Raw genomic sequence first — 57,671 nt, 5'->3', positions numbered from 1 at the left:
GGCCCCAAACTCCTGACCCATTCGGATCGGCACGGCATCTTGGAGATGGGTTCTCCCCATTTTGATCACATCATCAAATTCAATTTCTTTCCGTCCGAAAGCGCTTTGTAAGGAAGTTAATGCTTCTATTAATTGCTCCGACAAGCGGTAGGCTGCTATTTTGATCGCTGTTGGAATCACATCATTCGTCGATTGTGACATGTTCACATGATTATTCGGGTTACAATGGAAGTAACTTCCTTTTTCCTCGCCTAAAAGCTCTAGGGACCGATTGGCCAGCACTTCGTTCATATTCATATTGATGGAGGTACCAGCACCGCCTTGAATGGAATCGACGATAAATTCCCCCAAGAGCTGTCCGTTGCTTACTTCTTCTGCAGCTTTAACTAGGGCTTCACCAATTTTCTTAGGCAGCATATGTGTATCCATATTCGCTTGTGCCGCTGCCCGCTTCACTTCCGCCAACGCAGTAATAAGCTCACCATGAATGGTAACACCTGTAATCGGGAAATTTTCAATTGCTCTCATCGTTTGAATGCCATAATAGGCTTGAGAGGGGACCTGCTTTTCTCCTAAAAAGTCTTTCTCGATGCGATAAGTCATTCGACTACCATCCTTTTTCACTTCATATTTCATTCCCAAAGCTTTGATTGAACGTAGAACGAGCTAGAACAATAGAACATTTGAACAACACAGAGATCAGAACTAACCAAACATCAGAACAAACCTGAAAGGCAATAAGTCCACTAACATGGTTATTTTTAGCTTAAAAGTGAAGGATATGCACTGGGTAGCTAAGATTGCAAATCCTCGCCTATTTCTCAATTATATACTCAGGAAGTCATCATACGCTAATAATGAATACAATGAAGTACAACCTTGATATATGTTATAAGGAGGAAAACTTATATGCCAACGCAAAGCTCGAAGATTATTGAACAAACAGAGAAATATGGTGCACGTAATTACAATCCGCTACCGCTGGTGATTTCCAAAGCCGAAGGCGTTTGGGTTGAAAATCCCGAAGGCCAACGATACATGGACATGCTGAGTGCGTATTCCGCTCTGAATCAGGGACATCGTCATCCACATATAATAAACGCATTAATTGAACAAGCAGGCAAGGTTACTTTGACTTCTAGAGCTTTTCATAGCGAAATCCTTGGGCGGTTCTATGAGAAATTGGCGCTATATACGGGTAAACCACTGATATTACCTATGAATACAGGCGCAGAAGCGGTTGAAACAGCTGTCAAAGCCGTCCGACGGTGGGGCTATGATGTGAAAGGCATTCCGGAGAATCATGCGGAGATTATTGTCTGTGAGGGTAATTTCCACGGTCGTACCGTGACCATCACCTCCTTCTCCTCGTCTCCGGAATACAAACGAGGCTTCGGGCCTTTCACGCCAGGCTTCCGGATGATCCCATACGGCGATGTCGATGCGCTGCGGGAGGCGATTGGGCCGAACACCGCCGGATTTATCGTGGAGCCCATTCAGGGCGAAGCCGGCATTGTAATCCCGCAGGAAGGGTTCCTGCGGGAAAGCTATGAGCTCTGCAAGGCGAATCAGGTATTGTTCGTCGCGGACGAAATCCAAACGGGATTCGGCCGCACGGGCCGCCGCTTTGCCAGCGACTGGGAAGGCGTCACGCCGAACCTGTATGTGCTGGGCAAAGCACTTGGCGGCGGTGTTTTTCCGATCTCGGCTGTGGCCGGAGATCGTGAGGTCCTTGAGGTGTTCGAGCCGGGCTCGCACGGCTCGACGTTCGGCGGCAACCCGCTCGGTTGCGCCGTCGGGATTGCTGCACTTGAAGTGTTGGAGCAGGAACAGCTCGCGGAGCGTTCCGATGCGCTTGGGGCTTATTTCCTGAAGCGGCTTCAGGAAATCAAGAATCCGCTCATTCAGGAGATTCGCGGCCGCGGCTTATTCATTGGGATCGATTTAACCGTCCCGGCTCGCCCATTCTGCGAAGCATTGAAGGATAAAGGCCTGCTGTGCAAGGAAACACACGAGCATATCATTCGTTTGGCACCTCCCCTGGTCATCACGAAGGATGAGCTGGATTGGGCTTGGCAGCAACTACACGAAGTGTTGCGCGTGGAGTGAGTTGCGTTGGTGGGCCGTGTAAGTCGATTTTTTCGACTTACACAGGCGCAGCTTGGTTTTGCGACATCTCTAAGTCGATTTTTTCGACTTACACAAGCGCAGCTTGGCTTTCGAAGGCCTGTAAGTCGATTTTTTCGACTTACACGTGTAGTTAGAGGATAGGTAAAGAATAGCTTGTTGGAGGGGTTGCGCGGGATTGATAGGAAAAGAGTGGCAAGTTGGCGTGGTTGGCAGGGGAATACTAGGAAGGAGTAGTTTGTTGGAGTAGGTGGCAGGGAATTGCAGGTAGAGAGTAGCTTGTTTGAGTAGGTGGCAAGGGAATACTAGGAGAGAGTAGTTTGTTGGAGTAGGTGGCAGGGAATTGCTATATAGAGAGTAGCTTGTTGGAGTGTGAAATTGGATCAGTAGGTAGAAAGTAGCTTGTTGGAGGGGGATGGTAAGTAGGTGGATAGTGAGTGATGAATTTGGTATTCACAGAAATCTGTTTAGTCCGATATCTCCGAACTTAATCGAGAATTCCTTGCTACAAAAGACCAATAGTCCGATTTCACCGACTTATTCCCCCTTTTTCCCCGCCTGAGCGGTGGTTAGGGCGATTTAGTCAGGCTATTTCGGACTATTACCATTGAAAGGATGCAAATAGTGATATTAATTCGGCATTTTCGGACTAATGCGCTATACAGTGGGAAGCCATTCGTTCCGAAGGGTATCTTTTCAATGTGCAGGAGTCTATTCCTTCACAAACACGAGCTCCCCAAATTGCTGAGGAACATGGAAATTGACGAGCCCTGTAGGCGACCAGGCTGAGTAATGCCGAACGCCATCGCGGTCATCATCGATACGGAAAACATTCCAATGCCAGACCGCTCCCGCATGTGGCACACCTGCCTCATCTAAATCCGCGAATGGAATCCGCACATCATAGACAAGCCAACCGTCATCAGTACCTTTCATGACGTTTGCTTGAAATCCCTCCGCTATCCACGAAGTATCGACATCCTTGTTACCATCCAGCCTATTATGTATCAATGCATCAAACAAGACGCCACGCGGGCTTACTTCAAACTCGTAGTAGGTCGTGCCGCCGCMGAATGGATCTAGGAACACCTCTACGACGTCTTCCTCATAGAGAGGCTCGTCACGCCGTGTCATCGTCGACACCACATGATCATCCTCACATTCGTATCGAATGTGCAGACTATCCGCAGTCCAGCATGCGCGAAAGCGAGTTTCCAGTCTCGGTGCATCCGCCGACACCACGTCACGCAAGTAACCAACTTGTACATCTTCCCATTTCATACGACTAACTTCATCTGTGTAGCGACAAATATATCTCATCTGTATACCTTGCTCCCCTACTCTATCAAATCAATTCTTATAGACTATATTAATATCATGTTCCTTGGAAAGGAAGCTCGAAATTTGATCCCTTGCTTCTGACTTCACATCTTTCAACCAGGAAGCCTCCAAACGTTCAATCGCTTCTATACGTAAATCTTCATATTTACTCTTCGCTTTCTCCGTCTCACGCGACCGGTTAGAGGCATACAGAAACAGCGTTATACATACAAGCAACAAGCTGCATAAAAGTTTATTCGAAATGAGTAAATCCAATATCATGATAGCATTACCGCTCGAACGAACGATGACTTGCTGATATAACATATAAATGGCGATTAATAAGATGACCCCTGTCGCGATCGATAGAATGGGTTGCCTCTTTTTCATATTGTCCCATGTTTTCTTTCTGTCTTGCAACTCTTTCAACATGACTTCTGTATCTTCACTCACATTTATCTTAGGCCCAAGCACAGCATCTCCCCCTCGTTACCATGCTATGCTTGTCTAGGGCTATTCTTTCCAAAAAAAAAGACCAAGAGCATCACTCTTCACGCCTCGCTGAAGATGCTCTTGATCTTGACCTATTATTTAGCGGAAAATTTGCAATAATTCCAATTAAAACCGTTTCTTTCCTACAAGAAACTTTTTATTTCCTTTTTTAGCTGCTACCGGTACATGCTTGTAGCTGCGTACCATCTGTGTTTTACAAAGCGGGCAAGTTGGTAAAGCTTCCGTTACGAATTCTTTGCGAACCCAAGCTTTACATTCTGTTGCTTTACATTTCCAAATCTCAATCTGTTCAACTTCTGGTTTCTGTTCTTCCGTTACAATACTCGTTGTTGTAGACATTTCAATTATGTGCTCCCTGCTTCGTAGATTAGACTACTTATTATTATACAGATCGGAACGAATATCAAGTGTTTCCCGTGTTCAAATGTATTTACCAGTGGTAGAATAGACAAAGCGATTGCAATTTAGACACAAAATACAAAAGGCAGGAATATCGCATGATTAATTTGCTACGTGAATGGAAGCTTCAACTCGAAGGCTATAGCCGAAATATTAAGCTATTTTTCTGGTTTAATTTTGTTTGGAACTTGGGCATTAGCATGTTTGGGCTTGTGTACAACCTCTATGTAAGAAGCTTGGGCTACGAGCAAACGATGGTAGGCAGCATCGTAGGAATGACAGCATTGGCCGCAGCCATTATCCTCATCCCGGCGGGCATCATGAACGATCGCTTCGGTCCGAAGCGCGTCATTTCTTTCGGTCTTATTTTTACAATTGCCGCACTGACCGCACGATCACTCATTCAGCTTCATGAAGGTATGCTGATTTCTGCTTTCTTAGGTGGCATGGCGTTAGCCGTCGTCTCCGCGACGATTCTGCCTTTCATGGCCAATAACTCAACGCCTCAGCAGCGGGTTCATCTCTTTTCCCTCAATATGGCTTTGGTTATGCTGGCCAATGTCATTGGCATTGCAATCGGTGGCGTGCTTTGTGATTTCTTCCAATTCTTAATTGGTTTTGATGAAATACATAGCTTACGGTATACCTTGCTCATTGGAGTTGCCATCGCAGCACTAGGTGTCATTCCCATGTCACTTTTTGAAAAAAGTGATCTCGAGAAAGAAGAAAATACACAGCACCGTGAATCGTTGAGCTGGAAAGCCACTTGGCGTGAGCACAAAACGTCTATTCAAGTCATCGCCATCTTCTGTTTACTTGGATTACTCTCCTCACTTGGTGGGGGGATGATTGTTCCCTATCTCAATGTGTATTTTGAAGATCGCTTTGAGGCATCGAAATCCGCAATTGGTATCATCGTTGCCTTAGGACAAGCAGCTACTGGCGTAGCCTTCTTAATTGGGCCCATGATAGCCAAACGTTATGGTGAAGTGAAATCAGTCGTCTATCTGCAGTTGAGTTCGATTCCTTTTCTGCTCATCACCGCTTTTTCAGCTAACCTTTATTTATCGTCCGGTGGCTATCTATTCCGCCAAGCACTAATGAATGCGGCCAATCCTTTTTATAATTCGATCAAAATGAGCTATGTCCATCGTTCGCTTCGCGGGCTTGCCTCAAGTTCCGGCGAGGCGGTATTCAACCTCGGTTGGTTTATCGCTTCTCCAATTAGTACAGGCCTCGTCTTCCGTTATGGCAGTTATTTCGGATATGCGTACGCCTTTTGCATCACAGCCGTCGTGTATTCGGTGATTTCATTTTTATTTTATTTTTTCTTTGGCAAGCAGCGTTTTAAAACCCTAGAATAAACCACCTAAAAAAGCTCCTTTCCCTCGTTGACGTAGACGGAGGAAAGGAAATACAATAGAATGAGAGCGCATTCATTGTTCACAAAACTTCAATCGAATGACTCAATGTCAGGAGGCCCTGCCTATGCKAAATAAAATCATTTTTAATGGACAGAGCATCGTCTTAACGTGGTTAATCTCCTATATCGTCATTCTGCTGCTCCCCGTAGTGGTTGGCTTATTATTGTATGTGGAATCCAACCGAACACTGAAGGAAGAAATTCAACAAGCGAATGACTCCTTGCTGAAGCAAGTCCGGGAAGTAATGGACAACCAATTCAAAGCCATGGAACAGCTCAATTTTGAGATCACATGGAATGTGAACATTCAAGAGATGCTCTATTCCAACAAATATGAAACCTTCCCCAAAGATAAACCCTATGATATGTATCAGATTGCAAAGAGCTTATCTATTTACAAAACCTCTTATCCCTTAATTGATAATTTTTATATTTATTTCAATAAAGATCAATCTGTCATATTACCAACCACTGTTCGATCAAGCACTTTTGCCTACCAAACCCTGCATATGAGCGATAATTTCCCCTTCACTTCCTGGCAATCGATTATGACGCGCAGCAATTTCAAAGGATTTATCCCTATGTATCGTATTGGTGACGATAATATCTTACGGAAAACAGTCGCCTATGTGAGTACATATCCAATGGAACACGATCAGCCTACTGCCACCAATGTGATCATGGTTGATCAAATGCGTATTCTCGGCGCCATTCAGAACATGGAGATCTTCAATAATGGTCATGTGCTCATACTCAATGAACAGAATCAAGTTCTCGCTGCTAACTCCTCCAGTACGATGCCTGTCGATTTTCCTTATGGGGACTTGGATAATGGGAAGAACTTTTATTTTAAAAGCAATGATGGTGAGGAATATGAAGTCTTTACTATTCAATCGCCGCGCTCCAAGCTAAAATACATCTCCATCGTGCCTAGTCAAACGTATTGGCAAAAGGCCTCGCATGTTCGTAATTTGACCTATTTAAGCATGCTGATCAGTCTACTGGGCGGCGGAATTTTAACCTTCTTTTTCTTACGTAGAAATTACAATCCTGTTCGTCGTTTGGTTCATGCGTTTTCTAAGAAACAAATTCCGGATTCCGGTAAAAAGTACAATGAATTTCTCTTCATTCAAGAAGCCTTGGACAGTACGTTAATCGAGATGRCTGATTTCAAAAGCAAAGTCGAGCAGTCTCGACATATCGTTCGGTCTCATTTCGTAGAAAAGTTATTGCGGGGCAAGCTTGATGGGAAAATACCTATTGCCGAGGCGCTAACTACATTCGATATGAAGCTGGACCGTAAAGAATTTGCTGTCATGCTATTCGTTGTCGATAAAAGTGAGGCTTTTTTTGAACGAATTACGCACACATCAGATGAAGAGAAGTGGAAACTGCTTCGATTCATTGTAAGCAATGTGGTGGAGGAATTAGTAGCGCAACGCCACCGCGGCTATGCTGCCGAAATTGATGATACGCTGGCCTGTTTAGTCAATTTGTCGGTGGACTATGGCGAGAGCTCCAAAGAAGAATTAATTCGAATCGCAGATGAGGCGCAAACGTTCCTTGCTTCCACTTACGATATTCATCTGACGATTGCGATCAGTAGCATTTATCCGCACATCGCATCTGTGCCGCAAGCATTCTTGGAGGCGCTCGACGCAATGACTTACAAACTTGTCATGGGTKGTCACGAAATCCTTGCTTACAATGACCTCCATACACCTACACATTGTGATAATCCTACTGGCTATTATTATCCCATGCAGGTCGAACAGCAGCTGCTTAATGCTTTGAAATTCGGGGAACTTACAGAAGCAAGACAATTACTTAGTGAGATTATCCAGAAAAACTTCGAAGGCGCTGGCATTTCCGTTTCCCTGACCAAATGTCTTATGCTAGGTATTGTCACCACGATCATGAAAAGCATTAACGATACCGGAGGCATCCAGGAAAGCTTCTTCATCCGCAATCCTAAGCAGCTTGATCGTCTGCTGAACACCAAAACCGTGCAAGATATGGAACTGCAGATAGGGGACATGTTCGCTCAAATCTGCGCTTTTACAGCAGCCAAACGCGTGCATGCGAACTCGCTGACCAAACAGAAAGCGCTGCAGCAGCTTGTCGAGCAAGTTAATTCGTACATTGAGCATAATTATACCGATGTCAATTTGAATGTGACGATGATCGGCAATCATTTTGATCGGAAAGCCACTTATTTATCAAAGCTTTTCAAGGACTACGTTGGCGAAGGATTGCTTGATCGGATTAATAAAGTGAGGGTTGAGAAGTCTAAACAGCTACTCAAAGGGAATGAACAATCCGTTGGGGATGCAGCTTACGGAGTAGGCTTCAATGATATTAACGCTTTTATCCGTGTATTCAAAAAAGTAGAAGGTATTACACCAGGAAAATATAAGGAAATGCTTGAAAAATAAGGCATTGAGGGGTGGCTGCAAGCTGCCCCTTTTGCTTTTAATTGGCTTGTTTCATCCTCAAAAATGAGAGAAATCACCCCAAATTGTCTATTTTCACGAAGGAATTGGATATTTTGTAGAGCATTTCAGTAATTATCGATATGCATTTGGAGATTTTAAAGATATTTATTTTGTAAGCGCTGTCATATAGTTAGGATAGCACAGACACCTTGTTGCTAGACTTCCAAAAGCCAGCATTTGAGGCGAGTTCTTTAGTCAGTCTCACGAGCCAGCCTTATTTTCAGGCGAAAAACTCAGCACCCCTTTCGAAGCCAGTTTTTCTGGCGAAAAAAATTTAGGAGGTCATTTCATGAAAAGAAACAGTAAAAAGATGTTCACCATGTTGATTACCACATCTTTAATGGGAAGCTTAGTTGTTGCCTGTTCATCTAATTCATCAACAAGCACAAGCAGTCCAAGTCCAGCAGCTTCCCCCGGTGCATCAACGGCTACGACAACAACGCCAAGTGGAGCAGCTGTTACTTATCCTCTCAAATCGGACAAAACCTTAACCTATTGGGGTGAACTGCCAGGTAACGTAACTGGGGTAAAAGCTACGCATGCCGACATTCCTTTCTTTCAGAATTGGCAAAAAGTCACGGGTGTACCTTTAAAATTCACTGCACCGCCAACGAACCAAACGACACAATCACTTAACGTCTTGTTAGCAACTGGTGATCTGCCGGATATGATCGAATATAACTGGCAAGGAGATTTCCCAGGTGGGCCTGAAAAAGCCATTAAAGACGGATATATCTTAAAATTGAATGATACGATCGATAAATTTGCCCCGAATTTGAAGAAATATCTGAAAGAGCATCCAGATGTAGATAAACAAGTGAAAACAGATAATGGCAGCTACTACGTATTCCCATTCATCCGCGGCGACGATTATCTGCGTGTCTTCCAAGGACCAATTGTTCGAAAAGATTGGTTAGATGAGCTTGGACTTCCTGTTCCAGAAACCATCGACGATTGGTACACAACGCTCAAGGCATTCAAAGAGAAAAAAGGCGCAACAGCACCTTTCTCCGTCGTCAGTGTTCCTAGACCTTTCCAAGAATCAGGCAACGGTGCCTTTGCTGAAGCTTTCAATGTCGTTCGTGATTTCTATATTGATGATAATGGAGCTATTAAATTCGGTCCAGCTGAAAAAGGTTTCAAAGACTATCTGGCAACCTTTCACAAATGGTATGCAGAAGGTTTAATTGACAAAAACTTTGCAACAGCTGACGGCAAAGCTTTGGATGCGAACATCGCTTCTGGTGCGACTGGTGTAACTGTTCAAAATGCAGGCGGCGGTATCGGCAAATGGCAGCCACTCATTACTGCTAAAGACCCTAAAGGCGTACTCATTGGCGCTCCATATCCTGTACTCAAGAAAGGCGACGTTCCATTCTACGGTCAAAAAGACCCTGCGAATGCGCCAGGTGGATCTGTTGCGATTACAGCTTCCTCCAAAAATATCGAATTGGCAGCTAAGATGCTCGACTATGGCTACTCCGAAGCAGGTCATATGTATTTCAATTTCGGAACTGAAGGTACTTCCTACAAAATGGAAAACAACTATCCGAAGTACACGGATTTAGTAATGAACAATCCGGATAAACTGGCTCCTGCACAAGCATTGTCCCTGTATATCCGCGGTAACTACAACGGTCCATTTGTTCAAGACAAACGTTACATTGAGCAATATTTGGCTATGCAAACACAACGTGATGCGGTATCCACCTGGTCCAAAACTAATGTAGATAAGCACAAATTGCCACCTATCACAGCTACACCAGAAGAAAGCACAGAGCTTGCTAAAATCATGACAGATCTTAACACACTTGTGGATGAGATGACGTTGAAAATCATTTTGGGAACAGAGCCTGTCGACAGCTTCGAGAAGTATGTAGAGAAATTCAATAATGTTAAATTAAGCCGCGCGATTGAAATTAAGAAAGCTTCCCTGKATCGTTACAACAAAAGATAATGTGTTCCATGGGGGGCGGGGAGTAACACCTCCTCCCTCCATGCCTTTAATTTCTGCGGCGAAAGGAGAGATATTATGCGTAAACCAGCGGAGGCTAGCTTTCCCGTTCGCTTTAAACGCGATTTTCTTTTAAATAAATATTTATACTTGATGATGGTTCCCGTTCTGGCTTACTACTTTACTTTCCATTATGCGCCGATGTATGGAGCCATCATTGCTTTCAAAGAGTACAGCCCGATCAAAGGGATTCTAGGAAGTCCCTGGATTGGATTTCAAAACTTCCATGATTTCTTTACCAGCTACTACTTCTGGCGTATCCTCAAAAATACGATCTTAATTTCTACCTATTCCATTTGTTTTGAATTCCCTGCCCCCATTATTCTGGCAATTTTGATCAACGAATTGACGAACAAGAAGTTTCAGCGCTTTGTGCAAACGGTTACTTATATGCCGTACTTTATCTCACTGATCGTCATCGCGGGAATGATTAAAGATTTTACCAACAATGGAGGCTTAGTGAATACGTTTCTGACTCATTTTGGTGTGAATGATACAGCGATGCTGCAAAAGCCGGAGCTGTTTCGAACCATATATATCTTATCGGAAATTTGGCAAAAAATCGGCTGGGAGTCAATCATTTATCTAGCTGCGCTAATGAGCATCGATCAGGAGCAGTACGAAGCGGCCAAAATGGATGGCGCCTCCCGACTCAAGTCGATTTGGCATATCACCTTACCAGGCATTCTCCCAACCATTTCGATTATGTTCATTCTTCGTATGGGGAATTTATTAAACGTCGGCTTCGAGAAAATCATCCTGCTCTATAATCCAAGCACCTACGATACAGCCGATGTCATCTCCTCCTTCGTGTATCGGAAAGGTTTGCTCGAATTTGGTTGGAGCTTCTCTGCCTCGGTTGGTCTATTCAATTCCGTCATCAATTTAGCGCTGCTCATTACAGCCAATAAACTAAGTAAACGATTCAGCGAAAACAGCTTATGGTAAGAAGGAGGAACTAGGATGAAAATCAGTTTTTCAGACAGAGCATTCATCACCATTAACCATATTCTTTTACTTGTATTAGTCTTGTTAACCTTATATCCGCTCATCTATGTTGCCTTCTCTTCCATCAGCGACGGCGCTCAACTCCTTACGCATAAAGGCTTCTTGTATCGACCGCTTGGTTTTAGCTTAGAAGCTTACAACAGTGTGTTTAAAAATCCTGCTATTCTAAGAGGATACCGGAATACGTTGTTTATCCTTGTGTTTGGTGTTTGCACTAACTTGATTGTCACAGCTTTAGGCGCCTATGTACTCTCTCGAAAAAATGTGATGTGGAACAACGTATTTATGTTCATTGTTGTTCTCACGATGTTTTTCAGCGGCGGACTTATTCCAATGTATCTCGTTGTGAAAGGCGTTGGCTTAATCGACTCCTTATGGGCGACAATTCTACCTTTCGCGGTTAACACGTTTAACTTGATCATCATGCGTACAGCCTTTATGGCGGTTCCAGAAAGCCTTGAAGAGTCGGCCAAAATGGACGGAGCCAATCATTTCACCATCTTATTTAAAATCATTATCCCGCTCTCCATGCCCGTAATCGCCGTTATGATCTTGTATTATGCGGTTGAGAAGTGGAACGGCTGGTTCTACGCTTCCATCTTCCTCAAAGATCGTGATCTGTATCCACTGCAGCTCACGCTCAGGGAAATTTTGATCGCGAATAACACCGAGATGATGTCCGCTGGTGCGAATCAGGCTGATCAGTTTCAGATCGGAGAAACGATCAAGTATGCCACCATCATGGTTGCCTCTGTACCAATCCTGATCCTCTATCCTTTCGTTCAAAAATATTTCGTGAAAGGCGTCATGATTGGCGCTGTCAAAGGGTAACTACCACAAACGTCGTCCGCTCCGTACTGGAGGGACGGCGTTTTTTTTGAGCGTAGGCACAGGCTCAATATTTTACTTGGTTAGGCAGACGCAGAGTCTGCCTTGGAATCTGGACATACATTATATGGCAAACAAAACCGAGGCAGCAATAGCCTCGGCTTTGTTTAATTAATTACGATCATTAATCGCTTTGATGATCTCCACAGGGATTTTCGGCTTGCGATCATAGGTTAGCAACCCATTGATTTCCTGTTCAACATCCGTCAATTGCGTATAACAGTAGCCTTGCACAACGCCTGAGTTCAACAGTGGACGAATGACGGCACGCAGCTTTTGCTCATAATCTTCGTCATTATCTGCACCGGAGTAGCCCCAGCCTTCCCATTCACTCTTCTTGTAAGCAATTCCGCCAAATTCGGTTACCAGGATCGGCTGACCTTGATAAGGGAACCCTTCTACAAACAAACGTCGATTCGCCGGCATCGCATGAACGGCCTTTTCCTTGGAGCTGTAACGCTCGCTCAGAACCTCTTCCCTCCACTCATAGTCATGAATGGCGAATAAATCGGTCGTCACCAGCTCCCATCCATCATTCGAGATAACAGGGCGCATCGGATCCAACGATTTGCTCAAATGATACATCGTTAAAGCATGCTGCTGCTGCAGTTTATCGATTTGAATGTTCGGGACACCCCAGCTTTCATTGAGCGGTACCCAAGCAATAATGGATGGGTGATTGTAATCCCGCTCCATCGAAGCGATCCATTCTTTCGTAAATTGACCTACGTATTTATCCGAATACTCATAGGCATTTGCAGCTTCACTCCAAACTACAAGCCCAAGCACATCGCACCAGTAGAGGAATCTTGGATCCTCCAGCTTCTGATGCTTCCGAGCCCCATTGAACCCCATCGCTTTGGTAAGCTCAACATCTTGTTTGATCGCATCGTCGCTCGGCGGTGTTAAGTTTCCATCTGGGAAGTAGCCTTGATCCAGCACCATTTTCAGGAAATAAGGACGATTATTCAAGCACAATTTGCCATCCTCGATCGAAACCTTGCGCATACCAAAGTAACTTCCTACAACATCCTCAACCTCATTATCGACAAGCAGCGTAAAAGTAACATCGTATAAGTTCGGTTTCTCTGGTGTCCACCATCCGCCAAGCCCATGATCATTAAAATCATTCAAACGTATCTTCCGTGCACCTGTCCCGCTTCTAATCCCATACACATCTTCTGAAACTAGCTCGCCTTTAAAAGATATAGCCACCTTCAACTGGTACTTGGATGTCGAATGTGCATCGATCCCTTCGATTGCGTAGCTGATTTCGATCTGCTTGGCATCAATATCTGGCGTCATCTTCACCTTATCTAAGTAGGCGTTCTCAGAAACTGCCTCCATCCAAACCGTTTGCCATATCCCTGTAGTTCTCGTATAGAAAATACTTGCGGAATCCGCTTTCCAATACTGCTTTCCTCTAGGGAGTGTTACGTCTTTGCTAAAATCCACAGCCTTCACAACAAGCATATTCGTGCCCGCTTGAAGCGCTTCCGTAATATCCGCATGGAATGGCGTATGACCGCCTTCGTGAGTCGCTACTAGAATACCGTTCACCCAAACCGATGCTAGGTAATCCACCGCACCAAAATGAAGCAGAATTCGTTTACCGGCAAACGACTGCGGAATTTCGAGCTCGCGGCGGTACCAAACGATATCGTGGAATTCATTACTGCCAATCCCGCTCAATTGACTTTGAAAAGCAAACGGCACTTGAATCGTCTGCGAGAACACTTTTTCACCTTTATGCCATTTTTGTTTCGTTCCTACGGAAGCATCATCGAACTCGAACTGCCATTCTCCATTCAAGTTAATCCAGCTATCTCGTACAAATTGCGGTCTAGGATATTCAGCTCTCGGTTGATTGCTCATTGTAAAGGAAAACCTCCAATTAGATAATATATAAGTTAACTAAATAACGTAATAATTCCTAAACTTATTATGCAATCGCCCGAAAACAAAGTCAATACATGTTATTCAATTAACTTTTAAGTTAATCTAATGTTTTATCTAATGGCACTAACCTCACTTTTTACTCACTCTTCACATTACTCATTACTTCATTACTCTTACTCATTACTCACTTCTTACTCATTAATACTTCCCCTTTCTCACTCCCCCCCAAATTTCATCACTTTCCACCTCCCCATCCACCTCCTACTCCAACAAGCTACTCCTTTCATACTTTCCCCACCCACAAGCACGTTTAACTAATTTATTCCTTTAAAAGCTTGAAATCCGCAGAATTTAACTGGATATTTTCCAGCTATTTCGCATTAGCGTTGCCACCAAATCAAAAAGACCCCCACATAGATATTCTCTACGTGAGGGTCCTCATTTCATAAATTAGTCGATGTAGCCGGCCATGCCATTTTTCATCAAGTACTCCATCTCGGCTTCCAGAATCGTATMCACTGCAAGTTCACTTAGCTTCATGTCTGGACGGCCTAGAATATGATCAATCAGATCATCGCTGTCGATATCTACAGCACCTTTCGAGCCTTGTTCCGCTTTGGCAATATAGGCTTTCTCATGTTTCAAAACTAACTCAATTTGCTTCGGATCTGCCTTCGTCTTGCTGATGATGAATTGTAAAAGCTCCTGCTCATTCACGCCTGCAGTCATTCGTCTCACTCCTATTCGATGTATGCATTCTATTGTACACCATAGATGGACAAAAAGAGACCCACAGCAACGGGCTGCGGGTCTAAAGATTTATATTTTAAAAGGGGGTCGTCTTTTATTATAACCGACTTACATGTATGGCAGATGTCTACTATATTTCTTTTATATTACAAATTTACATTGATCACGTAAGGAACGATGAAAACTTCGTTATTTTGCTGAAACTCGCCCCAAATTTTGTAGATCCCTTTGGAAGGAAATACAACTTTGAACGCCGCGGTTGGCCCCGAAGTCGCTGTTGGGTCAGCCGGATGCACATGGACAAAATCGTTCCCATCCTCACTAATGGCAACAACATGCCCAATACTCCCAAGATATGGCTGCAGATTCGTTACAGGTGTTTTGGCAGCTCCCTGCTTGAACGTGAACACCATGTCCAGCGTCATGCCCGCCATCAGATGATCGAAGGCTAGAGTGACTTCCTTGTCGCCGACCTGTTTCGTTAGGCTTTTATCCGGCTGCAACTTAACAGCCTTCGGAGCTTTCCCGTTAATGGCTAACCAATGGGACTGCACACTTTCTCCTAAGCCCGTTGGCGTGAAATCAGCAATAAGCTGATAATAGCCGCCTGCTGGGAACGACGTTTGGACATCAAATCGCCCAGCGCCTGCATAGGTTGGATGCAAGTGTTCGAAGTAGGATAAATCCTTGCTAACCACAATAAGGTGCATAAGTTTCTCGTGCATCACTTCGAACTTCTCGATGGGGCGATTCCATTTATTTTGAACCAGAATCGTGATGTAGGATAACTCTTTCGGTAAATAATTCGGTGAATCCACCGAAAAATGAGCAATCGCATCGCTCGTATGTTGATGTGTAACGGACGACGATGACATCGTCATACCCGACATGCTCGACATATCGGACATATCAATCGTCGTGGTGGCTGACGAACCGCAAGCGGATAGGAGTACAACTAAGCAAGTTAATGGCCATGTCTTTAATCTCATTTGCTTGAGTCGGATGAAACTGGTGCGGCAAGAATACTTAATCCCAACGAGGACAGTGCACACAGGAAGATCGAGCCACCCCAGAGCTCTGGGGACCAGTTCAACGTTTCAAATAATTTCAAATGTGCGAAATATAGCCCCCAGATCAAGACAGGCAGTACAAAGAAGACAGCTTTATACCGCCAATCTGCAGCGTCCCGCTCTTTAATTTCTCGAAATAACACATCACCGATCACACCGCTTATGAGCAATATGATTATCGAGCTAGAGTCTCTAAATCCGTCCAGCACAGCTAGGAATATCGATTCAAATAGAAAAAAGAAAGTAACTGTACCGAACGGCAGTTTCCATCTGCGCAGAACAAACATCAATGGAATCACAAGAATCATCGTCGTAATGAGGAAATCCACCACAGCTCTTCCAATAGCATCCTCGCCTCTAGCCATCCATAGATTCTGTCGGAACGACCATGCGTACATAAGGAAGAAGGCGAACACCGTAAAGGTTAGCCCTATCGAAGTTAACGCCGGTAACAATTGGCGAAATGTAGGTGCAGTCCCCTTTTCAGCAGCGCTGATCGCACGATAGGGACTTGTCAGAATCATTAAAGCACCCGAAAGCAGCAGAAGATGCGTGGGGCTAAGCAGGGCTTCGATATTTTTTTCAATCCCAAACACCGTATGCCAGTACATATCACCAAGCCCACCTACAAAGAAGAGAATGACACCAGCAACACCAAGTTTGTAACCGACGGGAATTGCCGTGAACCAAGAGGTTGATTGCGTCCTGATTTTGTTCGAACGAATCATCATAAAGATCCACACCGCACAAGCCAAATAGCCAGAGTACAGAATCGCGTGCCACGGTGTAAAAAAAGTTTCTACAGCACCATGGTTATGGGCAAAACCATCAATAAACAAACCAATGATAAGCCACATGCCCATGATCATCGTGATCGAATGCTTGGACGTAGTCGTGGTTACACGTGCCCTACTCACCTCTATTTGGACAGACACAACAATCAGCTCCTTATGAAAGGGGTAAATTTAATTCCTCAGGGGTACTCCGTCCATCATATAATGCCTGTTGACGCAATACCACATATAACTCTGCTTTCGTAGAATTATAATACGGTAATACGAATAATACGCCTACGCCAAGTGCTAAGGCACCGAGAAGGAACCACCCAATAAACGATAGATCCAGAACAAACATCCGCCATTTATGGCCTCGTGTCATCTGGTTGCTAAGTTGAACGGCTCTTTTACGACCAATTGTTGGATTGTCACCGAGGATATACGGAACCATGCTATAGGCATAGGACTTCACAATGCCTGGAATGATGAGCAATAAATACCATAAGAAATTAAGCAAAGCACTCCAAAACATGCTAACAACCGTGCCTATATATCTCCCTTTGCCAAAAGCGTAAAGCAGATAGTGCATGTCGACATCGCCTTGAGAGGCTTGTTTAAAATATTGCTGCGCATTCACCTTGAACGGATTCAACACGAAGATACTGAATGCAAGTGCTGCCAAGCCAGCTACAATCGCAACGATCACGATGAAAGCTAGAATAAGTGCACCTACACCATTCKAGATATCTCCCATGCCTAGATCTAAGTTACCTAAGTTAAAGGACGATGACGAGCCACTGTTTGAATTCCAATTGCAACTCGGAACCCCGCCACCAACGACGGCTAGCAGCAAGCTGACCAGAAATGCTTTCCAATACGTTGTTCGCAGTACTTGTTTMGCTCGACTCTTCAACTCTTTACGCGACCAATGCACGCAATCCCTCCTCAGGTAAAACCATATATACCATCTTATTTTATCTCACATAGTCATAGAACAATACCTTTTTTTTCCAATAACATTCCGTCTTTTGCATACAAAAAAACACGATCCCCCGAGCAGGAACCGCGTCACAAACTTCACCCATAAAAACATCTCATCCAAATATCCTGATCGTAATTCCCAAATCCCTTACCATAAAGTGTTAAACCACCGCGCCCACGTTTCGTATCCTCCGCGCTAATTCGAAATACCCAGTACTTCGGATCAATTCGCAGGTCCGTGATGCTGATATCCGAAAGGCGCTGACCATCCATATACGTGCCACTTTCCGTAATGCGAAGAATCTTCAGCAGCCCGTACTGATTCACGTCGGAGTGCCACCACTCTGGCGTTAGCTTCCCCCTCGTTTCCCCATAATCACCTGGACTAGTCCATCTGCCCAGCACCGTATTACTGAGCGTAAAACAAATATCGGAGGGCCAGTTTTCATTCACTTGAGGAGCTTCCGATCCAATTTCCAACGAAATTTCGATCTCTTTTAAACTGTCATCTTTTAACAAATAATTGGGTACTTTATACTCGACAAATCCCTTCGCAAACCAGAGAATACCTGCATCTACCCTCTCCGGATCCATAAAATAGGTCGGATTATCATAGTGGCCAATCATCTTCTCGGTAGTCGCCAGTCCACATGTCGGCCATGCTTCATAATCGGTGTAATGACCAATAGGGACAGACACTTCCTTACATTTGTGCAAGGAGGTTCTTTCTGGCGATAGCTTGATTTGCAAATAGGACGTGTTCACATAGCAATATTTGTAGGTACCGCCGTTAACTCGCCTCATCTTGCTCCCAACGAGTCCGGCTTGTTCGAGTTTGTTCACATGGCTGCTGACAATTGCATTACTGAGATAAAGCTCGGCAGCAAGTTCCTTAATATGCATTTCCTTGATGAATAATTTATCTATGATTTTCAGGCGAACTTCACTCGCCAATGCTTCATACACCTGAAGCGACGCAGCATCCGTCTTTAGATACATCGGTTCACACCCTTAGAATATGCAATTTTGTTAATCCTATAAAATAGTTATTGAAGATTATCTCTATTATCGTACATAATAAAGATGAAATCAATAAGTTATGAATTCGTCAATAGGCTAATTCTTAATATAAGGAGCGAGCGATCATGTCTTTACGTTCACAAATGCTTATCGACAAAAATTTTGTTCTAGCTCAAATTGACCCTCGTCTATATGGATCCTTTATCGAACACTTGGGACGGGCTGTTTATGGTGGTATCTACGAACCAGATCACCCAACTGCGGATGCGAATGGCTTCCGACAAGATGCGATTGAAGCTATCCGCACGCTGCAAGTTCCGATTATTCGCTATCCAGGCGGCAACTTTGTTTCTGGTTACAATTGGGAGGATGGCGTCGGACCTAAGAAAGACCGTAAGCGATTGCTAGAGCTTGCTTGGTGGACTACAGAGACGAATGAAGTCGGTACGAATGAATTCGCTGATTGGGCGAAGTTAGTTGGTTCAGAGGTTATGATGGCGGTTAATCTCGGCACACGCGGCATCGACGATGCCAGAAATCTGATCGAGTATTGCAATCATCCTTCAGGCTCTTACTATAGTGATCTACGTATTTCACATGGCTATAAGGAACCTCATCGCTTCAAAACCTGGTGCCTGGGCAACGAAATGGATGGACCTTGGCAGATCGGCACGAAGACTGCTGTGGAGTATGGTCGCCTCGCGAATGAAACCGCCAAAGTGATGCGCTGGGTAGATCCTACCATCGAGTTAGTGGCATGTGGCAGCTCATCAAGCGGTATGAGTACGTTTGCCGATTGGGAAGCTACCGTTCTGGATTTGAGTTATGACAATGTTGACTATCTATCGCTGCATGCTTATTACAATAATAATAGCAACGATACAGCCAATTTCCTTGCCACATCACTGAATTTAGATCAGTTTATTAGCAGTGTCGCAGCCATTTGTGATTATGTGAAAGCCAAGAAGCGCAGTAAGAAAAAACTCATGCTCTCCTTAGATGAATGGAATGTCTGGCATACGATTGGATCAAGTCGCGCGGAAGAGCGTTGGCAGATTGCTCCACCCGAATTTGAAGATGTGTATACCCATGAAGATGCACTGGCCGTTGGCTGTTTCCTTATTACGTTACTTAAGCATGCTGATCGTGTCAAAATGGCTTGCATGGCGCAATTGATTAACGTTATCGCACCAATTACGACAGAGACTGGCGGTCCGCTATGGCTGCAAACGACTTACTATCCATTCCTTCATGCTTCCATCTATGGACGAGGAACTGTCCTTCATACCGTCAATTCTTCACCCAAATATGATTCCAAAGATTATACAGATGTCCCTTATCTGGAATCGATTTGCGTGTACGACGAGGAGCAAGGTTATATTACGGTCTTTGCTGTCAATCGCCATCTCTCAGAAGCTATGGAACTGGATCTCGACATCCGCAGCTTCGGCGATGTTAGCTTGAGCGAGCACATCGTGCTGGAACACGAAGACCTGAAAGCGGTGAACACGAAGGCTAACCCACATCATGTTACGCCTCATCGTGGCGGTGTATCCGTTCTTGACAATGGACACGTCAAAAGCAACCTTGGCAAAGCATCTTGGAATGTTATTCGTCTTCAAACCAAACAAGGATAAGCTATTCCTAGACACTATAAACGAGGGTTTCCTATTTGCCATGTAGATGGCGGGGAAAACCTCGTTTTCATCTTATATGCCCCATTGACCGCCTCTCAGGTTAGGGCATACTATTAAGAGGAATCCCCTTTGAGAGGAACCTGTATCATGCGAAATAAAGTTGTCTGGGTACTTACAGCCCTTCTCGGCTTGGCGAGCTGTATCGCGTTATATCAATTCGTTCTGGAAAGCGAAAGCAATGTGCCCGTGCAAAATTCACTTGATGCAGTTGCCATGCTGGAAAATCCGCCTGCCGCTGTCCCTTCTTCACGAGCTAAGCAGCCTGATATCTTAACCTATTGGGCTAACCAAGAGAAGAAATCCGAGCAAGCAGGACTTACAGAGACCGCAGCAGCGTATCGTAACCGGATCGATGTATATACAGCTGGACTTCCGTCGTTGCCACTGATGAAGCCTAATAGGCTTAACATACAAACCCCTTCAACGAATATGGAGCTCTATCTCCGCGTTCCAATGTCAGCTCAATCCGTTCAGTCTGCTCAACCCCTTAAACCAACCCAATCAGCGATCCCCGCAGCTTCCACGCTAGCCAAACATGAGCCTGCATCAGGGGTTTATATCGGTATGCTCGGGGCAGATCGCAGAGTCGGCTACGATGTTACAAAGATTGAAGACGTCTACGGTCGCAAGCACGCGCTGTATTTGTCTTATGTTGGTTGGCGCAAAGTGCAGACCGATACCAACACTTATTTCCCGGCTCGTACTGCCGAAAGGGTAAAGGAACTTGACGGTGCCCTTCAGATCGGTTGGGAACCGCGGTTTGGCTTAGACGACGTGCAGGATGATGAATATGTTCGCCGTTTCGCACGTGAAGCCAAAGCCTCCGGCATCCCCATTTTCCTGCGTTATGCTTCAGAGATGAACGGAGCTTGGGTGCCATGGCATGGAGAGCCCCAGAAATATATAGAGAAATTCCGTCTGATTCACGACATTATGTCTGAAGAAGCACCTAATGTCGCCATGGTGTGGTCGCCTAACTTCTGGCCGCCCGATACGATCGATAGCTACTATCCAGGTGACGCCTACGTGGATTGGGTTGGCTTCTCGTTATATAGCACGCCGATCTCAGCAGAAAAAGAGCAGCTAAAGGGTACCGTGATCGATACCTTCGCTCCTCTTTATAAACGATATAGCCATAAACCTATTATGATTTCTGAGGGTGCTGTTGCTCATACGTATTTGCCGACTAACCAAGCTTATTGGAGCTGGGCAGAAAGCCAGTTGGGTTACATGTATGGTCTTCTTCCGCGATTATTTCCTCAAGTTAAAGCCATCACTTACTTTAATTTCAGCAAAGCTCAAGCGATTCGAACGAACGGGACCTATGTCTACGACATCGGGGAAAATCCATTTATGGACGGCTACTATCAACGGCTGATTGCATCCGATTGGTTTCTAAGTAAGGTAGAGCCAGGAGTAGATCCCATTCAATACCGCTATACACCAGTCTTAGACCGTTCTCTTCCTAGTGGTCAACAGACCGTTCTCGTCTATCCCAAGCTTACGAATGAACAAGGTAAACCACCCTTTGCCATCGCGATTTATCAAGGCAATCAATTCCTCGGCGTCAGTTATGAATCTCCATGGGAAATTGACATTGGAGTTCAATCAGAATCGGCATCAGAACCTTGGTATGTGATAGCTTACAATGACCAAATGGAAGTAACTGCTGTCCATTCCGGCGTTGCGCCTATCGCTCAGGCAAATCCGGTTACGCCTTAGTTGCCGAAATGATAGGATGGAATAATCCGAATATCCTTATCCAAATTAGCAAGCATCATGAAATTACGATTAAATGTAAAAATGCGTTTCACCTGGTAGTACGACATGGTCACAGCCGTAAGGGCTTCGCTAAGCGAGAAGCGGAGCTCCGGCCTGTCCATTAACAATCTGCGCGATTCCCCCTCGAATTCAGGTCCGCTTGAGATAACTGCCAACTTGCCTTTACTTACGGCTTTTTCAATCGCCTTCAGAAAATATTCCGCCTGCTCATAGCTGTATTCATTACGAAGCCATTCGTGAAGATCGAATACGATGGAATTCGTCGTCATGTAATTACGTTCAAGATCATGCAAATCTAGAAACATGGAACGTGCTTTGGTATATCGTGGGTCCTTAGGGTTCATTAAAGCGGCTAGAGCTGTCTCGTCCAGAAAAATGGCATCCTGAACATTCAATTGATTATCCATAGATCAGACCTCCTTAATCCTCTTGTTTGCAAATGCCATCCAAATACAGCAGCGGATTTGCTTCCTTTTGATCCACAGAGATGGGAGTTAATTCGTAAGAGGCGCTTGCCAGGTATTGTGCAATAAGTCCATTAACGATAGCTTCTACAGTTGTATGCTGCAGAATAGCGATATCTTTTAGCTGATCAACATAACGCGGGTCGAGATCGATCATGTCTTCATCTTGTTCCACACTTCTTGAAGAAATGAACTCGGATGCGGTAGACTTCGCTTTTTCGAATTGATTATGAATGAAGCGTTTGTAATTGTTCGCCATCGTGATTCACTCCTTATCCAATAACTTGTATACAATTCGTCGAATTTCGTCGATTTTAGGGGGTGAGTCTATTCCTTGCCTCCTTACAGTGTCCCTCGTTGTTCTTTCCATAATAGTCCAAAAAGGCAACCAACCCACGAGGTCAGCTGCCTTCTCACACGCTTCTATTAGCTAAGACGAATGCCGAAATACGTTAACAACGCTTCTTTATACCCTTCATCTGTCTCAGGAGTGTAGGTTCTTACGTCTGTAGCGCTGAATATTCGGAACTCCTTGTCAGCAAGTGTATGCCGTCCCTCGGGCGTACGTATCGCAACAATCGGGGATTTGTTGAAAACTGAATCTGGGGACTTTTCACACCAGAAACTCGCAAATAAATAGTCTTTCGGCAGCTGAGGCTCCTCTGTGAAAGAGTAGATGCGTTGCCATACCTTATGTTTCTGTTCACAAAGCACCCAACCATCATAGGGGTCTCTCTCGAGGCGGTAGTTCTCATCCCCTTGTTGCTGGACAAGGCCTTCGATGAAAGAAAGAGGTCTGCGAGGGACAATCCCGCCAACTCCAACATCACAGAGGTAGTGGGCGCCTTCGGCTTCTACCTTTAAGACATGATGACGCCTTTTGGGCGGCAAGTTCGGCTCATCACGCCAAAATCTGGAAACCAAATCCGTCACCGTATAGCCAAGTTCACGAAGCAGCCAACCGAACAAGGCGTTGGTTTCAAAACAATACCCGCCACGCTGGCGTATAACAATCTTMTGATACAGATCCTGCGGATCAAGCGATAACGCTCTCCCTTCGAGAATGTCCAAATTCTCATAGGGAACCGTGTGCAGATGGCGTTCCTGCAGATCAGCTAATGTCTTTGCGCTGCCGTCGAGCGAACCATGAAAACCGATGCGTTCCAGATACTTCTCAATTTGACTATTCGTATTCATCATGGGAAGACACCATCCTTAAGTGAGATACTCGTTAACATATATAAGGGATGACATTGATTACATTTACCCTGGCATGTGGATTCGGCTGGAGAGCTCCTGAGCATCCAACTCACGCATCGAGAGCCTAGCTCCGATGGATCGAAAACTGCCGATCACATCCTCATAGCCGCGCTCGATGTGCTCAACACCTGTTATACATGTGCTGCCCTCCGCGGTGAAACCCGCCATCAGCAAGCAAATGCCTGCACGCACATCTGTGGCATGCACCCAACCGCCTCGCAAGGGGAGTCCGCCGCGAATAAACGCAGATTCTTGACGAATCTCTATTTCCGCACCAAGCCGTCTCAACTGCGGAACATGAGCGAACCTTTTTGGATACACACGGTCGGTAACGATACTCTTGCCCTCAGCCTGCAAAAGGAGTGCTGTCATAGGTTGCTGTAAATCGGTGGCGAAACTTGGATACATGCCGGCACGAATTCGCGTTGCTTTCAGTCTACTAGTCCCATAAGCAGTAATACTGTTTTCTCCGCATTCCACATGCAGTCCGACTTCCTCTAGCTTAGCTAGACAGGAGCCCAGATGCTCTGGAATGACATCCTTAACGGTAACTTGTCCCCCATTGAGCCCAGCCGCCATCAAGAATGCTCCGGCGATGAGTCTGTCTGGAATTACCGTGTGGATACCTCCATTCAAGTAAGGAACACCTTCAATCCGAATGCGATCCGTCCCTGCCCCATAAATTCGTGCGCCGAGTTGATTCAGGAATCTTGCCGTATCGCACACCTCCGGATCCACAGCCGCGTTGTGCAACTGAGTACGTCCTTTGGCCAATACAGCCATCATCATCGCATTCATCGTCGCACCCGAGGTAAGCGTATCGAAATAAATGTCTGCCCCCTTCAGCTCCGCCGCTTCAACCTCGTAATAATCCTTGTAGAGCCGCACCTGAGCTCCAAGCGCTTGGAACACCTTGATATGCTGATCCATCGGTCTTGAAACGAAATCATCTCCACCAGGTAATCCGATTGTGACTTTACCGAATTTGGACAGTAAAGCACCTACAAAATAATAAGACGCTCTGTAGCTCGATGCTTTGCCCGGATCAATGACTGAGCTGTGAATCCAGCGTGGATCAATGATGACTTGTCCGGCATTCTGTGTGAGTCTAAGGCCGATTTCTCGGCCAATTTCCGTAATAAGACGAACATCATCGATGTGTGGAATACCCTCTAACGTTACGATATTATCCGCCAGACATGCAGCTGCAAGTATGGCAAGAGAGCTATTCTTTGCTCCTGGTATGTGTACCGTTCCGTTCAGTGGGCCTGAGTACTCCGCTTGTATATACTTCATGAAGGGATCCCAACTTTCGTTATGACGATTTCAATTCGGATTCGAGCATATAACCACCGCCGCGCACGGCACTAATGAGAAAGGTGTCTTTCCCGTATTTTTTGCGCACCCGATAGACAAGTGCATTTAGTTCGTCGAGCGTCACATCCGAGTAGCCTTCTGCTCCCGGTGATCGTTCAGGCCACACCTTGGACTTAATTTCCTCCATGGGAACGAGGCGGTTTGTATGCTCATGCAGCACACGGATCAATAGATATTCTTTCTCGGACATAAGGATTCGCTTGCCATCCACCACACATTCCCGTTTCTCCCAACTTATTTCCAACGGGAGTTTGGGGATTTCTAACTGCATGGTGATGCTGAGCGGTTCAATTTCAAGGGTTTGATCGGCAAACATATATGAGAAATGGATGACGGTCATCCCTTTGGCAAGCCTAATAATATCAAAATTGTTCAAAGGATACGGCGTGTGCGGTGTTAGCCGTACACCGTTAATTTCAGTGCCGTGGCGACTTCCTAAATCATAAAGCACCGCCTTGTCTTGCTCTTTGCGGATAATGATATGCTTCCGGGATATAAACGCGTTCGTAAAAGCCAAATCCGGCGTTAACTCATTGGATACACGGCCGACATTTGTTTCTTCCTGGTTTAAATTCACGCAAGTGCCCGCTCGATAGGGCTCACCGCGCACAACGTATAAGCATGCAAAATTATCCAGTTGTGTCCCCTCCGTTTGCAAATGCAGCTTACCTCACTTCTTGGGAAATACCCCCATTACTCATCGTACCTCAAACTGTACCTGAATAAAACCCCTTCACACTGACGGATCGCTCATTTTTCAGTAACATTTTGAAGATTACCCCTATCTACAAAAGATACAAATTCGGATCCAGTGACTGAATGAATGGCGTCCATTCCCCTGTTGAATAGAGCAGGAGCCGGTGCATCGCGCGCGTACACGCGGTATAAAATAGCTTACGTTCGCTCTCTCGGCCGTACACTTGTGAGGATGCCTCATAAATCAGCACCGCGTCGAACTCGACACCTTTGGCCAGATAGGCTGGAATGACCATCGTCCCTTTCTCAAAAGTTGATGTTTCCTTCGTAATGAGTCGCAGCGTCTCAGCGCCTTGAGACATCAACACGTTATAAGCCTCACGGCTCTCCGCTGCGGTCTTCGTAATAACGGCAATTGACTCGAAGCCCTCTGCCCTGAGTTCAGCGAGATGCTCTATCATTCGTTCAGCTCTCTCAGCACTGCCGCTAGCCTGAATGAGAAAGGGCTTCTGGTCACTCCTCTCAAAAGGTACGATTTCTTCGTTAGGTAACAACGCCTTCGTAAACTCCACAATCTCGCGGGTGGAGCGATAACTTCGCACAAGGCGAATCAGATTCGTTTCATTTTGACCATATAGCTTAATAAGTGGCGAATCCACCTCAGATAGATTGGTTGCTTGCGGGAAGATCGCTTGGCTGAAATCTCCGAGAACGGTCATGTTGGCGCGTGGGAATAGCTGCTTCAGGAAATAGAATTGGAATGGTGAATAATCCTGTCCTTCATCGACAAAGAGATGCCGCACATTCGTGTTCCTCCGAGTTCCTTCTACGAATTCTTTCAAGCACAAGAACGGCGCCGCATCCTCATAAAATAGTTCGAGCCTACTCAGCTTTTCCTTCGTTTGCTTGCAAATTTCAGTCCACTGTTCAGGCACCGCAGTCTCGTTCGTCATGGTCCGATAAGCGGCCTGATCACTGAATAATTGATCGTACAATCCGATGATATCTATAAACTTAAATCGCTTTACGTCATTTCTCAATTGCTTATAATGGCCACTCACGATCATCTTCCGAAGCAGCCCTTCTATTTCCTGCATGGCAAAATCAACATTATGCTCTTCGTCTTGCTCCTTGCCAAGAAACTGTCCATAATCATCCAGAAGCTGCTCATTCATATGGAGGACCACTTCTTCTTGCCGGTACTTCTTCAGCAACTCTCTATAGGCTTCGGCATATTGCTCATTGTCGAGGTAATCGAGTTCATCTTGGACCCAATGCGCTTTTTGTTCTTTACGCTCGAGCGTTGCCAGCCTTTGCAGGATCCATTCCTGTAAAAGAGCGACTCGATTAGCCAAACGGATCGTATGGTCATAGCTATAAAATTGCGATTGGATCTGCTCCGCGGTAATTAACTCACGATCCTGGAATTGGATGCTGCGGAAGAGCATGCCTTCTTTTCCCAGCCATACCGCATATTGCTGCAGGGCATGGAGAAATACCTCTGATGCTTTATAGTGAATCCCACTGGTTCGTGCTTCACAATCGGGAGTCGAGGATGACGTCAGGATATATTCGATCTGCTCAAACGGACTCTCCAGCTGCAACGTGGCTCCAAGCCAATAGACCAAATATTCTTGAATCGTCGTCTGCTGCATATTCTCCTCACCGAGCTCGGGAAGAACGGTTGATACATAACTGTTGAACATTGGATTCGGGGAAAAAAGAACAATTTGATCCGCTTTAAGCTTATCACGGTGCTTATATAATAAGTAGGCAGCTCGCTGCAGAGCTGCTGATGTCTTTCCACTGCCTGCCGCTCCCTGCACAATGAGCATGCGCGTCTTATCGTTGCGAATGATGGCATTTTGCTCCTTCTGAATAGTCGCCACAATGCTCTTCATTTGTGAATTTGCACCTTGGGCAAGCACTTGCTGGAGCAATTCATCACCGATGGTTATACTCGTGTCGAACACACGCTTTAACTGGCCGTCGCCGATGAAATATTGCCGTTTCAGCGTCATTTCTCCCTCGACGCGTCCCCCAGGGGTTTCATAGGCCGAAGCCCCAGGKGAATAGTCATAATACATACTTGCAATGGGAGTACGCCAATCATAGACTAGGAAACTTAAGCCGTCTTCGTCAACAAAAGACGAAACGCCAATATAAATTTGCTCACTGAAGCGAGTATCATCTTCTTGAAAATCAATCCGCCCAAAATAAGGCGACGGCAGCAACCGCTTCATGCCCTTCAATCGTTGCATCCGCTGCTGGTGACTGCGCTCCCGCTCCGATAACAACGCTTCTTGCTGTCTAATACTATAAAAGGCCTCTTCGAAATCTTCATGTGTACTCGTATTGATCGACACTTCTTCCCAAAACCGCTTGCGGAAGTCCGTAACCTGATCGCGCAACCCGACTACCTCTGGTTCGATTTCTACAATAGCAGATCGTAATTTGTCCGTAACCATATCTAATCGCTCTTGTTCTTGCTGCCATTCGTTCACCTTGATCATCTTCACGAACACGCTCCTTATGGGTCTTGTGTGAAAAAAACAAAATAATGTTTGACAACCAGCCAATCTTCGTGCTAAAATTTAATTAAAGATAAGATGTATTAACTATGTCAACTAATAAATAAATAGACGATGGTCTTTGTATTCTAACATATAGCTTCCTTATGTGTAAATAAGTATTTAGCAAGAAGAACCGGTAGAAATACCGGTTCTTCTTTTTTTTGCACCTAAACTTGGAGACACCGATGTTTCAACCTCCTTTTCCTGAACATCTTCACCTTGAGAAGACTTTTCCCCCTTTTCCGTGYAGCGCTTCAAGATTAGATGGATTATATGTAGCTAATATCGCTGAAAAAACTGATCTATTAGGAATAACTGGATTTCATACAGCTAATTCGAGCCTTTTCTTGCCGCATGTTCAAATTACGCTAAATTAGCTGTACCTAATCCAGTTATTCAAGAAAAAGCAGGAAAAACAGCTGAAATAGCTGTACATTTTCCAGTTAATTGGTTCGAGTAGCCTATAACTTAATCGAAATGAACTTCAGCTCCGTCAACTCTTCGACCGCATATCGAATACCTTCCCGTCCGAAGCCACTTTCCTTCACACCGCCATAAGGCATGTTATCCACACGGAATGTAGGGAAATCATTAATCATAACGCCTCCTACCTCCAATTGCTCAGCAGCACGCATCGCGGCACGGATGTCATTCGTATAAATGCCTGCTTGTAGTCCATAACGAGAATGATTGACATCCTGAATGGCTTGATCCAGCGAGCTGAATGAGGAAACCGTAACGATCGGTCCAAACACCTCTTCACAGGAAACAGGCTCATCCGCAGCTACATGCGTCAAAATGGTCGGTGGATATATCCGAGAATTCAGCTCTCTGCCACCTGTAATCACAACGGCTCCTTTGGCAACCGCACTGTCTACCCAATCCTGCATCCGCCGAACTTCTTTCTCACTAATCAGCGCGGAAACATCCGTTGTCTCATCTAGCGGGTCACCGATAACCAATTTCTCCACTTGCTCTTTGAATCTTTTCATAAAATCATCATAAAGAAGCTCGTGGACGAAAATCCGCTGAATGGAAATGCATACTTGACCACTATATGAAAAGGCACCGAGCACACAGCGACTGATTAACTCATCTGTAATCTCGTAAGCTTTGTCTATAAGTAAAGCTGAATTCGAACCTAATTCTAAGGTAACTCGCTTTAAACCGGCTTTGTTTTTCATCGCAATGCCGACAGCAGGACTCCCTGTGAAGGTAACAGCCTTCACCCGCGGATCCCTCACGAGCTTCTCTCCCACAACCGAACCAGGTCCGGGAATGACATTCAATGCCCCATTCGGAAGTCCTGCTTCTTGAAAAATTTCAGCCAGCATCAAGGAAGAAAGTGGCGTTTGCCCCGCGGGTTTAAGTACAATTGTGTTCCCCGCTGCGATCGCTGGGCCGACTTTATGTGCGACCAAATTAAAGGGAAAGTTAAATGGCGTTATAGCCGCGATCACACCCAGCGGTTTGCGCAGCGTAAAGGCAATGCGTCCCTCTCCGCCAGGTGCTGCATCCAGCGGTACCGTTTCTCCATGAATGCGACTTGCTTCCATCGCTGCGAATTTGTAGGTTTGAATCGACCGGGCGAGTTCGCCACGGGCGGTCTTGAGCGGCTTTGCCGCTTCCAGAGCCACTAGACGGGAGAGCTCCTCTTTCCGTTTTTCCAACAATTCAGCTACTTTATATAAAATAGTCGTACGCTCGTGAGCTGGCATCTGAGCCATGACCTGTGCAGCTGCTTGCGCAGCTTGGATTGCTTCATCCGTTTCAGCTTCATTCCCATGCCCCACATCTGCAATCCATTCCCCTGAATAAGGTGAGTAAAGTGCTTCGTAACGAGCAGCTTCTTTCCATTGTCCGTTAATAAACAAATGCCTCTTCATCTGAACTCCCTACTTTCTCTCTTCAGCATATTGCTCAATTATAACATGTTGGATAATATCAAGGCCTTCAGCAAGCTCTTCATCTGTGATGACGAGCGGGGTGAGAAAACGAATCACATTACTGTGCACCCCAGCGCTTAATAGGATCACGCCTGCTTCATAGCAGCCTTTCTGAATCGCAGCAGCATTCGCTTTATCTGGTTCTTTCGTATCGGGATGAACGAATTCGATTGCACACATCGCACCTAGTCCACGCACCTCCGCAATATGTGGGACTGTCTTCTGCAAGTCCGTAAAGAATTCACGGATCGTCTCACCGATAACACGTGATCGCTCAACGAGATTCTCGCATTCCATCTTCTCGATAACCGCCAATGCTGCTACACATCCAAGCGGACTTCCACCATACGTACCACCGATTTCGCCAGGTGCAGGTGCATCCATAATTTCCGAACGACCCGTAACGGCCGATATCGGCAAGCCTGCTGCAATGGATTTCGACATCGTCATCAAATCGGGTTCAATCCCAAAATGGGTGGAAGCGAACATTTCTCCCGTACGTCCGAAACCTGTTTGAATTTCATCGGCTATAAACAAAATATGTTTACTTTTGCAAATCTCATATATACCTTGAACCCATGCCTTTGGAGGAACGATGAAGCCGCCTTCACCTTGGATCGGCTCCATAATAACCGCCGCTAACTCCTCCGGTGCGACTTCCGTATAGAGGAAATCTTCAAATTGCTGAACACAATAGAGCGCGTAATCTGTCTCCGACATGCCTTGCGGACGATGCAACGGATACGGGAATTGTGCTTTGTAGGTGGCCGGGGCAAACGGCCCCATCTGGAACTTATAGGGTCTGACCTTGCTTGTAAGCGACATGCCTAAGAGTGTCCGACCATGAAATCCTCGCGAAAAGGAGACAATGCCAGATTTCCCTGTAAATTTCCTTGCAATTTTCACAGCATTCTCAACCGCTTCTGCACCGCTATTTAGAAAGATCGTTTTCTTCGGAAAGTTGCCTGGCGTGATTTGTGCCAATTTCTCAGCTAGCTCTAGATAGGGTTCATACATAGCCACATGAAAGCAAGGATGAATATATTTTTCAAGCTGCGCTTGCACAGCTTTGACAACTTCAGGCGGGCAATGGCCAACATTCTGCGTACCGATCGCGCCGGCAAAATCAATGAATACATTACCATCCACATCATAAATCAAAGCCCCTTCTGCCTTTTCAACAAAAATCGGTGTATTGTTGCCAACACCTCTGGGTACGAATGCTTGTCTTTTATCCATGAGTTCTTGGGTGCGGCCGCCCTGTAACTTGGAGGGTACTGAAGCAAATTTACGTGTGATTTGCATATTCATCTTCCCCTTTACATTCATTTTTCATATTTGCAGGATCATTACCACTACTTTCTCCTTCATTTTATGACGGCAATCAATTACAAATTCAGCATATAACGCAAAAAAAAGCCCTTCACAGGGCTTATGAGCCCTGTAAGTCAGGCTCTTGTTTGAAAATGATTTTAAATATCGGATAGAACACGAAGAATGAAATTGTACTATTGATCCCCATGGTAATCACGTCTGCTGTTGTTTCACCTAATGAACCCATGTCCCACGAGTTAATGAATAAGTTATATATCGGTGCTTTGTAAAATCCTTGCGCAGCGGCGGCACCAATCGTTATCACCATGTACGCTAATACGTACCAAAAAGCAGCCTTCCAAATATTACTGTTTGATTTAAATGTAATATTTCGCTGGGCGAAAAAATTAATAATCTGTGCAATTCCAAGCGTTATTTGGACGGCAAGGAAATAACCAATCCCTCCTCCACCGCCTGAGGCAAGCGAACCAGCCGCATAGTTGAATACATAATAAGCACTTCCATCAAAGTTATGCCCCAACTGGAAAATTTGGAAACTTATCGTAAGCAAAGATGTCTGTGCGAATATGAGTTTAATGAGAGGCATTAGAATCAGTTGTAATGCCGTCATGCCAACACTGAGAATCAAGAATAGCAGGAATTGAGCAATAGCAGGATGTCGTTCCTTATAGCTATTCCATAAACCTACCAACCCGATATATCTTTTGATATTTATTTCGCTCATTCTGGTTTACAACTCCATGATAATTTCTCACCTATTTATCCATCTCAACAACGTCAAAATTTGTTTCCGACTTATTTTACCGCCGGTAAAGCGGTCGATTTGACGAAATGGCATATTCATAACAAAGTAGACATTATTCGCTAGCAAAGGTTTGTTGACTGCGTCAAAAAATTTGTTAAAGAAGATTACTACGCCATAGATCGTTTTTCCCAACCAGTTCTTATGTTTCGCTTGTGCAATGGTATCGTTTAATCCCAAATCCCGTTTCGGATCCCACAAACGCTGTGGCGGTTCGTAACCCAACAGACGCTTATATTCTTCCGGCGTTACATCATGCACATGTCCGCTATAATAGTGCGGGAATTGTTCTTTTGTATGCTCGCAAGGGGCGGTATCCCCCGTTAGTGTTACCTGTTCTTGCAAATGGATCGTCTGAATCGAGCTGCCAATTTGAATAGCATATGCGCCAGGTTCGACCACCCACTTGTGAATCGTCGGATTATAATACGCGAAATCGCGTTCTTCCAGCTTGATCGTGACGCGCTTGCTTTCGCCAGGMATTAAGAACACTTTGTCAAACCCTTTTAACTCACGTTTCGCTCTAAAAATGGTGGAATCTAGCTTCTGGATATATAATTGCGCAACCTCTTCCCCCGCGACAGCGCCTGTATTCGTAATGGTAAACGACGCTCCATCCTGATCAGCCGCTATCTCCGAATAGGCAAACGTTGTATAAGACAACCCATGTCCGAATGGGAATAACACAGGTTTCTCCACCGTATCGTAATAACGGTAGCCGATAAAAATACCTTCGGTATGCTCCGACGTTGCCTCCTTGCCTGGGTAATAAGGGGCGGAAGACACATCGCCGTAAGCGATCGGGAATGTTTCGCTGAGCTTACCACTTGGATTATACGTGCCAAGCAAAACACTCGATAACGCTTCAGCGCTTCCTTGACCGGATAAATAGGTGTGAACGATAGCTTTCACATCCTGTACGAACGGCATCTCGATCGCGCCGCCGCCAGCCAGAATCACCACAATATTCGGATTGACCTTCGTTAATGATTGAAGCAATTCTAGCTGGTTCTCTCGCAATCTTAGGTGCGCGCGGTCAATGCCTTCCGCTTCGCTGCCTTCGTCCAAACCCAAGAACAATAAAACGATGTCCGCCTGCTCTGCTAACTGGACAGCTTCCTTTCGCAACTGTTCGTTGCCGCCGCCCGTTCGCTTGAAGCCTTTCGCGTGTCCCACAATCGACAAGTCTGATTCACGCAATACATCCCAGGCATTTGATAGCTTCGCCGGATTAATAAGGGAACTTCCAGCTCCTTGGTAACGAGGATGTTTGGCGAAATCCCCAACGATCGCAACTTTCTTGTCAGGACCGAGCGGCAGTTGTTGCTCGTCATTTTTTAATAACACAATCGAGCGTTTGGCCGCTTCAATCGCTTTGGCATGGTGCTGCTCATAGTCAACTCCCGTTGTGTGGTTATCCTTCAACTGGGTAGTAAAAACCAGCTCCAACAGACGATCGACGGCTTCATCCAAAGCCTCTTCCGCTAATTCCTTGCTCCTAACAGCTTGCACAATCTCTTGATCGGTAATTCCGTTCGTCGAAGGCATCTCCAATTGATTGCCCGCTTGCAACCCTGCAACACGGTCATTATTACCGCCCCAGTCGGTTACAACAACGCCGTCAAATCCCCATTCTCCGTACAAAATATCCTGTAACAAATACGTGTTTTCATTCGCGAAAGTGCCATTTACTTTGTTATAAGAGGTCATGATGGTCTTGGGCTGACTTTTCTCGACGACACGCCTGAATCCTTCCAGATACAGTTCTCTTAACGAACGTTCATCTACAATCTCATCGATCGTCATGCGCATATGTTCTTGGCTGTTGACTGCAAAATGTTTCGGACAAGCTGAAATACCATTGGATTGTATCCCTTTGACCATTTCACTTGCCAATTCACCTGTCAAATACGGATCCTCGGAAAAATATTCAAAGTTGCGGCCACATAACGGATTCCGCTTAATATTCAATCCTGGCCCTAGCAACACGCTTACTTTCTCGCTAGCAGCTTCATTCCCAATCGTCTGACCAACATCATAAATCAATTGTCGGTCCCAGCTATTCGCCAGCGTTGCCGCCGTTGGGAAGCAAGTAGCAGGCAGACTTTTATTCAGACCCAAATGGTCTGCCTTTCCCCCTTGCTTCCTCAGACCATGCGGGCCATCTGTCAGCATAATACCTGGAATATTMAGCCGCTCAATCGCTTTCGTATTCCAGAAATTCGCGCCAGACATTAAAGATGCTTTTTCTTCTATCGTCATACGTTCAATTAATGCTTTATATTTCAATGTTTCCACCTCATATTCAAGCGCTTAAGATTTAAACAAGTAGGTTTGTAGGATCGTGTACAGCACATGATGAACACTTGTACGAACGCCGTTTGCAATACCTGCTGGATCTTTTTTGTACGCTTTTCCCAGTAACTTTTCATTTTTGGTTGGTGTCATAATATCTAGCATCAAGTCATTCCCCGCTACAACGGCATCCGGCGCTTTCATAAAGCCGAAGACAGCATCGCTTGAAACAAACCCGTCGAAGCCCCATTCTTTACGCAGAACATCATTAAGCAAGTTGGAGTTCGCTCCAGCCCACTTCGTACCGATAATCGAGAAGCTGGACATTGTTCCTAGCGGTTTACCTTCTTTAACCGAAATTTCGAATGGCTTCAAATAGATTTCACGAATCGCTTGCTCATTGGCCCAGATTAGGTTGCCGGTACGTGCATTCGTTTCTTGATCATTTAACGCAAAGTGCTTCATGAAGGCAATAATTCCTTGGTCTTGCGCTCCTTTGATCATCGCCGCTGCCATTGTTCCCGACAACATCGGATCTTCGGAGAAGAACTCGAAGTTACGACCGCCTTGCGCCGTACGGTGGATATTCATACCTGGCGCATACCAGCCCTGAATGCCATATGCGCGCGCTTCTTTCCCTATGGCTTCGCCCATTCGATAGGCTAAATCCTTGTTCCATGATGCTGCAATAACGATTTCGGACGGATAGGACGATGCTTGCACAGGTTTAAAAAAGTAACTAAATCCGGCGGGTCCGTCCATCAACAAGGTTTTGGGAACGCCCAATCGGTCAATGGCCATCGTTCGATAGGCTCCGTTTGCCACATAATCGATCATTTCATCCAATGTGAGCTGATCCAAGAAGGCATCCCACTTCGGATCGTTGAAGGCTACACCTTTCAAATCTTTCAACTTGATGCCGTTATCGACGCCAACTTTCGGCATAGCTTGCTTAGAAGCTACGGTTTCCCCTGAGAATGCATCAAGTACATATTGCGGTGCTTCATGACTAATTTTTTCGTCAGAAGGATACGTTTTCTCCCAATTATTACGAGATAAATAGGTGAGTTCACCTTTGGCTAGATCAAACTGATTCTTGTAAGCCGTTCCTGTATCCTTATCAGTTTTATAGACCTTTTTCTCCGCAATCTGAAAGTCATAACTTGCTGCAATATCATGGACATTGTGAGCAACTTTAATCTGATAAATGCCTGGATCTAACACATACGCTTGCTCACCGTTCATATCATAAGAAGCCATCTCTTCGGTCGCAAACGATAAGGTTAGCACTTCCGATTGACCCGCTTCTAGGAGCGACGTCTTCGCGTAGGTAGCCAGTTCAATGGATGATTTCTCAATGCCTCCTGCCACATAGGGAGCAGAGTAATACAGTTGAACGACGTCTTTTCCTGCCCGTTTACCAACGTTCTTCACGTTGACTTGCAATTCAATCTTATCTTTGGTGAATGTCTGATTCTGGACTGTCCATTCAAAGTCCGTATAACTTAATCCATATCCATAAGGATATAACACGGTATCTCGGTAACCCGCTTCGTTACCTTGATAGAAGGTTTCATAGAAACGGTATCCCACATAAATGCCTTCTTGATAATTGATGAATGAATATTTCAAGTTATCATAGCCATAGTCTCCGAAGTTCTCACTTGCTGGAGCTGATGAATTATCATAGACATACGTGTCCGGAATTCGGCCCGATGGATTCGTCTTGCCTGCAAGAACATTGCCTAATGCATTGGCTCCGTAAGGACCCGGAGTTCCTATCCACAATACCGATTGAATGGATTTGTATTCATTAACGAATCCAAGCTCCAGTGCATTTCCTGCATTGATCACAAGCGTTACGTGAGCAAAGTTTCGGGCAACCTTTTCAATCAACGCACGTTTATTGTCCGTCAATTTCAATTGCTCAACCTTAGCATCGCTTGCTTCTGTGCTTTCACTGGAAATGACAATGAGCGCATTGTCCGAATAAGCTTTCGCTTGTTTGATCGCCTCGTCTGACAAGTAATCGATAGTAGGTTCATCGCTGGAATTCAAACCCATCAAGCCCTTTACAACTTGAACGATTCCTGTGCTGCCGCTGGAACCCCCACCTTTTTCTTCTCGGACATTTTGATACATCTTATGAAGATCCGTGTTATACGAAATACCGGCATTGGTCAGGCCATCGAATAAATTAACCGCACGTGAATTATCACCCGCGCCAGATCCGCCGCCTCCGTAACGCAGTTCAAATGCCGACAAACCGAAGACATTGATCTTTTTGTCCTGTAGCGGCAGTTGGTTGGCTTCGTTCTTCAATAAAACGATACCTTCATTTGCAATTTCTTCTGCAACTTTCTCACCGTGTTCACGTGCGGCAAGTGCCTCTGGCGAATCGGTTATTGCTGTTATATGTTTGGCTGTCAGCGCATCGATGATACTGGATGCCATTGGACCGAATTGTACGAATAAGAGGATAACGATCGCGGCCACAACCGACCAGCCTGCGAGTCGTCTTGGTCTGTTTTTGATTTTCTTGTATCGTTTCGCTTCCTTTTTCATCACTCTTCGATCTTTACGGCTTAACGTCTTCATCATCAGCTTCGATTGTTGCTTTTGTTCTTTCTGAATTTGTTTATCTTGTTCTACCGCGGCTTTACGTTCCACTTCTGACAGCATAGCCAATTCTTGCTTTCGTTCTTTCAACTTAGCTTTATCAGCCCTTACTTTTTGTACAGTCTCTTTTTTTATGGCTTGTTTGCTTTTAAAATAACCCCACACGGTAATACCCTCCGGTTTCGTCTTGCTGTTTTTTTCAATTTTAATATAGCGCTTACATGATATCTATGACGATATTGTCGAAAAAAAAGCTAAATATTGCGATCATCCGATGTTTCATAAAATCGAATGCGCAACATTTAGCACTAGTCGTTCATTTTTTCTAGGTCAATCATGACAATTCCAAAGATCGGAACCTCAAATTCCAAGGTGTGAATTCCCTTTATTATCAACCGTTCGACACTTCTTGAAGGTCGATTGATCGCATTCCAGTAGGCAATGTCATCAAAGGACAACTTTTTGCATTCCCTTAATTCGGTAATCCCAATTCGCTGATCGATCTGCTCAGATGTTAATTGTTGCTTGATCAATCGATATGTACCTTCTAAATTTGCTAGTTCCAGCTTCACTACTATGTACGGACTTTTAGCCTTACGCCAAGCTGATTTCAAAGGATCATTCGTCTGCATAATCATATGTCGCAGCTCTTCCTCTGGATACGCGGTTAGCATTCGGTAGTTTTCTTGTTGCTTGGTCACGATGCAAGAATCATTCCGGTACACAAGATCTTCATAGAGCCGACTCATAAACTCTCTCGCATACCAAATATCCTTGTAACGACCATCTAGATGACATAAAGACAGCTTATTTGCCAGCTCATCTGGGAAGTATTCGAATAACTTCGCCGAATCGAGCGACAACGGTGAGTAATAGTGATCTGCACTTCCGTTGTGATTCAATAAGTTTGTATATTGCCATATACTCGCGTTCGCCTGGGCTAAATCCGCATAGGCCCGCAAATATTCATCGTGTTCATAGACTAGCATCCAATCCAGAATCCGATTCTGCATCTTCATGTTCGTACTGTTGTTGATGACCTGAATGTAAGCTTCGTCGTATAAATGGTTCAACGCGGCATCAAGTGGAATCTTGCGCATTCTCGTCCAATCATCGATGCAATAGACAGTATTATAGCTTTCACTATCGAGTGACATTGCATCCTCAGGAGGGACGGGAAAATGAATGACAATGTTCTTATACCCTTTGAAGGTTCCTATCCCCTGCACTAACGGCAGGCATAACGCTCCGCCTTTCTGCAATTCATAGAAGCAGCGGAATTCATACATCCAGTCTTGGCTTGTCCTATAATTATGCTGCAGATGCAGATGCAATTCCATCATCACACTTTGAAATAAGCCCTTGTCATGGAAACCAAGCTCCTCCCAGTCATCGAAATCAATGGTGTGAAATTGAAGATAGGGCAACATACCGACAGACACAATCTGCTGCAATAATCGGTCCAACGCTGTAAAGGAACAAACGAGCCTGCCACCTATCACTTGTATATCGGTTTTCCTTAAAACACGAGAAACCGCGACCCACTTCACCATGAGCCGATCTCGCACTTCCAACAAGCGGCTTTCTGGTAACTCGCCCTTCACCTTTAATATATGATTCACTTTGGTATACTGTCCGATGGTTTGATCCATATTCAAGCGAACCTCCATACGATCAGGTGAAATCGGCGAGGCAGCTGGCAGTTCGCTAAGTGGTACATAGGGAGCAAGTAACGACATGACATCTTGAGAGAGCGCTCTCTCTTCCCGATTGCGCACATTTACAATTTGATTCTCTTCTCGAAACTCAGCAGGTGTAACCTTATATTTCTCTTTGAATGCTTCATTAAAGGAGCGTACATTGGGAAAACCGTTGGCCAAGGCAATCGTGACAATCTTGTCATTCGTGCTTCCCAACATGCGGTAGCTATGAAACAATCGGACTTCTTTGATATAATTACCGATTGAAATCCCTAATTGATTTTTAAAAGAATGCGCAAGATAATATTTACTGCTATAGAACTTCTCAGCAATTTCATCCAAGCTCAATTTCTCTCCATAATTAAGATTGATATACGATACGATTTCTTTCACCTTATCTGATGCCGCGTGTGCTTGCTCTCTCTCGTCCACCAGCCCAAGGTACCGGTACAGCAGTCCGATCAACCGTTTGGAATACCCTTCAATCATGTAGTCAGAGCCTTCTCCAGGATAACTCATTTCGATGTACAAATACGCCATACAATTTCGCACAAGCTCGTATCCGTCCTTCTTGTATACCATCGATAGCGGAATGTTCAGTTTAAATGGTGGAAACTCCTCCTGATACTCATTGATCAGAAACTTCACAGTAAGCGTCGCATTCTCTGCGCTGCCGATCACACGAACCATATCCCCTTTATTCAAAACGAAAATATCACCGGTCCTAATCAAAACATCCGAACCATTACGGATCAATTCCAAATAGCCAGAAAGAACAAACCACACCGTTAACTCCGAAATGAACAATAGATCCGCATCCTCGATTGTTTCGATGGCAGTCATAACGAAGTGATCGCATCCATCATTCCTTTGCTTTAACATTAATCCATCTCCTTTCGAATACGATTTACGGCACGATCCTAACCAGATCTTATTAGTATAAACCAAATCTTTGAGTTCTGATGTTAAGAGGTTGAGAATTATCGATATTCCTGTGGTATACGCCCMCCGAATGCAAACAACTATGGTCAAAGATGCTAAAAGGCATCCATTTCAGAGAAAAACGCCCGTATATCGATGAATACGTGCAGAATTACATCTTTGAAGACCGCTAGTGTGTCAAAACGATGAGAGTAGGCAGAAATAGTTGCACTTTCGCATCAATTTAGATTATGAGCTACGTTTGATTCAAAAAGGATGCCCTTTTGCATTTTTGGACACTTGTGCATGCCACGCACTTTATTAACTCCCGACACGAACAAGCTGAATTTAAGACAGCACAAAAAGGGACCCCCGCCACATCCATGGCTTTGGGGCCCCTCATCTTACTCCCTTACAAATAACCGAGTTGGTACATCTCCTCATTGGATACCGCTTTGTTATAAATAGCTAATCCACCGATGCTGCCGACAAAGAAATTACCGATCTCATGAGAACGATCCATGGCCGCACACCTGTTGGCCACTCTCCCAAATCGATAAATTCAGAAACAGTCCATACTGGCGTCTCTTATTCGTTTCATTCCAAATGCCAGCAACAAATTCGCATTCATTATTGGATTTCTTTCTGCGTTTAACCCAAGCCGCTACCGTCACCTGAGCATTCTCACCATGCATGCGACTTAATCCCATACCTCGATGAGCCGTGGAAAAGTCATGCCGAAAGGTTCGGCATTCCTGGAGCTGGGCTGCCCTATTCGTCGCCGATTGGCAGCAAGCGCAAAGATGCAGATCCGCCTAGCGGGCTACCGTTGGGATCCGATCCGCATTACATGCTCGAACACTTGGTCGAACCATTCAACCTTGATTACGCGTTGCTTTGTTCCGATGCAATAATTGGCATGTCTGGTTATGCGGACAGCGATCACGTTGCAGCCGTATGCCGGGCCTACAACGATTATCTAATCGCCGAATGGCTGCCGGTTAGCCCGAAGTTCAAGGGTTATCTGTGCATCGGTACCCAAGATCCCTTGGAAGCTGCGCGCGAGATCGACCGGGTCGGTTCGCATCCAGACATCGTCGCTGTCAGTGTGATCGGAGGTGCTCGAATGCCGTACGGCCAGCGTTTCTTCCATCCGATCTACGAAGCTTGTGAGCGCAATGGGCTTCCACTTGTAATCCATCCGGGCGCCGAAGGCGCAGGTACCTTTAACCCACCGACTGCGGTCGGGTATGTGTCGAACTATTTGCAGTGGCATACTTGCTTGCCCCAAACCTTTATGGCTCATTTGGTTAGTTTTGTCTGCGAAGGCGTGTTTGAAAAGTATCCAGGGTTTAAAGTGGTGTTTTGCGAGGGTGGCGTCACTTGGCTGCCTCCACTGTTGTGGCGGCTAGACAAAAACTTCAAAGCCTTACGTTCATCCACACCATGGCTGAAGCGCATGCCGAGTGAGTATGTGCGCGACCACTGCTTCATGACAACGCAGCCGATCGAGGAACCGGATGACTTCAAGCATCTCGAAGCGATGTTCAATATGTTCGACGCTGAGAACATGCTGCTCTTCTCCAGCGACTATCCCCATTGGGATTTCGATGATCCGACGAAGATCCTGCAACGGCTCCCGCTTGAGAAGAAGAAGAAAATTTTCAGCGAAAATGCTCGGCAGTTGTTCAATCTGAAGTGAACGCACGAAACTCCCCTACCACTTGATAATGGGTAAGGGAGTTTTTCATTCACAGCAATTACTACTGCCTTCGCCATTCGGGACTTGAACCCTAGAGATAGCGCCCATGCCGGGCGCACTTAGAAAACGGAGCCCGCAAATCCGCGGCACTCCGTTTTTGTTGTTTCAGAACTAAAATAGAAATTTAAGTACCCGCGGCGAAAATGAGGATTTGTTGCAGCATTCGTTAGAAAAAAATTATGCCGTTTAAATGCCAATGCATATAAACATTTAATTCGTTCTACTGTTCAGATGATTCAGCAAATCGTCCAATCCATGTTCCGTAAAAGCTCCTTCGCTAAATGTGATAAGCGCGCGGAGCGGCATATTCTTCATCATTGCCATCATTAGTTCCGAACCATCCTGCATCATCGCCATCATCCCTCCTGCTTGACTCAACATGGATTGAATGATCGCGGCCCCCTTCGGATCACCCATCAGATCGCCGACTGTCGAGTTACGCGTGTACATCTTGGCAAGTGCAACCGTGGATTCCACTTCAACACGTTCTATGAGTACGATATCTTGGGATGAATGTCCGATGAGAATATCGAATTCACCCGTTTCTACATGCCAATCCTTTAGCTCGACATTGTAATAGGCAAAAGCTCTTTGATCCAGTGTGAACGTCACCGTCTTCGTTTCACCAGGTAAAAGCGCTACCTTCGTGAAACCCTTCAACTCTTTTTCAGGCCGTACGACACTGCTGACCACATCTTTAACATACAACTGCACGACTTCTTTACCTTGCATAGCGCCAGTATTCGTAACCTTTACGCTAACTTGCAGCGTGTCGGTATCTTTCATGCTGTGCGTGCTTACCGAAAGATCGGAGTACGCGAATGTTGTATAGCTGAGACCGTAGCCAAATGGGAAAAGTGGCTCAATCCGCTTGGCGTCATAGTAACGGTACCCTATGAATAAACCTTCCTTGTACTCAACACGATCCCCCTCACCGGGGAAATTCAGGAAGGACGGATTGTGCTCAAGCTGCTGCGGAAACGTCTCCGCAAGCTTGCCTGACGGACTGACATTGCCGAATAACAAGTCAGCAATTGCACCTCCGAGAGCTTGCCCGCCGAGGTAGCCCTCCAGTACTGCCTTGACGTGGCCGAGCCAAGGCATTTCAATCGCGGAGCCGTTGCTCAGCACAACGACGATGTTCGGTTGAACGTCCGCGACGGCCTCAATGAGACGGACATGGCCTTCCGGAATCCGCATATGATTCCGGTCATAGCCCTCGGATTCGTAGCGCTCCGGCAATCCGACGAACACAATCGCGGTGTCAGCTTGCGAAGCTGCTTCCACAGCCTGTGCGATGAGCTCCGCATCAGGCTCATCATTGTCAGTGGCGTAGCCCTGCGCATAGGATACCAGCGCAAATGCTCCTGCTTCCCTCAAGATGCTGTCGTAAATATCATCCAGCTGGGTAGGCTTGATATGCGAGCTTCCGCCGCCTTGATATCTCGGATTACGGGCAAAGTCGCCGATCACCGCATAGGAGCCTTCGCGTTTCAGAGGAAGTAGGCTGCTCTCATTTTTGAGCAGTACCATACTTTCTCTTGCAGCTACTCTGGCTAACTGGTGATGTGTCTCCGGATCAAAGGAAGCGTCCTGCTTACGATGCGCTACCGCTTTGAAAATCACAGCCAGCAGTCGGCTCACCGCTCGATCCAGCGTTGCTTCCGACAATGCCCCGCTGCGCACAGCCTCGATGATTTTCTGATCGCCGACGCCATTACTTGTCGGCATTTCCAATTCCAATCCTGCCGCTAGCCCATTAATGCGCTCATTGACTGCGCCCCAGTCGGAAACAACGAAACCCTCATGACCCCACTCTTCTTTTAAAATATCTGTAAGCAGATACGAATTTTCCGAAGCGTACCCCCCATTCACCTGATTGTAAGCACTCATAACGGTCCAAGGCTTCGCCTTCTTTACCGCGCCTTCGAAGCTAGCCAAATAGATTTCTCTGAGTGTGCGTTCATCCACAATGGCGTCTACAGACATACGCCGATGCTCTTGATTGTTCGCGGCAAAATGCTTGAGCGATGTGCCTACACCTTGGCTTTGTACGCCATTAATATGGCCAGCTGCCATCTCGGAGGACAGAAACGGATCCTCGGAGAAATATTCGAAATTGCGACCGCATAGCGGCGAGCGCTTAATGTTAGCCCCAGGTCCCAACAAAATTGCGACATCTTCAGCCTGACACTCTTCCCCAATCGCGGCGCCAACCTGATGAATCAGCTCCGTGTCCCAAGAGCAGGCCATTCCGGCCCCTGCCGGGAAACACGTCGAAGGCACGCTGTCGAAAATACCCAAATGATCGCTGCCGGCTCTCTGCTTACGCAGCCCATGCGGACCATCTGTCATCATGATGGATGGAATACCAAGACGCTCGACGGCTTTGGTCCGCCAGAAGTCTAACCCGGAGCACATGCCTGCTTTTTCCTCTAAAGTCATTTGGTCAATAAGCTGTTGTATGTGTGTTTTCATGTATGTTTCTCTCCTTTTCGTCTAGGAAAATTAGCGCTTGTTTGCGTCGTTCCTGTAAATCCTCCAACATGATTGGTTGAATCTTGTCAAGACGATAAAACAACAGCAAAATAATCATGATGACTTGACCGATAATTGGCGCCCATAAGTAATTAAACGAGATCGCCGCCAAAGCGGAGTCCGGTTGTGACGTGCTGTTACCCACATAACCGCCCATCGACAATATCCAGCCACCGAGTGCTCCACCAAGCCCCATTCCGACTTTGACCCCAAAGCTTGAAGCTGAATATAGCAGACCTTGTGCCCGCACGCCGGATTTCCATTCACCATAATCGACCGTATCCGCCATCATTGCAAAAAGAAGACCTGCACCTGCGCCCATGCCAAGCCCACTAATAAGTAGTCCAGTCAAAAGCAAAGGCACAGAAAGCGCATTCCCACCGATAATTGCGATAATATAACCAAGGATGGAAACAAAGGATCCAATAATAATCGTGTTTCTTTTCCCAATTCTTTTCACTGCCATTGGAGCGAACACCATCGTAACAATCATCAGAAGCTGTATCGAATTCACAATCGGAATGAGTTCCGGCTTTTTCAGATAGTATGTCATATAATAGATGCTCGTCTGACCTTGAATAGACGTTGTGATCCATAGAAACAAGCCAAGCAGCAGCATGATCAGCCAAGGTATATTTCCTTTAAGAGCCTTGACCCCTTCACGCATAGGGAGCGGCTTCTCATCAATCGCTTTGACGCGTTCTTTGGTGTTAGCAAACATGTTCAAGAAGAGGAGTATGGCGATGACCGAGAATAAAACCATAGTCACAATAAATCCCTTTGATTGGTTTCCTCCTCCAAACGCATTCACAAGCGGCATTGTTCCTGCGCTCACTGTGATAACTCCAAATATAGCGAAAACCATCCGAACCGTGTTGACCACCGTACGTTCATTGGAATCACTCGTCAAACTCGGCAGGATCGCCGACAGAGGCAAATTAATGCCAGAGTACATAATTCCAAGCATGGTGTATGTGATGTATGCGTATACAAGTTTGCCCGTATCGCCAACATCCGGCGTTAAAAACATGAGTACGGCTGTAAGCCCAAATGGAACGGCGAGCCAAAGGAAATACGGTCTGCATTTACCCCACCTCGTTTGAGTACGATCAATCATGACGCCAATGAACGGCTCCACAATCGCGTCAATGACACGCGCAACTAGAAATAATGTCGCTACCGCCCCAGGGTTCAGTCCAAAGACATCCGTGTAGAAATACATCAGATAAAGCGTTGTCATTTGAAAAATCAGATTGGATGCTGTATCGCCCAGACCGTAGCTAATACGCTCTCTCCATGGCACTTGATTTTGATTCATGCTAGCATCTCCCCGATACCTTTTGTTGGCGCTTTCTTAGTTTCATTTTAATGTAAGGTTCGTTTAAAACCGTCCGTATTTTAACGATAATAGGGGGCATTTTTATCTTTTCGTACAACCGTGGCATGTGATTGAACATCCGGATATAGGTCTACCTTAAACAGCTTGCACAACAGCAGCATACAGGTGATCGTGATAAAAGCCCCAGTCAGTACATCCGTTGCAAAATGATCTCCCATAATAATACGGCTCGTTGATGTACATAGTCCCCATGCCACTGCGATGACAAGCATAATGTTGCGCCATTTGCTTACGAAAGGCATAAACAGCATCCATATCATCATCGTCCAGCCATTAGCGGAGTGACCCGAAGGGAACGATTTGTGCGCCTCAACCGTGACCCCGTTCTCCTGAATGCCTTGCGGAAGGAACCACCTTGTAAACTGAGAATAGTYTCCCTCCATATTGCGGAAGCGTAATCTACCCCAGAAAATCTTAAGGACATTCACCACTATAATCTCCGCAAATACGATGGCGATACCTGCCCAAGCTGCTCTGTTATACATTCGTAACATTTCAACAGGAACTCGCCTCAGCAGCCACTGTGTAATTACCGCGATCAGAACAGCTACAGCTAAACTGATGAGCATGATGCTCCCCCCGGCCAGCTCATATCCACGGTTGAGAGCAATAAATATGATGCTAAATCCACTTAATAGGATGAAAAAACCAGCTGCCAGGCGAACCAAAATCTTCTTAATCACTCGTTCATCTCTGACCGTGCTGAAAAGAATACTACCCGCTGCAAATAACACAATGAATGCTGGATGCTCCCCGTATACTTCAAAAAACCAACCAAACCGTGAATGCTCCTCGTTGTAAAGCGCTTTGGATACGTTCAAATCAGTAAATGTAAATAACACCATCAAAGCGGCCCATATCATAATAAATCCCCATACAAATCGCTTTGTCCCTCTGGTCGCCATCTTGGTTGCTCCTTTCAATAAAAAACGGAAAGCTGGGACGCAGCCCTGCTAACTCATTTATGAAAAAATGCGTTTAATGTCTTTGGAGATTTCATGGACGCAATCTTCCGCCTGCGGATATAATCCTGTCTTATCCAGAAACGCATGATCCATGCCGTTATACTGAATCAGCTTCGTTGCGACGCCTGAGCGAGTAAGTTTACGAGCGTACGCTTCACACTCTAGCCTTAAGTAGTCATATTCTGCCGTCACAATTAGTGTTTCCGGCATGCCGCTTAAATCTGCTGCTAATAATGGAGCGAAATAAGGATCCGATGACTCCGCGTTATTTTGCAAGTACAGATTAACAATTAAATTGCTCATTCCACCTATTCCTTCAACCCCAGCCATAATGAGCTCCCGGTGATTGCGAATATCATATTCGTCCAGACGCCATTTGAAATCCTCCGTTTCGACTGCCCCCATGTTAACGGTCGGATAAATGAGTGCCTGATACTTAATCATGTTCGTACCTTGGTCACGATCCATCAACGAGCACACCGCAGCCAAGTTACCGCCGGCACTGTCGCCAGCCACCGCGATTTGCTGAGGGTCCGCGCCGATTTCGTCGGCGTGCTCGTAAACCCATTGAACCGCTGCGAAGCAATCGTTAAGTCCGGCAGGAAATGCATGCTCTGGCGCTAGTCGGTAATCTACCGAGACGACGACAGCTCCAGCTTTTTCAGCTAACGCTTTGCAAGGATTTTCGACGACATCTACGGTTCCACCAATAAAGCCGCCGCCATGAAAGAACACGACTACAGGTAATCGACCTTCTACCGAAGGGCTATAAATACGAATGGGGATCGAACTACTTGCCCCATTAATTACTTTGTAAACGGTATCAATTTGTGTTACGGTAATGTCTTCATTCTTCCATCCGAACATAGCTCTAATCGTTTTCACAAAAGTAGGTGTATCTGAAGGGTCAAAACTCGGCCTTTCCGCAGACGCCATAGCGGCAGCCTGCTGCATCTGAACATCATATACCCGAGAGTCTAATTGCCCCAAAGCATCCGAGTCAGGAATTGGTTTGACTGCATAATCGTAATTGTCCCGCTTGGAGACTACCGTATTTTCTTCGAGTAATGAAACCAATTTTCCATATTGTTCTTTGTTGTCCATGTTGAACATCTCCCTCTTCTTGTTTAGTGACTCTTGATTGGATTCATGCGTTTATATATGTATAATAATAGGCAGTTGCCGACTTCAACAATGTGATTGTTCCTGTATGCGGAACTTGTAAAATATTAATCGAAGAAGGAGAATTAATTCGTGCCGAATACAAATCCACAACTTCTTTCTTCTGTTAAAAATGCCTTAAGTCTTTTAAAATTGTTTACCGTAAACACACCTGAAAAAAAACTGACCGAGTTAGCCAAAGAGTTAGGGCTGGGCAAAAGCACAACAAGTCGATTGTTGTCAACTCTGCTGAGTGAGGGGTTTGTCTATCAAGATCCTGTTACGCATACATACAGACTCGGGCAGCGAATCGTATCCCTGTACCAAGTTATGGCGACCACCTATTTGGATTTAGCAGAAACGGCTATTCCTATCATCGAGCGTCTTGCTCGTGAAACTTCCGAAGCTCTCCGAGTAGCTGTATTAGAAGAAAACGAGGTCGTGTACATTTTTCAAGTAGAAGGTCAACGAAAAGAAGATATACCAGCTTACGTAGGGGGAAGAAATCCTGTCCATTGCACAAGTTCCGGCAAAATGCTTTTGGCCTTTCAAGATGAACTCCTACTCAATAAAATGTTGAACCGACCTCTTAAGGCTTATACACCTAAAACCATTACGGACCCCTTGCAGTTAAAAGAGCAGCTTCAACATATTCGGAAACAAGATTATTGCGTCTCTTTCGGAGAATTCATCGAGAATATGGTTTCCATCTCATCTCCCATTCGGGACTCGACAGGTCATGTCATATCTGCACTTACTTTAATTGCTTCAGCGCATCGGTTGGACGAAAACAGTATCATTTCCTACACGAATAAAGTCGTGAAGACGGCGAAAGAAATATCGCGTCAGTTCGGTTTTCTAAGGTAATAGGGTTTATACTCGACAATCTTACCTACTCCGAAAACAATTCATTTAGCCTCTTAAGCCTAATTTTATTATAAAAAGTATTCTTATCGATCAGAGGTCACCATTATTTACTAATGGCGTTGCCTGTCCTAGCATACTTAGCCGTCCGCTCATCTTGAATGCGTCCGCTCCAGTTCAATCCAAAGGCAAAATCATAAGAATTACCTGTGGCATCCACATAAACCTCCATGTCATGGGCAACGTCCTCCAACTGCTCTTCTACAGTTTTCATGTGAGCGGGCAGCTGCATAGGAAGCAACGCTGAAGGCTCTACGGCTCCGGTTAAAATATCAAGAATCGCCTGATCCTGTGCACCGAAATTGGCGATAATCGCACTCGCTTCACTTTCAAATTCAGCCATAACGGTTGGATTAGAGAGCAATAAAGAAACAATAACCGGCTTTCCTTTCATTGCTGCTTTGGCTTGAAGCACCATATCCAGATCGGTGGCGTTTAAGACCGAAACCGTTTTATCCTTATAACTGCGATTCAGCACATCTCGCGAATCGCCTGCGATGCTGGTTTCTCTGGCATACTTCGCCGTATAAGCGCCATATTGTAAGCTGATCGGCACATATCCGTTGCCGCCTGCTTCCGCATCAGCTTTGCTGTATCCGGTCGTCGAGTACGGACTTTCGATGAAAACCAACGCGTAGTCAGCTTCATCCGGCTGATCTRTGACTTCAAAATATTGACTAACGATTTCTAACTTAACTGGATATCCTAGGCTTTCAGGAGTCGGAATACCAAACCAATTCACGCCAGCTGAGCGATATCGTTTCGGAATATACACCTTTTTATGTTTCTGTAAGGGAAGCACTTGCTTGTCGTTCTTGAGCATCACAATCGATTTCAGCTGCGCCGCATATCCTGCAGCAACAAATTCCGGGCTGCCTACCTTGGCAATCGTCTCCTCCAGCTGCAAATACGGATTCTCGAAAAGTCCCAATCGGAACATATTAATCAGCAGTCGAACGGCAGATTGCTCGAACCGCACACGCATAAAGGCTTCGCCGTGCTCTTCACACCCCATTTCATAAGCTTCCAGAATGGGCCCAGCTTGATTATTGCCTCCAAACTGGTCGACACCTGCCATCAGCAGCTTATAATGACGCTGTGCGACGGTAAAGTCCTCCTCTACGCCCCAACTACGTCCGCCGGGAAATAATTTGGTGATATCTTTTGCCTCATCGTCTGTTATCCCCCAATCCGTACAAACGACCCCATCATAGCCATATTGCGTACGCAGCAAATCTTGAATAAGATAAGCATTGTACGAATTTCCGACGTTCTCACCATTTTTCTTATCTTGGCCATAGGATATCGTGTAATAAGGCATGACAGCCGATGCTTTCCCCGTCGGTCCGTCTAATTGGAATGCCCCCTCTGTAAAAGGAATCAAGTGCTCATCGAAATTGTTACCAGGATACACGGCAAATTTGCCATATCCGAAATGAGCATCGCGTCCCCCTTCGCCAGAACCTCCACCCGGCCAATGTTTCACCATGGCATTCACGCTGTCATAGCCCCAGCCTCCAGCAATTTCATTCTCTCCTGATGATGTCTGAAAGCCATCTACATAAGCTCTAGCCATTTCGGCGGCCAGTCGCGAATCCTCGCCGAAGGTCATGCCAAACCGGTTCCATCGTGGATCCGTGGCGATATCGATTTGCGGTGACAACGCAGTTGAAATCCCCAGCGCCCGATATTCACTCGATGCGACTTCCCCGAATTTCTTGGTCATGGCTGGATCAAACGTCGCAGCTAGACCCAATGTTTCCGGCCACATCGATATTGATCCACCTGCACCCGCGTTGAACTCTTTGGAAGAATCTGCACTGTGACGCGGATCCGTGCTCGTATTCACAGGGATACCTAGCCCCGTACTTTCCGCGAATGCTTGTAGCTTATTGTTCCATTTGGCAGCCGTCTCCGGGTTTTCCATCATCGTTACCAATACATGCCGTACGTGGTCACTCGACAAAAATGCGATCTGCTGATCCGTAAGGTCAAAGGGGTGAGCTCCGCTTTCGTTAAATGGCTTACCGCCATAGGTCGCGGGAAACCAGCCCAAGCTCGCTGGAACAGCTTGGTGGCTGCTGTACAGCATGAGGCCAGCGATTTGCTCAATAGACAATTTGGAGGCAAGATCTTGCGCTCTCTCCTCCGGAGAAAGACGCCAATCCTCGTATTTATCCAGCTGTCCGTTTTGATTCAAATCCTTAAATACTAAACCATCTACTTCAATGATGCGTACTCCCGATGTGGTTGAATAACCAAGAGTGGGACCCTTAGGGTTTTTCACAAATTGAATGGCAGCTTGATTTCGTTCGTTAGGCATAGGCTTTTCTCCTTACTAATTCTCAATTTTCAAGCTATTATTTACCCGCTGATTTCGCCCAAGCGTCTAGTTGCTTCTGTTTCTCGGCAATAATTTTGTCTAATCCGGCTGATTTCAGCTTGGCATTGAATTCTTGAAGCATAGCGGTATCTATTGTCCCCGTTTCTAACCCAATGCGATATTGGTTCAGTGCGTTTGTAGCCGCAGCAACTTCCGTTTTGACCGGATCGACGTTAAACGTAAAGCCAAGCGCCTTAGAACGAATCGAGGATTTGTTAAACTGCTGCATAAGTTCCCAAATCTGAGGGTTTTCTCCTTCCCAAATGTAGGAAAGAAAATTGTTGCCGACTTCCCATTGATTGAGCATGTAACCCGATTCCTTCATACCTGCAGGCTTGGCAATGAGATTATCGGACTTCTTCACATAATGTTTGCCTTCAATCCCGTTGTCGATCAAGTTCACGATGTCTTTATCCGTGTACATCAAATTCATGAAATCCATCGCTCTCTCTGGGTTATCGCTATTTTTCGTGATAGACATCATAAAGGAAGTAATATTCGTTGTACCTGTGATTGGTTTGGTGAGTCGGACCCCCACAAGCTCCGTTCCTGAATTGCGTGATTCTTGTATTTCAAAGCCGGGTTTTAAGTTGGCCATATACCCGAACGCTCTGCCCGCTTTAACCAAGCTTGGACCGGTTTCTTGCGAAGTTGCAATATCCTTCATGATATAGCCTGACTGATACCATTTCCTTACGAGTGCAAGGCTATCTGCATATTCTTTCGTCTCAAACAAATTAACAACCTTCAAGCTGCTGCCCGTATCGTTCAGACCGCCAAGCCAATCACCCAATGGATCGAAGGCTGCTCCCAGCAAGACTTGATTGATGGTTTGGCCGGTCTGCCCTTGCGTTTGTTGAACGACCGGTGCCATGCCTGGCTCGTTGTCTTTAATAATTTTAAATACCGGCTCCAAATCACTGAATGTTTTTACTTTGCTTAGATCGATATGGTACTTGTCCACGAGATCCTTACGCATTACCATGCCGTAATCTGCTGCCATATCCCTAGTACTTGGGACCCCATAGATTTTATTATCGATCTTCGTTCCGTTTAGAATTTCCGGTTCGAATACCTTTTTGATACCCTGACCGCGTTTCTCAAGCAAATCATCCAGAGGGAGCAGCTGCCCTTTAGCGACTTGGCTGCCATAATTGAACAAAGAGGAACTGACCATTAGGTCMATCTTCTCATTGCCGGCGAGCATCAGGTTGGTTTGCTGGGTCCAAGCAGAGATGCTGATCGGAATGAGTTTAACCGTTGCATTGATTTTTTGTTTCGTAATTTTACTAATTTCCTCTTGAACAGCTGTCACATCAGTCATATTCTGAAAGTTAATGAACGCCAGCGCAATTTCATAAGGCTTGGAATTATCCTTATTCTTGCTATCTTGGGTGCTCTCAGCTTTGAGATCCGATGAGGTGCCGCAAGCAGCCAGCAAGGTAGCTGCAGCTACGGTTATTGCCATTGTACCTGCAATTATTTTCCATTTATTTCCCATTTTAATTCCCCCTGTGTATCTGTATATGTGTGTGTCGAGTGTCTAATTCGGATGATTTCTTACCCTTTGACAGCACCAATCGTAAGACCTTTGACAAAATACCTTTGAAAAAACGGGTATGCACAGATGATGGGGACGATTCCGATCACTGCCATCGCCATGCGCACGGTAGCCAGTGGAATTTTGGCGGTAGCCGTGGACTGATTGCTTCCTAAGCTGGTCTGCTGCAGGAATTGAATGTCCGTGAGCATTCGGTTCAGCATATTTTGCAAGCTAAACAGCTTGCTGTCAGTTACGAAGATAAGACCATTAAACCAATCGTTCCAATACGAAATCATCAGCATTAAGCCAATTGTAGCCATGATGGGTAAGGACAGTGGCAGAATAATACGGTAAAAGATTTTAAACTCCGTTGCCCCGTCCATATAAGCAGACTCGATTATAGGCGTTGGGATCGACGTGCTGAAAAAAGTTCGCATCAGCATAATGTAGAAGCCATTCGTCAGCAATCCTGGAAGAATAAGGGCCCAGATTGTATTTTTAATATGAAATACTTCTGTGTAGATCAGATAGGTGGATACGAGTCCTCCATTGAACAACATCGTAAAAAACACGAGGAATGACATGATTTTTCGTAGCGGCATATCCTCCCGTGATAACGGATAAGCAAGCAGGGACGAAATAAGCAGTCCACCGAACGTTCCAATGACTGTAATAAAGATCGTGATACCATATGCTCTTATCATTGAGCTGGAATCATTCAGAAGAAACGTATAAGCATCCAGGCTGAACTTGCTTGGCCAGAGTGAATACCCATGCTGAACAATCGCTTTCTCATCTGATATAGAGGCCATTACGAKCAGAACAAACGGGAACAAGCTAGCGCAAGTAAGCAGTAGAAAAAAGAGATTCACCGCATATTGATTCATTTGATTTGATTTCATAGTTCCGGCTCCCCTCTGTTAGAATAATGCTCGTTCTCGGTTTCGACGGCCAACGAGATAGTTCGAAATGATCACCAATACAAATCCAACCACGGACTGATACAAACCTGCAGCCGAGGACATACCGATATCCCCCAGATTCATTAACCCACGGTATACGTAAGTATCAATAACATCCGTGGTCGATTGAAGCGGCCCTGAATTGAGCGGAACTTGATAAAAAAGACCGAAATCGGAGTAAAAGATGCGTCCAATGCCAAGCAGCGCCATAATCGTAATGGTCGGCATCAGGAGCGGTACCGTAATTGTGCGAATCTGCATCCATTTGCCAGCTCCGTCGATAGTAGCTGCCTCATAATATTCATGATCGATACCGACAATGGCCGCTAAGAAAATAATGCACAAGTACCCAACGCCCTTCCATATGTTCACAATCGTTAAAATATAAGGCCAATATTTGGCTTCGCCGTACCAAGAAATCGGTTCAATCCCCAAAATCGGTAACACATGATGGTTCATGAAACCATTGTCCACATTCAGCATGGAAAGGACCAAATAGGCCACGATTACCATTGAGATTAAATAAGGCAGCAAAACGACACTTTGATAAAAACGCGATAAGAACTTGTTTTTAATTTCATTAAGCAGGATTGCTACCGCTATAGCCAGAGCGAGATTGAGGATAATGAACAATCCGTTATAGAGAATTGTATTTCTCGTTATCGTGAACGCATCGGATGTTTTGAACAAGTACTCAAAGTTTTTGAGACCAATCCAATCGCTGCCCAATATCCCTTTCCGGTAGTTAATATTTTTGAATGCGATAATAATCCCGAACATTGGCAAGTAATTGTTGATGAACAAATAGATGAATCCCGGCAGCACCATAAGAAACAATGCGCGATATCGTTTAAGCGATTTCCATGTACTTCTCCATGTGTTTGGTTTCACGTTAGCTCCCTCTCTTTCTAGTTGGTATGCTCCCATTGTAGTGGAATTGCAGACCAAGCACCCACCAATGAAACGACCTCATCTTTCGTTTTTCCGACCTCTTATCTATTTCTGTTTTTGCTGTTTCCGATAATCAGCAGGAGCGACGCCAAACGCTTTCTTAAAAACGGTAGAGAAATAAGAAAGGTTTGAATACCCCGAAGTCAAAGCGATATCACTCACCGATTGTTTATTCCTTAGGAGTAAATTTTTTGCCAGCGCTAAACGCTGCTGTTGTAAATAATCTGAAAGCGAACCGCCAGTTTCTTTCTTGAAAACCCGCGTTAAATAATCCGGATTGAGGTACACCGCATTGGCAATATCCTCCCGGCTCAAAGTCTGTTGCCCGATATGTTCACTAATATATTTCTTGGCCTTCTCCACGATCGAGAGGTTCTCTTGCATCGGCTGAATATGATTCATAGCCACTTCAATCACATATGGCACCCACTCCTGCGTAGCTGTCAAAGAGCGAAGCGCTTTCTCCGGCTTTTCCGTCCACAAGCTACTGGCAAACACCATATGTGCCTGAAGTCCTTTGAGCTGCAGCACATAAAATACCATTTGCATAAAATTTTGATAAAAGGCATGAAGCCAGCTGGCATCAATTCCGTTGCGCTCATCTCTCAAGGAATCTAGAAATTTCTTAACTTCCATCTGTAGCTTTTCCCTCGCCCCTTGCTCCATCAGCTCTGCCCAATCGGCTAAATGCGAGAAGTGAGGTTGAGTTGCTGGCCTCCTTGTTACAAGGAGGGGCAAAGTCTGATTTACAAGTGTCACATTATTCTCATCCAATTTCTCCAATTGCTGCACCATGGCGAGCATGTCATGAATAGCCGATTCTGCACCGAGATAACAGCATAAATCACAGTAGAAATACTTATTGCAAGATTGAATAAACAAGCTACATTCCGATGCGATGTCTTCTGACGATACTTCATCATCCATAGGCATGACAGCAAGCAGCTTCCCTCGCTGAAGGGGAATCACCATCGCATTCGGAATATGTCGTAGGATCTGCTCTTCTGCCACATTCTTAAGCGCATACTCCATGATGCGTTGCTCTCGCTCAGAAAGTACCTTGTGCCACTGCTGAACGTGGATGTATATGGGCATAAAACGTTGGTTATCAGTGAATGTAATTCCTTGCTTTGCCAAATGCTCACGAATCGCCTCTGGCTTAGAGGGGATCGACTGTGYGAGCAAATCCTGCCAGAATCGTTCCAGCAATAGAGGCTGATGCGTTTCCCATAGGTGATGATAATGCTTGTACGTAGCTTCAAAGATTTTCAGTTGTGCTGCTTTTTCCATTTTGCTCAGTGCTCTGCTTACCACATCTTCAAGCTCACTATAATCAACCGGCTTCAGCAAATAGTCAAAGCTATCTAATTGAATCGCTTGTTTCGCATACGAGAAATCTGCATGGCAGGTCAGAAACACCGTTTCCGTTTCGGGATAATAATGTCTGACCCATTCCAGAAGCTCCAAACCAGTGCCTTGCGGCATTTCTATATCACAAAGGAGAATATGAACATCATTACTCTCGAAAATTTCTTTGGCCTGCCGAATATTAAAAGCCTTATAGACCTCAGAAATATGTAGCTTTTCCCAATCTATTCCTACTTGAAGGCCCTTTATGGCGTGAGCTTCATCGTCCACAATGAGTGCATGATACATAAATTATTGCTCCTTTTTCTCTGAAGTGATCGGAATCTCGATTTCCACTATGGCTCCATTGGGAAACCTATTGGAAAAATAAATATGTGCCTTAGACGCATATAAGAGGCGCAGCCTTTGCTTGACGTTCCACAAGCCAACTTGTTCTCCTTGTGTATTTATAAGCTCTTCACCTGACTGCAGATCCTTCAAGATTAGAGGGGCGAAACCCGGTCCATTATCCCGGATAATGATTTTTAGAACATCAGTTGATTCCATTACTTTCTTCTCAACAACAATCTGAACCTCGATAGGTTCATCTAACGTAACGGCATGCTTGATACAATTCTCCACCAACGTCTGAATAACTAATGGCGGAATTTCATTTGCTAGCAGCTCGTCAATGACCTCAATTCTATAAGATAAACTCTCTGGAAAACGCAGCTGCTGAATTCGCAGATAGTTTTCGGTATGTTTCAATTCTTCCTTGATCGTAACTAATCCCGAGTAGCTTCGAAACATAAAGCGAAAATAAGCTACCAGACACTTACTCATTTCTTGAATGAGCGCATAATCTTTTACGGTAGCCAGATTGTAGATAATATTAAGTGAATTCAGAAAAAAATGCGGATTAATCTGCAGTTGTAAATGCTTAAGCTCTTCCCGCTGTGCGTTCAGCTTTTCTTCATACACATGAATTTTCAAGTCACGGATTTCAGATATCATCGCATTATACATTTCGTGCATCATCTCAAACTCGGTTGAAGCTGGAACCTGCTGCAAACGTGATTCCCAATGTCCGTCTCGCAGCTTTCTCATGGCTGCGATCATTCGATTAATTGGCAACAGAAACACTTTCCTCATCACTAACAAAAATATGATCAAGAAGCCGCACGCGGCAATCGATATTATAGATGCAATTCGCTGCACAAATGGGAGTTTTTCCAGGATGGTATCATCAGGAATTAAGGCTACTAAATTATAGTCCKCCACAGAGGAAGGCTGGCTCATCACCAGATATTGATTGTGTTCTCCAGATAAATAATACGGCTTATCTGAGACTTTTATTAATTGAATATTCTTCTCTTGAATGAATCCCGCATGATTCATGGGCTCTAAACGATTTGTCGCCAAGAGCGCAACTCCGGACTTACCAAAGTCAATCATACTGAAGGGTACCATTATCTTTTCGGCATTGACCCACGCTCCGACATACACATTTCCTGTCTTGATCAAGTGAAATAAGGAGTAGGTTTGACCATCACGCCAGTAATACCATCGCGTATTGTCATACTTGG

Annotated in this window: 42 protein-coding genes (2 of these 42 cut by a window edge); 10 read left to right on the top strand and 32 right to left on the bottom strand. The window is 45.3% G+C overall.

Annotated elements, in window-relative coordinates; genetic code table 11:
* Window positions 1–603 carry the 5' end (the start) of an aspartate ammonia-lyase gene (locus tag AC1DLM_RS08080; protein ID WP_477569661.1) on the bottom strand. Its footprint begins 816 nt before the window's first position, so 603 of the gene's 1,419 nt are visible here — the first part of the coding sequence; it begins with the start codon at window positions 601–603; its stop codon lies off the left edge, out of view.
* A 306-nt stretch (window positions 604–909) separates the two neighbouring features.
* Between AC1DLM_RS08080 and AC1DLM_RS08075 the strand changes: the two genes are divergently transcribed.
* Window positions 910–2,109: an ornithine--oxo-acid transaminase gene (locus AC1DLM_RS08075; RefSeq protein WP_441987949.1), complete on the top strand. Its 1,200-nt coding sequence runs from the start codon at window positions 910–912 to the stop codon at window positions 2,107–2,109.
* A 729-nt stretch (window positions 2,110–2,838) separates the two neighbouring features.
* On the opposite strand, the gene AC1DLM_RS08070 is transcribed toward AC1DLM_RS08075, so the two are convergent.
* From AC1DLM_RS08070 to AC1DLM_RS08060, 3 genes are all read right to left on the bottom strand, one after another.
* Window positions 2,839–3,447 carry a carbohydrate-binding family 9-like protein gene (locus AC1DLM_RS08070; protein ID WP_477569660.1) on the bottom strand — a complete coding sequence of 203 codons (609 nt, stop codon included), beginning with the start codon at window positions 3,445–3,447 and terminating at the stop codon, window positions 2,839–2,841.
* 30 nt (window positions 3,448–3,477) lie between these two features.
* The gene (locus tag AC1DLM_RS08065) at window positions 3,478–3,921 is read right to left on the bottom strand and encodes a DUF2663 family protein (protein WP_477569659.1); all 444 of its coding nucleotides are present in this window, start codon (window positions 3,919–3,921) and stop codon (window positions 3,478–3,480) included.
* 144 nt (window positions 3,922–4,065) lie between these two features.
* Complete coding sequence (locus AC1DLM_RS08060; RefSeq protein WP_056616791.1) at window positions 4,066–4,299, bottom strand: cold-inducible protein YdjO-related protein; 234 nt, start codon at window positions 4,297–4,299, stop codon at window positions 4,066–4,068.
* Between the two features lie 158 nt (window positions 4,300–4,457).
* On the opposite strand from AC1DLM_RS08060, the gene AC1DLM_RS08055 reads away from it, so the two are divergent.
* The 5 genes from AC1DLM_RS08055 to AC1DLM_RS08035 all read left to right on the top strand — a co-directional run bounded on the left by AC1DLM_RS08055 (window position 4,458) and on the right by AC1DLM_RS08035 (window position 12,130).
* Entirely contained in the window at window positions 4,458–5,723 is a 1,266-nt protein-coding gene (locus tag AC1DLM_RS08055) for an MFS transporter (protein ID WP_477569658.1), read from the top strand.
* A gap of 124 nt (window positions 5,724–5,847) precedes the next feature.
* Complete coding sequence (locus AC1DLM_RS08050; RefSeq protein ID WP_477569657.1) at window positions 5,848–8,217, top strand: helix-turn-helix domain-containing protein; 2,370 nt, start codon at window positions 5,848–5,850, stop codon at window positions 8,215–8,217.
* Between the two features lie 349 nt (window positions 8,218–8,566).
* Window positions 8,567–10,234 (top strand): type 2 periplasmic-binding domain-containing protein, encoded by a 1,668-nt coding sequence (locus AC1DLM_RS08045; protein WP_477569656.1) that lies wholly within the window; start codon window positions 8,567–8,569, stop codon window positions 10,232–10,234.
* A 75-nt stretch (window positions 10,235–10,309) separates the two neighbouring features.
* Entirely contained in the window at window positions 10,310–11,239 is a 930-nt protein-coding gene (locus AC1DLM_RS08040; protein WP_441987943.1) for an ABC transporter permease, read from the top strand.
* A gap of 15 nt (window positions 11,240–11,254) precedes the next feature.
* Window positions 11,255–12,130, top strand: a complete 876-nt coding sequence (locus AC1DLM_RS08035; protein WP_441987942.1) for a carbohydrate ABC transporter permease — start codon at window positions 11,255–11,257, stop codon at window positions 12,128–12,130.
* A gap of 168 nt (window positions 12,131–12,298) precedes the next feature.
* Here AC1DLM_RS08035 and AC1DLM_RS08030 read toward each other — a convergent pair whose 3' ends face one another.
* The 6 genes from AC1DLM_RS08030 to AC1DLM_RS08005 all read right to left on the bottom strand — a co-directional run bounded on the left by AC1DLM_RS08030 (window position 12,299) and on the right by AC1DLM_RS08005 (window position 18,662).
* Window positions 12,299–14,062, bottom strand: a complete 1,764-nt coding sequence (locus AC1DLM_RS08030) for a glycoside hydrolase family 2 protein (protein WP_441987941.1) — start codon at window positions 14,060–14,062, stop codon at window positions 12,299–12,301.
* Between the two features lie 474 nt (window positions 14,063–14,536).
* Window positions 14,537–14,815: a hypothetical protein gene (locus AC1DLM_RS08025; protein ID WP_477569655.1), complete on the bottom strand. Its 279-nt coding sequence runs from the start codon at window positions 14,813–14,815 to the stop codon at window positions 14,537–14,539.
* Window positions 14,816–14,982: 167 nt separating this feature from the next.
* Window positions 14,983–15,825 carry a hypothetical protein gene (locus tag AC1DLM_RS08020; RefSeq protein WP_477569654.1) on the bottom strand — a complete coding sequence of 281 codons (843 nt, stop codon included), beginning with the start codon at window positions 15,823–15,825 and terminating at the stop codon, window positions 14,983–14,985.
* Entirely contained in the window at window positions 15,822–16,841 is a 1,020-nt protein-coding gene (locus tag AC1DLM_RS08015) for a hypothetical protein (protein WP_441987939.1), read from the bottom strand. Before AC1DLM_RS08015 ends, AC1DLM_RS08020 begins: the two co-directional genes overlap by 4 nt.
* Before the next feature lie 13 nt (window positions 16,842–16,854).
* The gene (locus AC1DLM_RS08010) at window positions 16,855–17,616 is read right to left on the bottom strand and encodes a DUF975 family protein (protein ID WP_477569653.1); all 762 of its coding nucleotides are present in this window, start codon (window positions 17,614–17,616) and stop codon (window positions 16,855–16,857) included.
* Window positions 17,617–17,759: 143 nt separating this feature from the next.
* Window positions 17,760–18,662 carry an ArsR/SmtB family transcription factor gene (locus tag AC1DLM_RS08005; protein ID WP_477569652.1) on the bottom strand — a complete coding sequence of 301 codons (903 nt, stop codon included), beginning with the start codon at window positions 18,660–18,662 and terminating at the stop codon, window positions 17,760–17,762.
* Window positions 18,663–18,808: 146 nt separating this feature from the next.
* On the opposite strand from AC1DLM_RS08005, the gene arfA reads away from it, so the two are divergent.
* Entirely contained in the window at window positions 18,809–20,320 is a 1,512-nt protein-coding gene (gene arfA / locus AC1DLM_RS08000; protein WP_477569651.1) for an arabinosylfuranosidase ArfA, read from the top strand.
* A gap of 147 nt (window positions 20,321–20,467) precedes the next feature.
* A complete protein-coding gene (locus tag AC1DLM_RS07995) occupies window positions 20,468–22,102 on the top strand; it encodes a glycoside hydrolase family 26 protein (RefSeq protein WP_441987935.1) in 1,635 nt (544 codons plus the stop codon).
* On the opposite strand, the gene AC1DLM_RS07990 is transcribed toward AC1DLM_RS07995, so the two are convergent.
* The 12 genes from AC1DLM_RS07990 to AC1DLM_RS07935 all read right to left on the bottom strand — a co-directional run bounded on the left by AC1DLM_RS07990 (window position 22,099) and on the right by AC1DLM_RS07935 (window position 40,111).
* Entirely contained in the window at window positions 22,099–22,569 is a 471-nt protein-coding gene (locus AC1DLM_RS07990; RefSeq protein ID WP_477569650.1) for a type II toxin-antitoxin system VapC family toxin, read from the bottom strand. The genes AC1DLM_RS07995 and AC1DLM_RS07990 overlap by 4 nt on opposite strands.
* A gap of 13 nt (window positions 22,570–22,582) precedes the next feature.
* Complete coding sequence (locus AC1DLM_RS07985) at window positions 22,583–22,885, bottom strand: hypothetical protein (protein ID WP_171633877.1); 303 nt, start codon at window positions 22,883–22,885, stop codon at window positions 22,583–22,585.
* Between the two features lie 167 nt (window positions 22,886–23,052).
* Window positions 23,053–23,823 carry an arylamine N-acetyltransferase family protein gene (locus AC1DLM_RS07980; RefSeq protein WP_477569733.1) on the bottom strand — a complete coding sequence of 257 codons (771 nt, stop codon included), beginning with the start codon at window positions 23,821–23,823 and terminating at the stop codon, window positions 23,053–23,055.
* 66 nt (window positions 23,824–23,889) lie between these two features.
* Window positions 23,890–25,182: a UDP-N-acetylglucosamine 1-carboxyvinyltransferase gene (gene murA / locus AC1DLM_RS07975; protein WP_477569649.1), complete on the bottom strand. Its 1,293-nt coding sequence runs from the start codon at window positions 25,180–25,182 to the stop codon at window positions 23,890–23,892.
* Between the two features lie 19 nt (window positions 25,183–25,201).
* Entirely contained in the window at window positions 25,202–25,840 is a 639-nt protein-coding gene (locus tag AC1DLM_RS07970) for an FHA domain-containing protein (protein ID WP_441987930.1), read from the bottom strand.
* 208 nt (window positions 25,841–26,048) lie between these two features.
* On the bottom strand, window positions 26,049–28,472 hold the full coding sequence (helD, locus tag AC1DLM_RS07965) for an RNA polymerase recycling motor HelD (RefSeq protein ID WP_477569732.1): 2,424 nt from the start codon (window positions 28,470–28,472) through the stop codon (window positions 26,049–26,051).
* A 521-nt stretch (window positions 28,473–28,993) separates the two neighbouring features.
* Window positions 28,994–30,418 (bottom strand): aldehyde dehydrogenase family protein, encoded by a 1,425-nt coding sequence (locus AC1DLM_RS07960; RefSeq protein WP_477569648.1) that lies wholly within the window; start codon window positions 30,416–30,418, stop codon window positions 28,994–28,996.
* 9 nt (window positions 30,419–30,427) lie between these two features.
* Window positions 30,428–31,783, bottom strand: coding sequence for a 4-aminobutyrate--2-oxoglutarate transaminase (gene gabT / locus AC1DLM_RS07955; protein WP_477569647.1), 1,356 nt, complete (start codon window positions 31,781–31,783; stop codon window positions 30,428–30,430).
* 127 nt (window positions 31,784–31,910) lie between these two features.
* Window positions 31,911–32,537, bottom strand: a complete 627-nt coding sequence (locus AC1DLM_RS07950) for a hypothetical protein (RefSeq protein WP_477569646.1) — start codon at window positions 32,535–32,537, stop codon at window positions 31,911–31,913.
* Window positions 32,538–32,564: 27 nt separating this feature from the next.
* Window positions 32,565–34,904 carry a glycoside hydrolase family 3 C-terminal domain-containing protein gene (locus AC1DLM_RS07945; RefSeq protein ID WP_477569645.1) on the bottom strand — a complete coding sequence of 780 codons (2,340 nt, stop codon included), beginning with the start codon at window positions 34,902–34,904 and terminating at the stop codon, window positions 32,565–32,567.
* A 24-nt stretch (window positions 34,905–34,928) separates the two neighbouring features.
* The gene (locus tag AC1DLM_RS07940; RefSeq protein ID WP_477569644.1) at window positions 34,929–37,694 is read right to left on the bottom strand and encodes a glycoside hydrolase family 3 protein; all 2,766 of its coding nucleotides are present in this window, start codon (window positions 37,692–37,694) and stop codon (window positions 34,929–34,931) included.
* A 143-nt stretch (window positions 37,695–37,837) separates the two neighbouring features.
* A complete protein-coding gene (locus AC1DLM_RS07935) occupies window positions 37,838–40,111 on the bottom strand; it encodes a helix-turn-helix transcriptional regulator (RefSeq protein ID WP_477569643.1) in 2,274 nt (757 codons plus the stop codon).
* Between the two features lie 868 nt (window positions 40,112–40,979).
* Here AC1DLM_RS07935 and AC1DLM_RS07930 point away from each other — a divergent pair.
* Complete coding sequence (locus tag AC1DLM_RS07930) at window positions 40,980–41,852, top strand: amidohydrolase family protein (RefSeq protein ID WP_477569642.1); 873 nt, start codon at window positions 40,980–40,982, stop codon at window positions 41,850–41,852.
* 270 nt (window positions 41,853–42,122) lie between these two features.
* Here the strand turns inward: AC1DLM_RS07930 and AC1DLM_RS07925 are convergent, their stop codons facing one another.
* The 4 genes from AC1DLM_RS07925 to AC1DLM_RS07910 form a co-directional block, all read right to left on the bottom strand.
* Entirely contained in the window at window positions 42,123–44,390 is a 2,268-nt protein-coding gene (locus AC1DLM_RS07925) for a glycoside hydrolase family 3 C-terminal domain-containing protein (RefSeq protein ID WP_477569641.1), read from the bottom strand.
* The gene (locus AC1DLM_RS07920) at window positions 44,362–45,768 is read right to left on the bottom strand and encodes an MFS transporter (protein WP_477569640.1); all 1,407 of its coding nucleotides are present in this window, start codon (window positions 45,766–45,768) and stop codon (window positions 44,362–44,364) included. The genes AC1DLM_RS07925 and AC1DLM_RS07920 overlap by 29 nt, the downstream gene beginning before the upstream one ends.
* Before the next feature lie 80 nt (window positions 45,769–45,848).
* Window positions 45,849–46,754, bottom strand: a complete 906-nt coding sequence (locus tag AC1DLM_RS07915) for a phosphatase PAP2 family protein (protein WP_477569639.1) — start codon at window positions 46,752–46,754, stop codon at window positions 45,849–45,851.
* A gap of 57 nt (window positions 46,755–46,811) precedes the next feature.
* The gene (locus tag AC1DLM_RS07910) at window positions 46,812–47,918 is read right to left on the bottom strand and encodes an alpha/beta hydrolase (protein WP_477569638.1); all 1,107 of its coding nucleotides are present in this window, start codon (window positions 47,916–47,918) and stop codon (window positions 46,812–46,814) included.
* A gap of 150 nt (window positions 47,919–48,068) precedes the next feature.
* On the opposite strand from AC1DLM_RS07910, the gene AC1DLM_RS07905 reads away from it, so the two are divergent.
* Window positions 48,069–48,842: an IclR family transcriptional regulator gene (locus AC1DLM_RS07905; RefSeq protein ID WP_477569637.1), complete on the top strand. Its 774-nt coding sequence runs from the start codon at window positions 48,069–48,071 to the stop codon at window positions 48,840–48,842.
* Between the two features lie 103 nt (window positions 48,843–48,945).
* On the opposite strand, the gene AC1DLM_RS07900 is transcribed toward AC1DLM_RS07905, so the two are convergent.
* The 6 genes from AC1DLM_RS07900 to AC1DLM_RS07875 form a co-directional block, all read right to left on the bottom strand.
* Window positions 48,946–51,222, bottom strand: a complete 2,277-nt coding sequence (locus AC1DLM_RS07900; RefSeq protein ID WP_477569636.1) for a glycoside hydrolase family 3 protein — start codon at window positions 51,220–51,222, stop codon at window positions 48,946–48,948.
* A gap of 37 nt (window positions 51,223–51,259) precedes the next feature.
* Window positions 51,260–52,783 (bottom strand): ABC transporter substrate-binding protein, encoded by a 1,524-nt coding sequence (locus AC1DLM_RS07895; protein ID WP_477569635.1) that lies wholly within the window; start codon window positions 52,781–52,783, stop codon window positions 51,260–51,262.
* Window positions 52,784–52,842: 59 nt separating this feature from the next.
* Window positions 52,843–53,727 (bottom strand): carbohydrate ABC transporter permease, encoded by an 885-nt coding sequence (locus AC1DLM_RS07890; RefSeq protein WP_477569634.1) that lies wholly within the window; start codon window positions 53,725–53,727, stop codon window positions 52,843–52,845.
* 18 nt (window positions 53,728–53,745) lie between these two features.
* Window positions 53,746–54,615 carry an ABC transporter permease gene (locus AC1DLM_RS07885; protein ID WP_441988143.1) on the bottom strand — a complete coding sequence of 290 codons (870 nt, stop codon included), beginning with the start codon at window positions 54,613–54,615 and terminating at the stop codon, window positions 53,746–53,748.
* A gap of 168 nt (window positions 54,616–54,783) precedes the next feature.
* Window positions 54,784–56,394, bottom strand: coding sequence for a response regulator transcription factor (locus tag AC1DLM_RS07880; RefSeq protein ID WP_477569633.1), 1,611 nt, complete (start codon window positions 56,392–56,394; stop codon window positions 54,784–54,786).
* A 3-nt stretch (window positions 56,395–56,397) separates the two neighbouring features.
* Window positions 56,398–57,671, bottom strand: the 3' portion of a protein-coding gene (locus tag AC1DLM_RS07875) for a sensor histidine kinase (protein ID WP_477569632.1). 469 nt of this gene lie beyond the right edge of the window; only the last 1,274 of its 1,743 coding nucleotides appear in the window; its start codon lies off the right edge, out of view — the gene reads right to left on this strand; it ends in the stop codon at window positions 56,398–56,400.

The organism is Paenibacillus sp. 01T442 (assembly GCF_056398345.1).
The sequence above is the reverse complement of the archived record's forward strand: the minus strand, read 5'-3'. Positions and strand labels throughout refer to the sequence as shown.

Bases quoted from the DNA above. Each gene is read 5' to 3' on its own strand.
- AC1DLM_RS08060 (WP_056616791.1), bottom strand. From the start codon at position 4,299: ATGTCTACAACAACGAGTATTGTAACGGAAGAACAGAAACCAGAAGTT.
- AC1DLM_RS07885 (WP_441988143.1), bottom strand. From the start codon at position 54,615: ATGGTGCTGCCGGGATTCATCTATTTGTTCATCAACAATTACTTGCCA.
- AC1DLM_RS07990 (WP_477569650.1), bottom strand. From the start codon at position 22,569: ATGGATAATCAATTGAATGTTCAGGATGCCATTTTTCTGGACGAGACA.
- AC1DLM_RS08075 (WP_441987949.1), top strand. From the start codon at position 910: ATGCCAACGCAAAGCTCGAAGATTATTGAACAAACAGAGAAATATGGT.
- murA (WP_477569649.1), bottom strand. From the start codon at position 25,182: ATGAAGTATATACAAGCGGAGTACTCAGGCCCACTGAACGGAACGGTA.
- gabT (WP_477569647.1), bottom strand. From the start codon at position 31,783: ATGCAAATCACACGTAAATTTGCTTCAGTACCCTCCAAGTTACAGGGC.
- AC1DLM_RS08005 (WP_477569652.1), bottom strand. From the start codon at position 18,662: ATGTATCTAAAGACGGATGCTGCGTCGCTTCAGGTGTATGAAGCATTG.
- AC1DLM_RS07910 (WP_477569638.1), bottom strand. From the start codon at position 47,918: ATGGACAACAAAGAACAATATGGAAAATTGGTTTCATTACTCGAAGAA.
- AC1DLM_RS07925 (WP_477569641.1), bottom strand. From the start codon at position 44,390: ATGAAAACACACATACAACAGCTTATTGACCAAATGACTTTAGAGGAA.
- AC1DLM_RS07960 (WP_477569648.1), bottom strand. From the start codon at position 30,418: ATGAAGAGGCATTTGTTTATTAACGGACAATGGAAAGAAGCTGCTCGT.
- AC1DLM_RS07950 (WP_477569646.1), bottom strand. From the start codon at position 32,537: ATGAGCGAAATAAATATCAAAAGATATATCGGGTTGGTAGGTTTATGG.
- AC1DLM_RS07920 (WP_477569640.1), bottom strand. From the start codon at position 45,768: ATGAATCAAAATCAAGTGCCATGGAGAGAGCGTATTAGCTACGGTCTG.
- AC1DLM_RS08020 (WP_477569654.1), bottom strand. From the start codon at position 15,825: ATGAGATTAAAGACATGGCCATTAACTTGCTTAGTTGTACTCCTATCC.
- AC1DLM_RS07935 (WP_477569643.1), bottom strand. From the start codon at position 40,111: ATGTTAAAGCAAAGGAATGATGGATGCGATCACTTCGTTATGACTGCC.
- AC1DLM_RS07995 (WP_441987935.1), top strand. From the start codon at position 20,468: ATGCGAAATAAAGTTGTCTGGGTACTTACAGCCCTTCTCGGCTTGGCG.
- arfA (WP_477569651.1), top strand. From the start codon at position 18,809: ATGTCTTTACGTTCACAAATGCTTATCGACAAAAATTTTGTTCTAGCT.
- AC1DLM_RS08055 (WP_477569658.1), top strand. From the start codon at position 4,458: ATGATTAATTTGCTACGTGAATGGAAGCTTCAACTCGAAGGCTATAGC.
- AC1DLM_RS07985 (WP_171633877.1), bottom strand. From the start codon at position 22,885: ATGGCGAACAATTACAAACGCTTCATTCATAATCAATTCGAAAAAGCG.
- AC1DLM_RS08030 (WP_441987941.1), bottom strand. From the start codon at position 14,062: ATGAGCAATCAACCGAGAGCTGAATATCCTAGACCGCAATTTGTACGA.
- AC1DLM_RS08040 (WP_441987943.1), top strand. From the start codon at position 10,310: ATGCGTAAACCAGCGGAGGCTAGCTTTCCCGTTCGCTTTAAACGCGAT.
- AC1DLM_RS08035 (WP_441987942.1), top strand. From the start codon at position 11,255: ATGAAAATCAGTTTTTCAGACAGAGCATTCATCACCATTAACCATATT.